Origin of the sequence: Corynebacterium suicordis DSM 45110, from assembly GCF_015351405.1 — a bacterium.
Classification (GTDB): domain Bacteria; phylum Actinomycetota; class Actinomycetes; order Mycobacteriales; family Mycobacteriaceae; genus Corynebacterium; species Corynebacterium suicordis.
Window position 1 is genome coordinate 1 of record NZ_JADKMY010000004.1, and the last position, 41,771, is coordinate 41,771.

44 protein-coding genes are annotated in these 41,771 nt (G+C 55.8%); 28 read left to right on the forward strand and 16 right to left on the reverse strand.

The features are described 5' to 3' along the window. Positions 1–494 precede the first annotated feature (494 nt). Together IRY30_RS09795 and IRY30_RS09800 are read right to left on the reverse strand one after the other, a co-directional pair. Positions 495–761, reverse strand: a complete 267-nt coding sequence (locus IRY30_RS09795; protein ID WP_194557268.1) for a hypothetical protein — start codon at positions 759–761, stop codon at positions 495–497. 3 nt (positions 762–764) lie between these two features. Next, positions 765–1,061, reverse strand: coding sequence for a hypothetical protein (locus IRY30_RS09800; protein WP_194557269.1), 297 nt, complete (start codon positions 1,059–1,061; stop codon positions 765–767). Between the two features lie 310 nt (positions 1,062–1,371). On the opposite strand from IRY30_RS09800, the gene IRY30_RS09805 reads away from it, so the two are divergent. Both IRY30_RS09805 and IRY30_RS09810 read left to right on the forward strand, forming a co-directional pair. Then, positions 1,372–1,950 carry a ParA family protein gene (locus IRY30_RS09805; protein ID WP_194557270.1) on the forward strand — a complete coding sequence of 193 codons (579 nt, stop codon included), beginning with the start codon at positions 1,372–1,374 and terminating at the stop codon, positions 1,948–1,950. A gap of 3 nt (positions 1,951–1,953) precedes the next feature. Beyond that, a complete protein-coding gene (locus tag IRY30_RS09810) occupies positions 1,954–2,178 on the forward strand; it encodes a ribbon-helix-helix domain-containing protein (RefSeq protein WP_194557271.1) in 225 nt (74 codons plus the stop codon). A gap of 54 nt (positions 2,179–2,232) precedes the next feature. On the opposite strand, the gene IRY30_RS09815 is transcribed toward IRY30_RS09810, so the two are convergent. From IRY30_RS09815 to IRY30_RS09830, 4 genes are all read right to left on the reverse strand, one after another. Beyond that, a complete protein-coding gene (locus IRY30_RS09815) occupies positions 2,233–2,556 on the reverse strand; it encodes a hypothetical protein (RefSeq protein WP_194557272.1) in 324 nt (107 codons plus the stop codon). Between the two features lie 476 nt (positions 2,557–3,032). After that, on the reverse strand, positions 3,033–3,551 hold the full coding sequence (locus IRY30_RS09820) for a hypothetical protein (protein ID WP_194557273.1): 519 nt from the start codon (positions 3,549–3,551) through the stop codon (positions 3,033–3,035). Between the two features lie 1,057 nt (positions 3,552–4,608). Next, positions 4,609–5,196, reverse strand: a complete 588-nt coding sequence (locus IRY30_RS09825) for a hypothetical protein (RefSeq protein ID WP_194557274.1) — start codon at positions 5,194–5,196, stop codon at positions 4,609–4,611. A 671-nt stretch (positions 5,197–5,867) separates the two neighbouring features. Further along, positions 5,868–6,815 carry a replication protein RepA gene (locus tag IRY30_RS09830; RefSeq protein ID WP_323741516.1) on the reverse strand — a complete coding sequence of 316 codons (948 nt, stop codon included), beginning with the start codon at positions 6,813–6,815 and terminating at the stop codon, positions 5,868–5,870. Between the two features lie 312 nt (positions 6,816–7,127). Here IRY30_RS09830 and IRY30_RS09835 point away from each other — a divergent pair, with 312 nt between their 5' ends. From IRY30_RS09835 to IRY30_RS09845, 3 genes are read left to right on the forward strand one after another with little or no spacing between them, the layout of a single operon-like run. Next, on the forward strand, positions 7,128–7,853 hold the full coding sequence (locus IRY30_RS09835) for a nucleoside hydrolase (protein ID WP_194557275.1): 726 nt from the start codon (positions 7,128–7,130) through the stop codon (positions 7,851–7,853). Further along, complete coding sequence (locus IRY30_RS09840) at positions 7,840–8,400, forward strand: M48 family metalloprotease (protein ID WP_194557276.1); 561 nt, start codon at positions 7,840–7,842, stop codon at positions 8,398–8,400. The genes IRY30_RS09835 and IRY30_RS09840 overlap by 14 nt, the downstream gene beginning before the upstream one ends. Continuing rightward, positions 8,381–9,385, forward strand: a complete 1,005-nt coding sequence (locus IRY30_RS09845) for a hypothetical protein (RefSeq protein ID WP_194557277.1) — start codon at positions 8,381–8,383, stop codon at positions 9,383–9,385. The genes IRY30_RS09840 and IRY30_RS09845 overlap by 20 nt, the downstream gene beginning before the upstream one ends. On the opposite strand, the gene IRY30_RS09850 is transcribed toward IRY30_RS09845, so the two are convergent. Then, positions 9,357–9,641, reverse strand: a complete 285-nt coding sequence (locus IRY30_RS09850; protein ID WP_194557278.1) for a hypothetical protein — start codon at positions 9,639–9,641, stop codon at positions 9,357–9,359. The two genes, IRY30_RS09845 and IRY30_RS09850, sit on opposite strands and share 29 nt — an antisense overlap. Further along, positions 9,638–10,264 carry a helix-turn-helix domain-containing protein gene (locus IRY30_RS09855; protein ID WP_194557279.1) on the reverse strand — a complete coding sequence of 209 codons (627 nt, stop codon included), beginning with the start codon at positions 10,262–10,264 and terminating at the stop codon, positions 9,638–9,640. The genes IRY30_RS09850 and IRY30_RS09855 overlap by 4 nt, the downstream gene beginning before the upstream one ends. Positions 10,265–10,485: 221 nt before the next feature. On the opposite strand from IRY30_RS09855, the gene IRY30_RS09860 reads away from it, so the two are divergent. The 17 genes from IRY30_RS09860 to IRY30_RS09940 all read left to right on the forward strand — a co-directional run bounded on the left by IRY30_RS09860 (position 10,486) and on the right by IRY30_RS09940 (position 28,808). Beyond that, positions 10,486–11,358, forward strand: a complete 873-nt coding sequence (locus tag IRY30_RS09860) for a hypothetical protein (RefSeq protein WP_194557280.1) — start codon at positions 10,486–10,488, stop codon at positions 11,356–11,358. A 30-nt stretch (positions 11,359–11,388) separates the two neighbouring features. Continuing rightward, positions 11,389–12,375, forward strand: a complete 987-nt coding sequence (locus IRY30_RS09865; RefSeq protein ID WP_194557281.1) for a hypothetical protein — start codon at positions 11,389–11,391, stop codon at positions 12,373–12,375. Between the two features lie 2 nt (positions 12,376–12,377). Then, positions 12,378–14,210: a cutinase family protein gene (locus IRY30_RS09870; protein WP_194557282.1), complete on the forward strand. Its 1,833-nt coding sequence runs from the start codon at positions 12,378–12,380 to the stop codon at positions 14,208–14,210. Between the two features lie 224 nt (positions 14,211–14,434). Continuing rightward, positions 14,435–14,941 (forward strand): hypothetical protein, encoded by a 507-nt coding sequence (locus IRY30_RS09875; protein WP_194557283.1) that lies wholly within the window; start codon positions 14,435–14,437, stop codon positions 14,939–14,941. A gap of 37 nt (positions 14,942–14,978) precedes the next feature. After that, on the forward strand, positions 14,979–15,287 hold the full coding sequence (locus tag IRY30_RS09880) for a hypothetical protein (protein ID WP_194557284.1): 309 nt from the start codon (positions 14,979–14,981) through the stop codon (positions 15,285–15,287). 4 nt (positions 15,288–15,291) lie between these two features. After that, positions 15,292–15,564 (forward strand): hypothetical protein, encoded by a 273-nt coding sequence (locus IRY30_RS09885; RefSeq protein WP_194557285.1) that lies wholly within the window; start codon positions 15,292–15,294, stop codon positions 15,562–15,564. Positions 15,565–15,750: 186 nt separating this feature from the next. Continuing rightward, positions 15,751–16,224 (forward strand): hypothetical protein, encoded by a 474-nt coding sequence (locus IRY30_RS09890; protein WP_194557286.1) that lies wholly within the window; start codon positions 15,751–15,753, stop codon positions 16,222–16,224. Next, positions 16,224–17,033: a hypothetical protein gene (locus IRY30_RS09895; RefSeq protein WP_194557287.1), complete on the forward strand. Its 810-nt coding sequence runs from the start codon at positions 16,224–16,226 to the stop codon at positions 17,031–17,033. Before IRY30_RS09890 ends, IRY30_RS09895 begins: the two co-directional genes overlap by 1 nt. Next, positions 17,012–18,910: a hypothetical protein gene (locus IRY30_RS10395; RefSeq protein WP_194557288.1), complete on the forward strand. Its 1,899-nt coding sequence runs from the start codon at positions 17,012–17,014 to the stop codon at positions 18,908–18,910. Before IRY30_RS09895 ends, IRY30_RS10395 begins: the two co-directional genes overlap by 22 nt. Positions 18,911–19,047: 137 nt before the next feature. Further along, positions 19,048–20,571 carry an SCO6880 family protein gene (locus IRY30_RS09905; protein ID WP_194557289.1) on the forward strand — a complete coding sequence of 508 codons (1,524 nt, stop codon included), beginning with the start codon at positions 19,048–19,050 and terminating at the stop codon, positions 20,569–20,571. 14 nt (positions 20,572–20,585) lie between these two features. Next, positions 20,586–22,547: a hypothetical protein gene (locus IRY30_RS09910; protein ID WP_194557290.1), complete on the forward strand. Its 1,962-nt coding sequence runs from the start codon at positions 20,586–20,588 to the stop codon at positions 22,545–22,547. Positions 22,548–22,550: 3 nt separating this feature from the next. Continuing rightward, positions 22,551–24,209, forward strand: a complete 1,659-nt coding sequence (locus tag IRY30_RS10445; RefSeq protein WP_194557291.1) for a peptidoglycan DD-metalloendopeptidase family protein — start codon at positions 22,551–22,553, stop codon at positions 24,207–24,209. A 15-nt stretch (positions 24,210–24,224) separates the two neighbouring features. Further along, complete coding sequence (locus IRY30_RS09920) at positions 24,225–24,797, forward strand: hypothetical protein (protein WP_194557292.1); 573 nt, start codon at positions 24,225–24,227, stop codon at positions 24,795–24,797. Positions 24,798–24,837: 40 nt separating this feature from the next. After that, complete coding sequence (locus tag IRY30_RS09925) at positions 24,838–25,545, forward strand: hypothetical protein (protein WP_194557293.1); 708 nt, start codon at positions 24,838–24,840, stop codon at positions 25,543–25,545. A 4-nt stretch (positions 25,546–25,549) separates the two neighbouring features. Continuing rightward, entirely contained in the window at positions 25,550–27,346 is a 1,797-nt protein-coding gene (locus tag IRY30_RS09930; protein ID WP_194557294.1) for a type IV secretory system conjugative DNA transfer family protein, read from the forward strand. A 13-nt stretch (positions 27,347–27,359) separates the two neighbouring features. Further along, positions 27,360–27,905: a DUF4913 domain-containing protein gene (locus IRY30_RS09935; protein ID WP_194557295.1), complete on the forward strand. Its 546-nt coding sequence runs from the start codon at positions 27,360–27,362 to the stop codon at positions 27,903–27,905. Between the two features lie 3 nt (positions 27,906–27,908). Next, positions 27,909–28,808, forward strand: coding sequence for a hypothetical protein (locus IRY30_RS09940; protein WP_194557296.1), 900 nt, complete (start codon positions 27,909–27,911; stop codon positions 28,806–28,808). A 974-nt stretch (positions 28,809–29,782) separates the two neighbouring features. Here IRY30_RS09940 and mobF read toward each other — a convergent pair. Further along, positions 29,783–34,573: a MobF family relaxase gene (gene mobF / locus IRY30_RS09945; RefSeq protein WP_194557297.1), complete on the reverse strand. Its 4,791-nt coding sequence runs from the start codon at positions 34,571–34,573 to the stop codon at positions 29,783–29,785. Between the two features lie 341 nt (positions 34,574–34,914). Here mobF and IRY30_RS09950 point away from each other — a divergent pair, with 341 nt between their 5' ends. Then, the gene (locus IRY30_RS09950; protein WP_194557298.1) at positions 34,915–35,292 is read left to right on the forward strand and encodes a hypothetical protein; all 378 of its coding nucleotides are present in this window, start codon (positions 34,915–34,917) and stop codon (positions 35,290–35,292) included. A gap of 12 nt (positions 35,293–35,304) precedes the next feature. Next, on the forward strand, positions 35,305–35,805 hold the full coding sequence (locus IRY30_RS09955; RefSeq protein ID WP_194557299.1) for a hypothetical protein: 501 nt from the start codon (positions 35,305–35,307) through the stop codon (positions 35,803–35,805). A 66-nt stretch (positions 35,806–35,871) separates the two neighbouring features. Here the strand turns inward: IRY30_RS09955 and IRY30_RS09960 are convergent, their stop codons facing one another. The 3 genes from IRY30_RS09960 to IRY30_RS09970 are packed head-to-tail and all read right to left on the reverse strand — an operon-like array spanning position 35,872 to position 37,041. Next, complete coding sequence (locus IRY30_RS09960; RefSeq protein WP_194557300.1) at positions 35,872–36,087, reverse strand: hypothetical protein; 216 nt, start codon at positions 36,085–36,087, stop codon at positions 35,872–35,874. A gap of 37 nt (positions 36,088–36,124) precedes the next feature. Continuing rightward, positions 36,125–36,460 carry a hypothetical protein gene (locus IRY30_RS09965; protein ID WP_194557301.1) on the reverse strand — a complete coding sequence of 112 codons (336 nt, stop codon included), beginning with the start codon at positions 36,458–36,460 and terminating at the stop codon, positions 36,125–36,127. A 2-nt stretch (positions 36,461–36,462) separates the two neighbouring features. Beyond that, complete coding sequence (locus tag IRY30_RS09970) at positions 36,463–37,041, reverse strand: recombinase family protein (RefSeq protein ID WP_194557302.1); 579 nt, start codon at positions 37,039–37,041, stop codon at positions 36,463–36,465. Positions 37,042–37,272: 231 nt separating this feature from the next. On the opposite strand from IRY30_RS09970, the gene IRY30_RS09975 reads away from it, so the two are divergent. The 4 genes from IRY30_RS09975 to IRY30_RS09990 all read left to right on the forward strand — a co-directional run bounded on the left by IRY30_RS09975 (position 37,273) and on the right by IRY30_RS09990 (position 39,257). Then, a complete protein-coding gene (locus IRY30_RS09975; protein WP_194557303.1) occupies positions 37,273–37,806 on the forward strand; it encodes a hypothetical protein in 534 nt (177 codons plus the stop codon). Positions 37,807–37,907: 101 nt separating this feature from the next. Then, positions 37,908–38,165 carry a hypothetical protein gene (locus IRY30_RS09980; protein ID WP_194557304.1) on the forward strand — a complete coding sequence of 86 codons (258 nt, stop codon included), beginning with the start codon at positions 37,908–37,910 and terminating at the stop codon, positions 38,163–38,165. 7 nt (positions 38,166–38,172) lie between these two features. After that, positions 38,173–38,991 (forward strand): Fic/DOC family protein, encoded by an 819-nt coding sequence (locus IRY30_RS09985; RefSeq protein WP_194557305.1) that lies wholly within the window; start codon positions 38,173–38,175, stop codon positions 38,989–38,991. Between the two features lie 29 nt (positions 38,992–39,020). Then, positions 39,021–39,257, forward strand: a complete 237-nt coding sequence (locus IRY30_RS09990) for a helix-turn-helix domain-containing protein (protein ID WP_194557306.1) — start codon at positions 39,021–39,023, stop codon at positions 39,255–39,257. On the opposite strand, the gene IRY30_RS09995 is transcribed toward IRY30_RS09990, so the two are convergent. The 4 genes from IRY30_RS09995 to IRY30_RS10010 all read right to left on the reverse strand — a co-directional run bounded on the left by IRY30_RS09995 (position 39,229) and on the right by IRY30_RS10010 (position 41,145). Beyond that, a complete protein-coding gene (locus tag IRY30_RS09995) occupies positions 39,229–39,729 on the reverse strand; it encodes a hypothetical protein (protein ID WP_194557307.1) in 501 nt (166 codons plus the stop codon). The two genes, IRY30_RS09990 and IRY30_RS09995, sit on opposite strands and share 29 nt — an antisense overlap. Then, positions 39,722–40,309, reverse strand: coding sequence for a DnaB-like helicase N-terminal domain-containing protein (locus IRY30_RS10000; protein ID WP_194557308.1), 588 nt, complete (start codon positions 40,307–40,309; stop codon positions 39,722–39,724). The genes IRY30_RS09995 and IRY30_RS10000 overlap by 8 nt, the downstream gene beginning before the upstream one ends. A 30-nt stretch (positions 40,310–40,339) precedes the next feature. Continuing rightward, on the reverse strand, positions 40,340–40,618 hold the full coding sequence (locus IRY30_RS10490) for a glutaredoxin domain-containing protein (protein WP_410374642.1): 279 nt from the start codon (positions 40,616–40,618) through the stop codon (positions 40,340–40,342). Between the two features lie 239 nt (positions 40,619–40,857). Then, positions 40,858–41,145: a hypothetical protein gene (locus IRY30_RS10010; RefSeq protein WP_194557309.1), complete on the reverse strand. Its 288-nt coding sequence runs from the start codon at positions 41,143–41,145 to the stop codon at positions 40,858–40,860. Positions 41,146–41,771 lie beyond the last annotated feature (626 nt).

The window sequence follows — 41,771 nt, forward strand, 5'->3', positions numbered from 1 at the left end:
GTAGTGAATCGGTGACCCGTCTGCCACCTGCCTTACCTCCTCGTTTTTCGCCCGAGAAGGCACGAAGTGCCGATTAGTGAGCGACGCGAAGTGCCAGTCCTGGAACCGGAGAAAGGAGAACAAGTTTTCCCACGAAATAAGCCCCACCACAGGTGGGGCGCGTGGGACAAAGTTTTCGGGATGAATCCGGCGAACCGCAGGTGAGCAGGACTTGCGCGTAGCGGCGCGAACGTACAATTGCCGAAGGCTTCTCGGGTCGAAAAACGAGAAAACACACCCCGTACACGGGGTGTGCACCAGTATCAGCACGCGGCGGAACGCCGCGGGATGATTCCTTCTCGAGCCCGCTTTGAGAGCCCGGCCCCCGGCCGGGCTGCGGGCGCACAACACAGCGAGTGCGTCAGCACTCACCCTAAATACCGCAAGCGGTAGAACAGTATCGCGGTACATACCGCGATGCCTTGCCACCGGCGAGGGATCTCGCCGGTGGCATGCTAAAAGTTCAGGTCGAGGCCGTTAATCTCTCGAATGACTACATGGCCGCTGGCATCTTCATATTCCCCGTGTCGAATCAGCGCGGTTTCAACGGCCGCTTGAGTTGCGGCACGTTCATAAATCTCGTGGGCATCGAGGTCGTCAACGTCGGTAGCTCGCGGGCCGTAGCCTTGGATCTGCGCGGCCATGTGGACGCGCCACGCGGCATCTTCGAGACCGGTGTCGAGGATCTGATCAAGCTGTGCAGCAATATCTGTGGTCTTCATTGGTTAGTCCTCATGTTCGTCTAGGATGCTAAGGGTTTTATGGAGCAGTTCTTGCGTCTGCCTGAGCTGGGTGATCTGTGCTGTGGTGAGTTCGACGGTGTCATCAGATTCTCCAGTCTGGAGAGTAAGCGTCTCCCCCTTGTTGTATGCGTCAAGCCATCGCGCGACCAGATCTCCAAGAATGCTCGACATGGAACGATCCACATCGACAGATGCTTTCCTGAACTTCCGCTGCATATCGCGGTCAAGGTAGACGGTGACAGCTTTGAGCTCCGATGAGGAGTTATCGGTTCCGGTCATGTGGCTCGATTCCTTACGTCGACGAGTCTGATAGTCAATCGAACCCGAGAGTACCTCGAGTGCCATTAGTATGGCAATGCATTACCGTCATACTGGCACAAGTGTAGTTTTAAGATTTTTGACAACTGCACCCCTGAGCGCCTTTCAGTTCATCTGAAACTTTTCGGCGGTAAATACCGTGAGCAGTAACTCGGTAAATACCGTGTTACGGTTGTACCGCGTGCGGTATTGCGGTATTGTAAGATGAAGGTATTGCGGTATCTACCAATATGCCGAAATAGGGATTCACCAATTCACTGGAGGAATATTCATGAAAATCGTTATCGCCAATACGAAAGGGGGCTGTGGCAAGACAGTATCGGCCATGTTCCTTTCGATGGCCGCGGCCAAGGAAGGACGCTCTGTCGAACTTTGGGATGCAGACAGTCAGGGCTCAGCCACCGAGTGGGCCGAGATGGCCGCAGAGGATGGCGAATCGCTGCCGTTTAAAGTTCTTCCCGTCAATGCGATCACTGTCGGAAAGGTCGGGCGTGCGGATGTAACGATCGTAGATACGCCTCCTGGGGATGCTCAAGTCATCCAAAAAGCGATTGACTCCGCGGATTTGGTCATAATCCCCGCAGCTCCTTCATCGCTGGATCTTCAGCGCGCATGGCAGACCGTAGCGGCCGCGTCACATCGCCCGGCCGCAGTGTTGATCACCTCAGCTGAGAAAAATACTGTTTTGCTGCGTGACACTCTGGCCGTCTTCGATGACAACGATGAGGCCGATCGCTTCTCGACGGTCATCACGAAGCAGCAAGAGATCCGAAAAGCACAAGGGCGCTGCCCTCAGCACCTCTTCGGTTACGAGGAATTGTTCGCCGAGATCACAGAAAGAATGGAATAGACAATGAGCTCGACCAATAAAAACAAGCTTGGGCCTCGGGCAACGCGACCCGTGAAGTCTGTCCAGGACACGTTCCGGCCAGCTGAAGCTACTCCCGCAGTGAAGACGTCTCTTACACTTAATGCTGACCTTTACAAGCAGCTGAAGGTCTACGCGGCGGCTAATAGCCTGCCACTCAACAAGCTGGTTGATGAGGCCATTGGTGATCTACTGAAGAAACGTCAGTAAATACCGCGAACGGTATCGCGGTAGTTAGGGCATTACCGTAATACAGTTTTACCTCTAGGATTCACAGTTCGTGTCTCGGTCTTGCTCAGCAGGCAATACCCGGATCAACGTGAGGTCATGCTGGCGCTGCTCAATCTCTGAATCCGTCAGATATGCTTCAGCGGTTCCAGGGTGCCTTTCCAGCGAGGCCTGCTTGCGAAGGTGTCGCTTCCTGCGCTCACTGACGGGAATCGGCAACGTGGGGAAGGGATCTTTGTACTGCACCATCCATTGGCCTGCGCGCGTTGCTGGCCCGCGGCCTTGATCTTCATGGGTGAGAACGTAACGTTCATAGCTTTCAACGATGCGCGAGATGATGCGATCACGTGAGTAATTCATGTGTTCAGCTAGAGCGTCAATGGTCTCCAATTGATGTTCTGGCAAGCGGAGAGTGATGGTTACATAACGGATAAATCGGGGGGTTGGTTCGTCTGGTAACCCGGCCTGAGTTGTCATCATTTTCCTTTTCTGGGAGGTGATGCTGCTGAGAAATCTACATCGCCACCCAGGGCAAAAACCCCAATTAATGGCGTCGCCACCCCCACCGTTTCCGCAGTTCAAGCACACACGCACACGAAAAGTAGGGGAATATTCAAGCTCGTTGGGAGCCTGAGAACTTAAGCCAGAGACAAAAATGGTCTCGCAGGGGGAGTTCTTGCACGCGCCGCAGAAGCGGCCTTAAAAATGTCCCGGCACTACCCCCGAAATCTCGAATGGACAGACCGTATGCGCTGAGAAGAAGGGGAGTGCGTTCAGGAGAGTATGAGAGCTTGTTGCTCAAAAAGCGTTTGGCACTGGAGTCACCAGCGCACTTTTCACGGCTTCGGGTGCATCTGATCATCTGGAAGTGGGTATACCTCAATACCGAGTCGCCGGGCGATCGTGTAGGGGTCACCAGCCCAGGAAGTCAGTTCTGGAACAAGATCAGGGCGGATGAGATGTGCGAGATACTGTTGATGCGCAGCTAGGGCAATCCAATGCCCCACAGTTCCTGCCAAGGCCCATGCTTGTTGCTCAGAGCTGACGTGATCCAACATCGTGGCAGCATCGTCGTCATGCACGATGTCAGAGTATAAAACGCGGTCAGCGATCTCGACGTCACTGGTCGAATCGAGTAGAACCCCGCTGAGATCCCTTTTGAAGACCTGCATGAACATCCGGCCTTGTGAGGCTACCTTCCAGAGTTGGGGTATCTGCTGCACAAGGGTGCGCTGGTTGTCCGTGTGGGCGAACTGAAGAAGAGCTTCGGTGATTTTGTCGTAGTAAATAGCCTCGCGTTTGAGCTGGAGTGGCCTGAGAAGAGCTGCGAGGTGTTCCACTTTCTCTTGATCCAAATCCGGGTACCTCATCTCGGCTCCGAGTTGTTGCTTTGTCTTTTTATCAACCTGGACTGTGACATGGAATTTCGTCCCGAGCTCCACAATGCAATCGTCTTGAGCTAGTGACGTGCTCAGAGCTTTGATAGCACGGTGATTGAATCGTTCTAGTCGCCGTTCGTGCCCTTCGGGCGTAGAGGGCAGTGGGGGAGGTGTGCGTCCTGACATGCCCAGATCGTACAACGGGCAGGAACAGGAAAAGTCGGCTATGAAGCACCTCGGCGGCCGATCCTCTTTTGCGGTATCGCGGTATATCAGTACATACCGTGATACCGTTCTAGGGTTTTAGGGTTTTAGGGTTGAGCGGGAAGGATTCCATCTGCTCGCGCGAGGAGAAGGCACCGTATGTGTGGGATAAGGCCGGATTACATGAGGTTATCCACAGGCGCAGATCTATCTATGCGCTGATTGACCTGCGGTGATAGAGAATATGCGGGGTATTAAGGTCGATTTGTCATCACCGTTTGATTGTGTGATCAGTAGGGGTATCGCAGGTTAGTAAGATGATTCATTGGCGCAGGATTTTCCTGCCCTCCTCGACGCTGGCGTGGCCTGAAGTGCGCTCGCGCGTCCGACGTGGTCACCTCAGCTCTATCGAGGAACCTCGGGACAAGCAGAAAGGAGGGGGCAGCATGAAAGTGCTAAAAAACCCGCCCGGTGATAAGAAAAACGCCGCCTGGACGATGACGCTAATCAGGTTCTCAGGCGACGCTTTACGCTTCATCGCCGCAGTCCTTAACGTGTCTAGCGACTAGCTAAGGACAAGGGCGTACTGTGTGCGCTCGACAGCCACGGGCATTAACGGTGCCTGCGGCTGTTCTTCTTTTTGGAGACACCGTCACTGATGGTCATGGTGGCGGTAGTTCCGTCTCTGAGTCTAGATGTCTCAATAATGGCTGGCAATATTTCACCGGTATAGGCGCCCAGGGAACGAAGATGACCGGGGGACCTGCCCTGCATCCATCGGGGGAGCTGTGGATGCAGGTGTCCAGGATCAGGCAGTGTGGGACTGTACTTAGCCCCACAGATCGTCGACGGTTGACTGATTATCTTCAGCCTTGGCTTGCGCTTGAGCCGATTGGGCCGTACCGAGTTGTTCCAGAGCCTCAGCGACTGTTTTCAGGTCTTCTACTGCACAGAGAGATTGCGGTGACAGTAATGGAATTCCTGCTCGGTATGAAGGAATTTGACCTTTATAGCCATAGCGAACAAAAACAGCTTCAACCTGATCAATTGGCGACCCTTGGATGTAGTTAACAAGAGCATTTTGAATTTCTAACGAGCTTACTCCCCAGAACCTCGACTGGGCTAAGAGTTTCTCGTCGGGCCACTCGATGTTGTCTTCTCCGTTGCGGATTTGCGTGGCGAGTTTTTCTGCACGTTCCGCTAGATCTTTGCGGAAGTTTTCGACCCCGTCTTTTCCCAAATTACGTGTGACATCAGGATGTTTGTGGGCGATCTCTTTTGCTCTCTGGTCAACCACGGCAGGAATTTTGTCTGCAATGATGCTCAGGGCTTCTCTCTTGGACTGTGTGAGATGAGCTTCTGCTCTGACTACTGCTTCGTTTGCGTGTTCAAGGGCTTGTTGGGTTTGTTCACTCATAGATCAAACAATACGACGTATTCGGCTCCGAGAGGCTCTGTGCTGCTGCGTGACGCTATGCCTCGTGCGACTCGAGGCATAGTTCCAAGCTCCACGAACATCACCTGGAGAGGCGTTACTACATGATGACTAGATTCGCCTTTCTCATCTCTGCTTCTTTTTGGCGGAGATTTCGGTAACTGTGCGTGTTTGTTGGGGGGGGGGGCAGCAGTGTGTGGGCAAGTGAATCTTTGATTCACGCGCCAGCCCAACTGAGCAAAGCGAGGGCGGGAGTTTTACTGTGGATCGCTCCTTGGGGCTTGTTCGGTGCTCAAAGAGTGCCAGCCCTTTATTGTCATATTGGCTTATTGTTATAAGCCACCTGGCGTTTTAGTGATAACCGCAGGTCAAACCCTGTGGATAAGTGCTCCCGTGATGGTAAATATGCGCAACCGTGATGGTAAATATGCGCAACCGTGATGGTAAATATGCGCAACCGTGATGGTAAATATGCGCACGGCGAAAATGCCATGATGGTAAATATGCGCAGTCTAACCTGCGGAAATAAAAAAGTGATGTTTTTGAGGAAGTTATCCACAGGTGCCGTGATGGTAAATCTGCGCAGGTCTGACCTGCGGAAATGCAAAAGCGACCCGACGGTAGCACCGGGCCGCTAGGAGTTGAAACTGGTTTTAGGGAAGCTTTGGCTTGGCTGTCTTCATAGAAATTGACGGTGCACCCTTGTAGATCGTGACGCCTGATTTGGTGTCTGTGGTGACCCCTATGCCGGGCCAGAGAGACTGGATGACCTTTAAACAACCGTTGAACTCGTTACGGAAGTTTCTGCGTTGTACCGAATCGGTGAGCTTTGATGTAGAGAACTGGTGTTCCATCTCATTCCAAGAGAAGGTATAGCTTGGCAGATTACGATAGTGCAGCCAGGCTTTCTTCAGAGTGATCCAGACGTAAATGTCCATCGCCCGCGGCTTGCCTAGTTGCTGTAAAACATTCAGGTCGATGGGGATGGGGGACTGACAAATGATTTCAAAGAAACGCGGCGTGAGTTGAATGTAGCTTTCCTCAAGTGTTGTTTGATCGGGGTTTCCAGAATCGAACCACAGCTGCCATGCTTCCGCGATGGATTGGTTGACTCCCTGGTGGAGCGTTTTTGTTCCTCGCTCCATCCGGCTTTGTACTGTGATTGTTGAGGAGGCTAGACGTACTAATTGCTCGCGTATTCGTGTGATCGTCCCATTGCTTCCACCGGTACCACGTGTTGCAGATCCGATGCTTCGGAAGAATTCATTGAGTGACTCCCCGAGAGGTATTCGCCGAGCCTCCTCTTCGGTGAACAATCCCTTTTCGACTTGTTTAGCGCGCTGTACTGCAACGGTGATGATGTAGGCCATGATGAGGCGTGGATACTTCCCATAGGGCAGACCATTGGGAGAAGTGATGATGACCTCGTTGCTTCCCTGCGTTATTGATCTACGGTAGTCATCAGTGTTGCGGTAGGGGAAGAGTGCCTGGACAAAAACTCGGTTGGTGTATCCCACATTCTGCGGATCGTCGTCAGGGGGGGAAGGAAGGTTTATGGTCATGGCGTGCTCCGTGTCCGCGATCTTGCGGGGATGCTGCACTACGTCCTCATGTCGGATATAGTAGGCATCACAAGCGAAATCGCTGTTGTTGATGAAACCCTCCGCTAGAGTTGGCGCTCTATGATGCGGGGGTTTTCCCTATCCTTATAGGGATTGTGTGTACCCCAGACTCGAACAAGGGTGTATGCCATTTACACGCTGTGGAGAATCATTTAAACAGGCCTGTCTGCATCTTCTTCCTTGCGACGCGCACTGTTCAGAATCTACCAAATACTATCACATAGTATGGCATGTAGGATCATATTGGAATGATTATTCTGAATTGGGTGCGAGATGATGAGGCGTAGAACAATGGTAGATGGGCCATCAATAACGATTGTCGATACTGATGGGGGAGTCGATGATGTCCTCGCTGTGCGGGTCGCCAAGGCATTGACGAATGATTCTTTGCTGGTAACGACGGTAGGGGGCAACGTCAGTGCAGAACAGGCAGCTCAAACAGTTAGGTTCATGACTGATGTACCTGTTCACGTGGGATTAAACCCGCCGGATTGGGAACCGGAGGCCCGTCACGGAGCCGACGGTGTACATGGCGCATGGGACGGCGTCTACCGTCCTCCGGAACCTGGAGATGCGGTGAATCTGATCTCCAAAGCGTTGGTCATGCCATCTTCGAGAATTATTTGCCTTGGGCCACTGACGAATCTAGCTGCTGCGCTGAGGGGTATTGGGGGGTCGAGTTTTGTTCAAACTTCTCAAGTTTTTGCCCTGGGAGGCACCAAAGGGGCTCCCACGGGCTTGCGGGATACTAACCGAAATGCGGATACCTCAGCTAGTGCTGAATGCTCAGAAATTGTGTCATGGGTTTCGATGCGTGATGCTGCCGAGTGCTCAGCCGTCGATGTGGCTCAAATGAAAGATAGTGCCGATTACTCTTGGATCGAACCCTTTGCGGTACGAACCGCTCAATCTTGGGGCTGGATAGACCGTTTCCCGGTCTATGATGTGGCTGTTGTTGCAAGAGCATTGAACTTCACTTCGGATCTTGACGAGCTGATTTATCATGCAGTGGCGTAAAAGAATTCATCTCGTGATGTTGGCAAGATCCGTCGCCCCTAAGAAGCGCAAGGGGTGGAGTATCGAAACCCTGATTCGTAACGTTCAGCGGGTGGTTGGTGAAGAGATCGACGTAGTCTTTGTCGAACCGTCTGCGGTCTCTGGAGTCTGCGGCTCACGAGCTCATATCGGGGAATATAACCGCCTTTGCGTTCCTGGCCCACAGTGCGGTGCAGGTTATGGCTTATCGCAGGAACTTGTACTTGTCCACGAGTTGGCGCACGTTCTCTGCGCCCATCGGGCATTGAATCAGCACAATGCGAGTCAGCTTGCTGAGCAAATAGAAGATCTTTGGCCGGGGTTGAATGCGGGATTTGTTCATCAGTTTGTTGATGATAAACAGGCCATGAAAGATGAACAAGAGGCCGAGTTTTTGTCTGCGGTGATTCTTCGTACTGCTGGTTTTGATAGCGCTGTAGGATCGCTGCTCATTGAGCGGAGATCTCACCGCAGCTATCGGTTGACAACGCTTTTTGGGGGGAGGGTTCGTGCCGACAATCATCGCTGAACCACTGCACCTAAGCGTTTTAGCTCTATGCGCGATCGCGACCGCTGGGATTTGGCTACGCGCTTATCTCCGCTATCAGAAGTTTCTGACGCTATCTCTCATTGCTGTATTGGTTGCCGAGACGATGAAGAGCACCATAGTGACTGGCTGGATGGCCGACATCGGAATGCATCTTGTGTGGCGCGCCCTGGTACAGACAGTATGTTTGCTAGGTCTTGCTTTTTTGGCTGAGTCGATTCGAGCCAGCATTTGGGGGGTGCTATGGAGGCCACGCAGGCTATATCTCCGGGTGTTTTTGGTTGGTGCGGTGGGGGTTGTGTTGATGGTTATTTCTTTGCTGATAAGCCCTGCTGTGTTGAGGATTGAGAATGCGGGGGGTGTTCAGCCCGCATTGTTTTTAGCGCTATTCAGCGGATCTACCATCTTGCTTTGTGCCCAGGGTTTATTTCACATTTTGATGAACCGGCGTGAATCCTCATTGTCGCTATGGTTTATCCAGACTATTATTGTGGCATTTGCGTTAGACTCCGTATCTTTGTTGCTTTCATTCTGGCTGCATGGAGGAACTGAAGGACGAGATGATGGAGGTGTGCTTTGGTTTTGTTGCATCACTGCGACGCTGATCACCTCTGTGGCAGCTCACGGATGGGGAAAGAACCTGCAATCGCATGATGACGAACGCAAAGTGGTAGAGCTGTGGCGAGTTCTATACGAGCGCCGTGGCCAAGGTGATCCCATGGATGTCTTGGAGCAGCGCGAATGGGGAGGAGTTGATTTCACTTGGATCGTTATTGTGAGAGAGACCGCAGACTTTCTTGCAGAAGAGTCAAGAAAAGTCAGTAGAAAAAATCAGAATTCCGCGTCTCTAGTAAGAAGTATTGTCTCAGTAAGTCCTAGCGCAGAAGCTATTAGTGAACCCCGGATTATCAATGGATGGGATGAGCTCGTAGTGATCGCTAACGGTCTTCCTGAAGAATTTCTGTGATCGTTTGCTGGATGATTGTATGTGACCCGTCTCCGCGGAAAGTAAAGACAGCTGACCCCTCCTTCATCTGTTGGCACATGAGAATAACCTGCCACACTCGAGAATTTGGCGCGATGAGTTCTTCAGGTTTGATATTCATCTGAGCGCAGGAACGCCTGCATTCTTCAATTGTGCTCAGTTCAGGTAGAGAATCTGCGGGAAAGTAGATGCTTGCTGCCGCGCGGGTGCGTTCAATGAGGAGGGTGTTCGTGTTCATCGTAGGCTCCGAAGGCTTTGAGAGGTTGCTTGCCGATACCGAGCAACGGTGTCATCGTTGAGCTGATCATCGGGTATGAGTCCAAGTCTCCACCTACGGTAGAGCTGGTCGTCATAATCAGGCGATTCGGGAGGAACCAACGGCTGGTTGGACACGATATTTGTCAGGAATCGTAAAGCCACTGGATCGCCTGATTCGATCGTGGTATCTATCCACCGGCCCAGCAAGGTGTTGGTGATAGAGGTGATTCTGTCCGTGAAAGTTGAGGCAGTGAAATCAGCGGTGTGCTGATGATGTTGAGCTAGCAGAGAATTCCATGTCATGAGCTCAACAATCTCATCTTCTCGGATTGTCAGTGCCGGTCTTTCAGTGCCGGGGCTCTCATCGAATGTTTTTGAATCTCGAAAGAGCTTCTGTGTAGTGCCTTCCTCCCATTCGAGGATGCGATCAAGAGCGTGCATCGTCCTGCGATGCGGATTAATCACTTTGTCGTTCTCTAGTCGATTGAGCGAGGACACACTAGGTCCGTCAAGTGCTGCGACGTCTTCTATCGACAGTCCAAGTTCGTGTCTGCGGTCACGGAGTGCGTGGCCGAACGAGGGGCGAGAAGACTGATGAGACATAGCCACCAGCCTAGACAACAGTGCAAATAAACCGCGAATGCGGCACGGGTTCCAAAAATAGTGGGAAATTCTGCCATGTGAGGCCATCTGAAATTATAAATAGATCAACTAAGATGACCTTAAAATGATCGATACACGGTAGACAATGGGGGTCTGATGGTCATATAATGACATGGTTGTTACTTCACTACGATCTGAGAAGGTTTAAAATGAGCCGGAAAATGACCCCCATATTGATGGCCGCGTCGGCAGCAGGTTTGCTGTCGGGCGGCTTTGTCTTTGCTGCTCCTGCGGTAGCAGCTGAAGGTACTGTTGTGCAGCCTGGTACCGAAACTCCAACGACCAATACTCCTCCAACCACTACCGGGGGAGTGCAGCCTGGTACCGAAACTCCAGCGCCAGAAACGCCGGTGGAAACTCCGCAACCAGGTACTGAAACGCCTGCCCCAGAGCCGGAGATCGTGACTCCGCAGCCTGGCACCGAAACTCCGGTGGAAACGCCTGTTCCTGAGAACCCTCCTGTAGTCGAAACTCCAGCGGAGACCGTCCCCGTGACTCAAACTCCGGTGGAGGAACCTACCCCGGTAGCTCCATCTCCTGTAACGGAGACACCTTCTGCTGCGGACGTGACTCCAGCAGAACAAAGCCCAGTGGTTGCCGAACCAGCCGCAGAGCCTGTTGCAGTAGTGCCAGCGGAACCTGTTGTGGTGGAGCCACCTAAGCCAGTGATTCTTTCCGAGGGAAATGCCGAGATCACCGGCCCCGATGTAAGCGGCACAGCGACCTACATCACCGTGCCGTTCAAGACCACGGTGAACGCAAGCGTGGAGACCACCGCTGGAACCTTTGAAGCAGCTGAGGTCACCGTAGGTACTTATGACCTGGATGCTGGCACTATCGACTACTCCATCGACGGAAAAGACAACACTTTGACTGTTGCTGAGCCGGTTGCTGCCGCTATCCGTGCTGCTGATCAGGCAATTCCATCCGAGACGGCTGAGCTAGCTCGTGAAGCTACAGCCGAGGGCGATTACAGCACGAGCGCGGGGCAGTGGAGCGCATCTTCTGTCTGGGGCGCGCCAACTAACGCATAGCCGGCCTGTGCTGACGATGAGGAGAGAATAATGACAAAAGAGCATGATGACAGCGGGCAGGATCTCATTGCGTGGTTAGAAGGAATCGATGGCGACGATGAGAACTCCTCAGTTCGTGAAGACGAAACAACGCCCGTACCTGCCGAAGTCGCCTCATCGCCAGCAAGTGAGCCCGCTCATCGGCTGACCATCGTTGAAGCTCCAGACGACGAGCCCGAAGAGTATTCGGCGGATGACTCGGACGATGAGAGCGAAGACGATGAGGATGTCGTTGAAGCGTCCCCAGATGTCAACAGCTGGGAAGATCTATTCGCTGCAACAACACCAGTTGCAGCTCCGATCGAAAAGCCAAAGACTCCTCGACGGAGCAAGAAGTCCAAAGTGGTGTCCGAACCCGTTGCAAAACCGGTGAAGACCCGGACTGCTCGCACGGCTCCAAGCTGGCTTAAGCCAGCTGCGTGGGCAACGTCAGCAGTCTTGCTTACCGCCCTGGTTATCGGTGCCGTGGTGATGGGCCGTTCAATGATGGGGGAATACACCGAACCTGTTGCGGCCCCTGAAACTGTGCAGCTTGATAGTCATGCGGGCGAAACTCCACCGACCACCACTCGTGATCGCACTGCCGATAACCTCCCGAAAGATTCCGTCACCGTTGTCAGTGATGGATGCGACCTGGCCCCAGGCCAGGAGCGGATGCCTCTTTCGCAGAAAAATCTGCGGGCCGCTTTTATGAGTTTTCAGCAGGAGTATGCAGCGAGGAATTCTGAAGGGGTTAAGGCATTGATCTCGCCATCGAATAAAGCATGGCACGACCAAGACTGGAAGAAGATCTTGGATTCCCTGCCTGCTGACTACTCCTACTGCACCACGATGCCGGAAGCCTTCGGTACGACAGCTACGGCAACCACCCGCATTCATATGAATGGCTCAGATGCGGTCACGACTCAAAAAATCACCGGGCGGGCTGATACCGATGGCCGCTGGTTTATTCAAAAAATCGAATCGAACAAGGACTAATCATGCTACGTAGAACCGCTAACTGGGTTGTATCTACAACCACGGCTGTTCTCCTGACTGTGGCAGGCGTGGCACCTGTTGCTACCGCGCAGTCAGAAGAAACCTTGACCTCCACAGAAACCAGCAGCCCCGCAGAAGAGACTGAAGCATCAGCTACCTCTGCTGCATCTGAATCCTCCGAGGAAGTTTCCCCCAAGGATTCTGACGGTAAATGCGTTGACCTTTTCGCTCTGGGAGTACAAGGAACTGGACAAAGCGGGCTGACCACTCCTCGAGATATTGATGGAGGGTTCCTGGGCGAGGTGCTGGGCCAGGTGTTTGCCTCGGCCAGCTCGTCTGAGGACGTGAAGTCACGCTTTGCCCGCGAGTACATCCCCTATGACTCAGGATGGGGAGGCTTCGCGGAGCTGGGCACGATGAGCTACCGCGATAGCGTCGCAGGAGGAATCAAAGAGCTGGAGCGCCGCAGCCACGAAATTCTTGCTGAGTGCCCCAGTACGAAGTTGGTGCCAATCGGTTACTCCCAAGGTGCCGATGTCACAGATCATTTCTTCGAAAATGTGGGCAACGGCAGCTCATCTATTCCGGCAGAATCCATCGCCGCAGGATTCAATATGGGCGCACCTGCTCGGCGGGAAGCCCAGCCAATTGTTGAAGGTGGCCGCGTGTCTGTCGATTTTCCCGCAGATACGCCTTCGATTGATGCTCTGGAAGAAATCACTGCCCCTGTTCCAGATGGTGCCGGTTTGACGGCCACGGGTGATCATGTGACCAGTTATGGCGACCTTGACGGTCGCGTGGTGAGCTTTTGCGAGCATGGCGACTTGGTGTGCGATATGCCTGCTGATGCCCCGGCTGCTCGCGCATTGGCCAAATTGGCAACAAGCGTGACGATGAAGGGTAACCCGTTTCGTGCGCTTGATCAGCTCAGCGATGCTCTGATTATGTCTCCACTAGAGGCCACCAGCACGGCGGTGAATGAAGACGTGCAAGGTCAAACACTGGACTCGGTGAGTTTTACTCCATCCAAGTCGATCTCTCAGCGTCTTGAAGATGCCGCTGCGCGTGATCCCGAGGAATTCTCCGGCTCCTCCACGAGCAGCGCGGCAACTTCAAGTGAAGAACCTGCGGAGATCGCGGAAGAATCTGAACAGCCTGGGCTAGCAGCATCAGCTCCCGACAAATGGTCTGCCTCTGCGCGCAGCCAGCGCTCGTCGGAGACTACGGCCGCGGCCGTAACCGGATCTGGGCTGGCCAAGCCTCAAGAATCGCTGGCTAGTGCGGGTCAAGCTCTCGGCAAGCTCGGCCTCATTGGCGTTAATGCTCTAGTGGCTGTGGCGCGCAAGACGTTTACTCCAGACACGATCGCTCAGGTTGCCAGCGTTGGCTTGGTCAATCCGGCGGCGGCATTGCCAGTGCTGGGAGCCAAGGTTGCCGCATCGGCAACTGAGGTACTAGCGCCGGTAGGAGTCAAAGGCGCTTCTGCTGCATTTGAGGTGGCCCAGGCTGAGGTTGATTCCAACCAGGGGCTGATCCAGATGGCTACCGACGTCAATTACTGGTCACACTGGCAAAAGCACAGCTCCTACAACCACATCCCCGTGGATGCCTCAGGTGATTCCGCAATGGAATACATCCGCAAGTTCCTCGTCGCGGCAACTGAGGATGCCGGTCGTGAAGCTCAATCCGCTGAATCAGCATCAACAACGAGCTCAGAGACCGCAACGTCATCAAGCGCGACCGAGACCACGCGCGAAACCTCAACAAGCACACAGGTGGCTACGACGACTTCTTCCCGGCCGTCACGCGCATCTGAGACAACGACAGCTGGATAGACAGCACTTACCCGAAGTAGAGGACAACCATGACCGCAGTACCGCAGCTGAGCAACCGAGAAGCACGGAAGAACGATTCCGTGCGCTGGGTGGGCCCTGCCGGTGGCTACCCGCCACCACCCAAGCATCGCCGCTTTCCAGTGGCCTCCGAGGCTCTCGAGTTCGAAGGATCAACACCGCGTGTATGGGCAGTGTCCGCCCACGGTGGGGCAGGAGCGACCTCATTGGTCAGCCAGATTCCATTTCTTGGCGATGCAGGCCAACTCTTTCCCTCTGGGACAGTTGAAGGCGAGTCTGATCTGATCGTGATCTGCGCCGCAGAAACCGTCAGTGGCCTGTCGGCTGCTCATGATTTGTTGTTGCAGCACCGCAATGGACTCGCAGGAGATACCGAGCTTCTCGCGGTAGTGACGCGGCCAGCCCAGCCGGGATGGACAGGCAAGCGGACGCCCAAAGTGATCGCTGAACGCCTGGGGATCTTAGGCGATGAAAATCTGCCGGGCGAGATCATCCGCATTGAGTGGAATGAGCAGCTTGCGCTGACTACAGCCGAGCGACGCGAGTCGGTCAGTCCTCAAGACATCGCCGGATGGCTGGCCATGGATGAAAAAAGCCAGGCCAAAGCCATGCGCGTGAAAAATTCCCATGCAGCTCTGGGCATCCTGCCCGCAGCAGCAGAAATTCTGAATTTGGTACGGGAAACCTCCCGTGCCTCTCACTCGGGCGCATAACTCAGCGCCTTCTTGATCTGAAAAGGAAGCAGTAACCATGTTCAACACAATTTCTACTCACGGCCAGGCTCTCGGTGCTCGTGTAAGCATCTTGGCTCAAGAAATCGACGTGAACCCCACACCTCCTCCTGGCGGCGACCGTTTCCTGGAACTGCTCAACATCATCAGCTGGCTGGCCATGGTCGGCGGCGTTGCCGCCATCATCGTGGCTGGCGGCATGTTCGGCTGGGAAAAATACATGAGCCACGGTGAAGCGCAAGCTCCAAAGAAAGTCATTGCTGCCATCGTCGGCGGCGTGATCATTTCTATTGCCGGAACGTTGATGCAGTTCGCTATCGGCGGCTGATCCTATGACAAACGCCTTGATGATCATGGCCGCCAACTATAAGACCCCGCCTGCGGAAGTAACCGGCAATGTCTCGACATACCTTGGCTGGTTCCTTTGGCTCCTGATGGTCATTGCCGTGGGGCGTTTGATGTGGATCGGCGGCAAGCTCGGCTGGCACCGCTGGCAGGGCACACCTGACGAAAGCGAGCCCATGGTGCAGATCATTTCTCTGATCGTCGGCGGAATCCTGGCTGGCACAGCAGGGGCCTGGGCCGTGTTTATGGTCGGCGGTTAAAAAACAATGACTAAGGAGAATCACGTGGGTACTCGGACGTATCACCGCCACGTCACAGCAAGTGCATGCCTAGTGGCAAGCGCGCTGCTATTGACGTCATGCGGAAACGGGGATGAGGCAACCGGGACACAAGGCCCGGATCTGTCGGCTCCGCCACAGAAGCTGTCCTGGAGCAAGGTAAAGGGCGTGAGCCTGCCCGTCTCATCTGTGCATGGCCCACGTGATGTCGGTACGTACAGCAACGCTTCCGGCTGGGAACATTCCCCGCAGGGTGCAGCGCTGGCAGCAGTTAACGGCTCAATTCGGCCAATATTGGCTGACGATAAGCACTGGGAAGACGCTGCTTCGGCAGCGTTTGCACCTACTGCGGGACGTGACGTGTTCACCCAGGCTCGCATATCAATCGTGAGCAAGGACGTTGATAAAACGTTGCTGCCCACGGCATTTAATGGGTACAAGTTCAGCGACTATTCCGACGAGCACGCGGCAGTGACGGTGTTCACGTCGTACACCGATGGTTCGAAGGCCTCGAATGAGTATCAGATGGATTTCACCGGCGGGGATTGGAAAATCCACTTACCGGATGACGGTAATGCTGGCGGGTCGGTCAAAGCTGTTGAAAATTTCCCTGACGACATGGTGCCATTGGAGGCCAAGTGATGAATAAGACAATGCGTCGAATTGGCGGTGTGTTTCTGTCCGCGGTGTTCGCGGGCGGTGCGCTCGCTGCGTGCGGTAGTGATGATGAAGAAAACGCAGGGTCGGAACAGGTAGCCGCTGCCGAGGATGATCGCTCGGTGGAAGAGCGGTTCGAGTGGCAGGCGCGTGCAGCTGACCCAAACGGCATCCTCATATTCCAACCAAAGGCGAGCGAGTCGAAGGGTCAGATCCTTTCGACGGAAACCCGTTCATATGAACCAGGTTCGGAAGAAGCGAAGAACTCTAAACCTGAAGGCGTTGTTTTCCAGATGGTCGACTTCACAGGCGCAGCCCCTATTCCGTTTTCGGAGTCAGACGGGCCAACCGGATTTGATGGAATGGTTCCAACTGGTTACACGCAATCTGCGGCCGGAGCGGCTTTGGCAGCGGAGGCATACACAGGTGCCGCGTTATCTTCCGTCTATCCAGAGTTTCTGGAAAAAGTCTCTGTCGGGACTACTGATGAGATGCGGAATGAAGCAAAGAAAAATGCGGACTTCGTTGCACAAAGTAAGGACATACAGACAGCGCATAAAGCTGGCCACTACCCAGCTTCTGAGGGCGCAAAGGTTGAAATGATTCGACCAGACTACGCGCGTGTTTCTGTCTATTCTCGAGGCACTAAAGAGGATGGCACACCGGGTTTTATTTCAACGTCTCGCGATCTCGTTTGGGTGGGCGGATTGTGGAAAATGAGCTTCGATTCCCAACCGTCCGTGGCGGAAACGGATGAGTTTCCAAAGGAGGGATGGTCATGGATTCAAGAATAAAGTTGATAGCGGTGCGTATTTTTTTGACCATTGCTTCTGCGCTTATGGTTATCGCTTTGGCTGCTCCTGCGAATGCCCAGGATGCAGCCCCTGAGGCCCAACAACCTCCTGCTGCCACCGAAGAGGGGAAGGCTGATGCCGGAGACTCTGAACCGTCAGGAGGGAAGACGGGTATTCCCCTAGCGGATGCTGCGCAGTGTCTGGCGAAGGGAGAGATTTCGCTTAGTTGCGGTGCAAATGTCGTGAACTCAATTGTTCCTGGTGGAGCAATTTCTGCGCCTGTGCGCGACGCGGTAGGAGACAAAGTTTCTGAAAAGGCCTCCGATCTTGTGGAGGGACAGTTCGGCAAGATTGTTGCCTCGATCGGTGAATCTGCCTTGAAGATGGTGCAGTGGATGCTGGGTCTGTTCATCACTACCCCGAGCTCGATGGTGTTGAGCCTGGGAGATGGTACCGCGGGTGATAAGGATCAGGGTCTAATCGGTGAGCTAAATGGCTATCTGGGCTATTTGCAGTTGATTGTTGCAGTGATGTCGATCCTGGCGATCGCTGCTCGGTTCATGATGAGCAAGGGCAGAGAATTTAGTGACCATGCTGAGGATGCTGGCATGACGCTGGGACGCAGTCTTTTTGCGGTCACGGTGTGGGCGGCGTTGATCATTGGCGTCACGCGGGTGATTGATGGATTGTCGAAGTGGATCTTTGAGGAGACATCGAAACAAGCATCAGAGTCAGTGAAGGGGCTGTTGCAGGATAGCTTTTCTGATGGTTGGACGATGAAGGAAGCATTTGCTTCTGCCGCAACGTTGTCTAGTGGCGGAACGATGGGCATTGTCTTGATTTTCGGCATTCTCGTGATTATCACCTCGGCGATTCAAATGCTGTTGCTTTTCGTGCGCCAGGGGTTGTTGATCTTCATGACGTTGTTTGCCCCGATGGTGGCCGCCGGTGGCGGGTTGCCGATGGGCAAGGAGATGTGGGAAAAGCTCAAGAGCATGACGATCGCGCTGCTGTTATACAAGCTGGTCGCAGCGATCTTATATGCGATTCCTTTCTTGGCGATTAAGGAAATCAAGGAGGACGACACGTTATCCGTGATCGTTGCTCTGCTGCTGTTCATGTTGCCTGTCTTTGCGATGCCGATGCTGCTGAGTTTGCTCAGTCCTCCAGGTACCGGGTCGTTGGCTGGCCCTTCAGGTATGAAGATCGCTGGCGGTGCGATGGGTCTTGCCGCAGGTGGTGCAATGATGGCCGCGTCCGGTGGCACGTCTCGTGCTTTAGCGGGCTCTCAGCCTGCGGGCCCTGCGGGTCAGTCGACGGGTAAGGGTTCCCCTGCTGTTGGTGGGTTTGGTGGCTCCGGCGGCGGTGGAGGCGGCGGTGGAGGAGCTGGATTTGGTGGTGGCGGTGAGTCTGGCCCAAGTCCGAAATCTGGTGGCGGTGGGACTGGTTCTCCCGAATCGTCTCCTAGCGCAGCTGTGGCAGGCGGAGCTCCTTCAGCGCGTTCTGCTGAGGCAGATTCCTCAGCTGGAGTGAGTGTGCCTGGTGGTAGTAGCGGTGACAGCGGGGGAGATCCCGGTGGAGCTATCGATGCTGGGTCTCCTCCTCCACCTTCTGGCGGCGGTGAAATCGCCGGGGCTGCCGGTGGTGCAGCCGCAGGAGGAGCGGGGTCTGGCGGTGGCTCCAAGAGCACTGAATCCAGCAAGCCTGTGGCCGCTGGTAGCTCGTCTCCACGAGCTGCTGGAGGTGCATCAAGTGCCAGCACGGGTGGGGCGCATCGTCGCCGTACCCCTGCATCGGCAGTGATCGGTGGCGGGTCTGCTCCGATTTTGAAGCTGAAGGCAATGACACCACAGCCACCATCAGGCGTTTTGCGTTAAGCCGCGCTGTGAATATCGGGGTCTAGTGAACAGTGAAGCCGCCAGTTAACCCTGGCGGTTTCTTCATGAAATATGTAACCCCCCTTACATGTATGATGGCAGACATGTAAGTCAGGGTTACATAGGTAGAGAGAGTCATGGCAGAGAAAAAGCATTTGAGAATGTACGGCGGATGGACAACTCCGCGCTCGGAAGGACTTTTTGGTCTGACCACACCGGTGACGATCGCATGTTTCGTGTTGGTCATTGTCGTGCTGATTCTCGGTTTCACGGCGGGTTGGCTTGTTGCTGGCCCGATCGCATTAGCAGGAATTATCGGCGGCGTGTTTTTGGTGCTCAAGCCCCAGGGACGCCCAGTAAGTGAATGGATTGGTCTGAGGATGGAATTTAACCGAGCAAAGAAGAAGGGGCTGTCGAAGTATCTGTCCGGCCCGTTTTCCCGTGTTCCTGGTGGCCGTTACGCACTGCCCGGTGTGCTGGGTCGCCTGGAGGTCACAGAGCACCGCACCAGTGGTAATCAGCCGTTTGCGATGCTGCATGATCCGCAGCGCAGTGAGTACACAGTGGTCTTCGGCATTTGGCCACAAGGTGACCAGCTCGTGGACTCTGACGTAATGGATTCCTGGGTGGATCAGTGGGGCGCATTCTTGTCCAACTTAGGCGCGGAAGGTGACGTTGTCGCCGCTACCGCTGTGGTCGAGACGTTCCCGTCGACGGGCATGAAAGTTCGTCAGGAAGTCCGTTCGATCACGAAGTCGGATGCTCCAGTGTTTACCCAGCAGGTGATGGTTGAGGCAGCAGAGATGCACTCAGCCCAGCGCATTGATCTTGAGGCTCGCTTGTCAATCACATTTAAGGCAACAACCACGGAAAAGCGTCGTGACAAGACCATTCAGGCAAAGGATCTGGGTATTCGTATGCCACTGTTGCAGTCACAGATCGAAGCAGCAGGTCAGAATACCCGCCCGCTCGGTGTCGATGATCTGGTGACCGTGGCTAAGCGGGCTTACAGCTCCTCACTGCACCCTGAGATTGAAGCCCTGTCAGCAACTGGCCGTGGCCATGAGATTGAGTGGGCCGATGCAGGCCCCTCACAAGCTGAACAGACCCCGAACTACTACAAGCATGACGGGTCAGTCTCCTCGACCTGGGAGATGGTTGTTCCCCCTCGCGGTTACGTCCCTCACCGCGTGCTACGTGGGTTGCTGATGAAGGATGGCGATATTTCGACCAAGCGCGTTGCCGTGTGTTACCGACCTCATACAGCCGCTGAAGCAGCAAAGATTGTGGACTCCGATGCGACAAATAAGCGCGAGCGCACCAAGCAGGAACGGCAACGACGAGGTTTTGCCAAGGCACGTTCGGAGCAGGATGAAGCATCCGCTGAACAGGCTCGCCAGGCAGAAGCCCTGGGTCACGGTCTGACGCGCTTTGGCTTGCTCGTCACCGTCACTGAGCCTGCGCAGGATCTGGATGGATCAGGAAATATGACCGTGGATAAAATGCCCAACGCTGAAGCAGTGCTCAAGAGCTTGTCACAGCGTTCGCGGATTCAATTGCGACGCCGCTACTGCTCCCAGCAGATTAGTTTCGCCGCGGCATTGGGGCTGGGAATCAACATCCCTGAGCACTTGTCCGCAGCAGCGCTGGTGCAGGGTTAGGGGAGGTGGCAACAATGACAAAAGGAGCAAAAGGGTCGAAGACCAAGGCCCCCAAGAAGGGCTATACCGCTGAGGGTGTCTATGCGGAGTGGCGTCTGGAAGAGCTTAAGGAGAAAGCGCAAGGATCTGGCCCGTCAGCAGCCTGGGCCAGGCAGCTGATTATCCGCGACGCTAATCTGCGTCGGATCAAATTCGGAGATGCATCCGGCGACACCACTGATAGCTGGCGTAAATCGCACACCATGACCGCTCGTGGCATGATGGGCGAGCTCGGCGGCCCGGACTTCTCGGTCGGCGCGATGCCTGAATCACGCGGCACTACGGACGTTGTTGCGGGGTTCTACCCGTGGTCGGTCGGTGCTGGGTCACCACCTATTGGCCCGCCGATTGGTTACAACCTGATGACGGGGGAGCCGGTGCAGTTTGATGCCACCGGTTATAAGCTGCGCGGTGGTGGAATCACGGCTCCTATCGTGATGATTATTGCGCTGAACGGTTTCGGAAAATCAACGCTGGGTCGCCGGTTGCAAAGCGGCGCGGTGGCCCAGGGGCGTACCTCACTGGTGCTGGGGGATTGCAAACCTGATTTCCGGGATCAGGTCGAGGCGATGACAGATGCTCAAGGCAATCCGATGGGTCAGGTTATTGAGCTGGGCCATGGGCTGGGCAGCTTGAACCCGTTGGATGTGGGTTTGCTGGGCGTAGCTGGTGACCGTATTTCCGCGTTGGCAAAAACACTGGAGAAAGCTGAGCAACTACGTGACGAGATCTCCCAGCGGGAGATTGATGGTCTATTAATGCCAGCATTTGCTCTGCGGTGGCGTCAGATGGATGCCGATGAGCGATCGGATTGGATTCGTGAGGTCAACACCCGTGCTCGCAAGGTGAAAGAAGAGCTGCGCTCCCGTCAGACAATGATGGTTGCCTCGCTTGTTCAGCTGGTGCGTCGCTCATCGATTAATGAGTTTGAGGAGACGATGATTTCCTCGGCTATTAGCAGGCTGTATGACGTGATCGGTTGTACTCACGATCGCCCACCATTGCTGGAGGATCTATACGAGCTAATTCGGCTACCTAGTTCCGAGATGATGTTGGATGCCGGTATTGATCCCCGTGATGGAGATGATGTGCGCCCCGAGGATCGCTTGCGCGCAGAAGAGGAGTACCGCCAGGACATCAAGCCATTGGTGCGTTCTTTGCGCGCACTGATTCGTGGTGAATTTGGTGAGATTTTCAATGGTCAGACGACCACTCGCTTGGAATTGGATGCCGCGGCCATCGACGTGGATGTCTCCAACATTCCCCACTCTGATGCGTCCCCACTGCGTGGCGCGGTGCTTTTGGCGTGCTGGGGAGAAGGATTCGGCGCGGTGGAAGCTGCCCACCACCTGGCAGATATGGGTTTGGAGCGCAAGCGCACCTTCCAGATCATCATGGATGAGCTCTGGCAGGTGTTGCAGTCACACTCTTCAATGATTTCCAAGGTCAACCAGCTATCCCGTTTGAATCGCCAAACGGCAACGGAACTGGTGATGATTACTCACTCAATGGCTGACCTGACAGCGTTTGATTCCAAGCAGTCACAAAATGAGGCCGATGGCCTCATCGAGCGTTCTCGTGTGAAGTTCTTTGGGCCATTGCCTCAAAAAGAGCTCAACCGGCTCCGTGATGTCGTGGAGTTTTCTGAAACGGCGCAGAACATGCTGGTGAATTGGTCGGCACCACCGGCTGTAGCAGGTGAAGCGGTACGCCCTGGCGAAAAGCCACCACCACCTCCAGGCACAGGAAAATTCGTGATGAAGGTCAATGAGCGCGGCGCGGATATTGCTTTCCAGCTGGTGCGTACCCCGGTTGAAATGTCCAGCGGCGTGCACAACACCGATAAGCGTTACGACGATGCAGCCTTACTCAATTCACTGGATGACGACTCAGATGCATTCCCGGACTTTGAGACTTTCTCGGTAGCGGTGGAGTAGGCGATGAAAAACAGCTCCAGCATGGGGAAAATCGTGGCAGCGCTGATCGCAGTGATCATTTTGCTCGTCACGATTCTGGTGACGTTTTTTGCGGGGGTCGAAGAACCACAGCAATGCCAGGCTCCAGGATCGACTGATGCTGGAGGGGCAACCCCGGTAGTCAATGGCGATTTTGCTGAACCCATCGCTGAGTCAAAAAGCAAGCAAACCTCGGGGTACCGCTCGGATGGCCGACCAGACCACGAAGGCATCGACTTTGCAGGCCCACTAGGTGACAAAATCTATGCCTTTGCAGACGGCGTAGTCGAACAAGCCGGGCCTGCTTCGGGCTTTGGCAACTGGATTGTTATCGGACATGAAATCGATGGCAAGCACTACTCAACTGTCTATGGCCACATGTTTGATGAAGGCCTGAAGGTAAAAACGGGTGACAAGATCACTAAAGGACAGTACATCGCGGATGAGGGCTACAACGGTGGGGTTCAACCACCGGGTGTACAAGGCGCTCACCTGCACTTTGAAGTGTGGGACGGTGGCCGCTTTGCAGGGCACAGCATCGATCCTGGCCCGTGGGTGGAAAAGGCACGTAGCGGGGGCGGTCAGCAGGACAAGAAACCGTCAGACAAGCCTTCTGAATCGGCTTCTCCAGCATTACCCAGTGCGCGACCGTCACAAGGTGGTGAATTGCCAGACTCCGACAAAATCTTGTCTGAGGAACACCTCCAGGTGGACACGATCCGTGTGGCACGTTCTGTAGCCCAGCGTTTCCCTCAAGTGCAGACAATTGGTGGCTGGCGAGAGTACGACGCCTACCCAGATCATCCATCTGGGCGGGCTGCCGACATCATGATCCCTAATTCCGAATCGGCGGAAGGTAAAAAGCTCGGAGATTCGATTAAGGATTACCTGTTCGCCAATAAGGATGCGTTCCACATCGAATATATGATCTGGCGGCAGACTTATATCCCTAGTGATGGCGCGCCAAATCCGATGGGCGATCGAGGATCGCCAACGCAGAACCACTTTGACCACGTGCACGTGACCACTGAAGGTCACGGGATGCCTAAGCCAGGTCAAAAGTACGGGCCTGCGCCAGAAGGCGGAAATGCCACAGTCGGAGCAACCTCAGGGAGCTCGGATTGCCCCACGGGGAGCGCCGATGGAGTTGACGTTGCTTTAGCAGAAGGAAATATTCCACCCGAGTTCATCAAGTGGATTCGCATCGGTGGCAGGGAATGCAAGGGATACAGCGCTCCTTTGTTGGCCGCGCAGCTTCAGCAAGAGTCTGGATTCCAGAAGAATGTCGGCTCTCCAGCAGGCGCGAACGGCCCCGCTCAGTTCATCGATGGAACCTGGAAGACCTGGGGATACAAAGTTGATGACCAAGGCAGAAAAACCGGCGCAGCCGGTGAAGGAAACATCAACTCCGAAGCGGACGCCACGATGGCCATGGCGCGGTTAATGTGCGACAACATCGCCACTGCGGAGCGAAAAAAAGCCTCCGGTGAGTGGAAAGGGGAGACCCTCCAACTCGCACTTGCCGCGTACAACGCTGGCCCCGGAAATGTTGATAATGCCGGTGGCGTCCCACCCTTTGCAGAAACCCAACACTACGTCGAGGTCATCCCGGCCTCAGCGAAAGAATTTGAAGCGAAAGTCTAAAAGGAAAGCACAGCAATGAAACGTTCAACCATCATTATCGCCTCGGTCGTGGCGTTGTTTGTATTGCTCGGCGGCTTGGCATGGGCCGCAGCATCGTTGACCAGTAATGAACCAGAACAGCCTCCAGCTCCTGCATCTGATGCAGACCAGCGGATAGATCCGGCATCAAACGATGTCTTTGTGGCAGCTGAAGGAGTCATGGCTGCGCTGCTGTCGATGCGGCCCGCAGAACAGGAGAGCCCCTACGACCAGTATGCGACCGTGCAGGATCGGCTTTCCGGCCGGTTGTTGCGTGTTGCACAGAATCCTCCCACTGATGATATGAGCAAGAAGACATGGCCCGAGCAGTGGGAAGACTGGGCTCGCTCGGGAGATCGCGTGCAAGGATTTGTCACCCGCGCTCCAGGTACTGAGCCCGCGGCCGAGGATGCAACAACCGCTGAGGTCACGGTCGATATGGAACAAAAAGTCATTCACCCAGATGGTGACATGACTCCGTATCGGTCGAGCGTGGCCACGGTTTCCATGGTCAAGGAGGAGGGGGTGTGGAAGGCAGAAAACTACCAGATCAGACACGTGAACTTCTAACCCCCCACCCCGCATCAACGGAAGAATAAAGGAAAACATCATGGCTTTGAGCAAGGCAGATAAAGACCGCTGGGCAGAGATCGACAAGATGGTCTTTGAGGCCAAAGACGAATTGAAAGCAGCGACAAATCATCGCCAGCTGTTCGACTTTGCCGAAGAAAACGGCCTCGGGAACAAGAACGACTTCGGAAAGTTCAAAGCATCACTGCGCAAGATCAGCGTTGACTACAACGCGCTTCGTGAAGAGACGAAGGAACGACGCGACGCAGAACTGCTTGAACAGGCACAAGAAATGGAAATGAACGCGGAAGGCTTGCCGTTCATCCAGCTCGAGTCCGCAGCAATGGAAAAAGATGATGAAGCCAGCTTCGCCATCACCGATGTCGAAGGCACGGCCCTGTGGTTCGGGCGATTCAGTTCCAAGTTCGAGCGCATCCGCAAGGAAGGCGACTTGGTCTCTGCGGAACAATCTGCCGCAGACAAAGCCGTCTACGCGGCCGCGACAGCGCGCAAAGCACTGGGCATCGACAATATCGCCCTGTGGCTGACGACATCATGCCCAGACTTGGATGAAGACAGCTTGCGCGTGGCTGGTGCCCGCCAGGGCGTGGCACTGAGCATCACCGTTGACCAAGACGCGGATAAGGCACTGTTTATGGCTCAGATGGGTGGCTTCCGCAACCTGCGCGACGTGCCCGAGGCTGAGCTGGCGGCACTGGTTGAATCCGAGTCCGACGAGGAAGGCTAAGCCCATGTCAACAAGTGTGAGAAATCGCAGTGATCACGGAGGGATGCCCTACTGGGCAGGCCCGTATGTCCTTGGCGGAGTACTCGTCGTGTTGTGGCTGATCTTTTGGGCAGGCCAAGCTATCAGCGGGCCGGGAGTTTCCGTGAACCCACTGGTGCACCTGATGGGCATGATCAAGCCTTCGAAGGCCCAGCACTACAGTGTGCTCGGAGCCATCATCAGCGTGGTTATTCTCGCGCTGATCTTTGGCGTCATCATGTGGCTGGTACGAAAGTCCCGCGATCGTACCTCCCGCGGCGGATCGGTACGCCACGCGACAAAGTCACTGGCCAGCCGTGCCCAGATCGAGAAGATGGGCCGGAAGTCCGTTGAACAGTCTCAGCAACACCTGAAGATGGATCTCCCTGACTGGGCAGGCCCTGGCCTGCTGGTGGGACGAGAGCTGTCGACCGGCAAAGAAGTCTGGCTGGACTACGAAACCCTGATGCTGGACACCTGGCCCGCCCGCTACGGTAAAACCACCGGGCGCGTGTTCCCGATGATGCTCGATGCCCCAGGCGCAGTCGTGGCGACCTCGAACAAACCCGATCTGATCGGTGACACCATCGCCTTGCGCGAAGCCGTCGGCACCTGCTGGGTGGGAGATCCACAACGGATCTACACCGGCGGCAATGCCCGGCCATCATTCTGGGTTGATCCCCTGGACTACATTCGGCGTCGCCCCGCTGATGAGTGGGACTCGGCGGCAGGCGATCTAGCGCGGCTGTTCGCCGATGATGCAGGCGTGTCCGTAGGCTCTGGTGGCGATGATGCGATGTGGCGCAATAGCGGTGCTGAACTGCTGGCCTGCATGTTGCTGGCCGCAGCGGTGGAAGATCGCCCTATTACGGACGTGCTGGACTGGGCTAACGATGAATCCGACCGCTCCATCGTGGACATTCTCAAGCGCCACGACTGGCCGAGCATGGCGATGCTGGCTAACGGCAGCTACAACCTCGTTGATCGCACCCGCTCGGGTGTGTTCTTCTCTATGAAGTCCATGGTCACCCCACTGGCCACCAAGGTGTTCCAGAACTGGGTAACTGATCCGCAATCCGACGAGGTGCCAAAGTTCAGCCCCGATGAGTTCGTTGCGGCCCATGACCGGGGAGAATGCCCGACGCTGTACCTACTCTCGGATAAGCGGCGTGCGGGCTCTGCCTCACTACTGGTGATCCTGTTGACTGTCTGGGTCACCGAAGCAGCGGAATACTCCGCATTCCGCCAAGGTGGCCGCTTGAAGACTCCGCTTGTGATGCCGCTGGATGAGATTGCCAACACCGTGACCTGGCAGGGTATGCCCGATGCCTACTCACACTTTGGCTCCAAGGGAATCATCATCGCCTCGATCCTCCAGTCCTATGGCCAGGCCAAAGAAATTTGGGGAGAAAACAAGGCAGGTGTGCTCCGCGACAACGCTGCGCTGATGATCGGCGGCGGTATCAAAGACTCTGCCTACCTCAAGGAGATCGAAACGCTCATTGGTGAGTACGAGTCCCGGAAGGTCAGCCACAGCTCTGAGTCCGATTCGTATAAGACCTCCGCGTCGGTCTCTCATGACGATAAATCGATCCTGACCGCTGCTGAGCTGCGCGATATGGACCCGCACATGATGCTGGTTATCGCGCCAAAGCGCCGCCCGGTGCTGGTTGAGACGATCCCATTCTGGGAGCGCACGTTCCGCCCGGAAATTGAAGCTCAACGCAAGCTCATTGAACAGGCCAAGCACGATGCTGCTGCTCTTGCAGCAGCCGAGCAATAGAAGGAGTCCAGTGATGGCAACGTTGATCCAAAAAGCAATCGAAAAGACGATGGGGAATCTTTTCCAACAAAAGATTCAAGAACCCACATTCACGTCGTCAAAGACAGCATTTGCACATTTCAACAGCGATGGTGATGAACTAACTCACCGCCTCGAGCGACTATCAGATAAGCACGCTCGTGCAGCGATGGCTCGTGAGCTGGAGTTGCCAGTGCAGACACGTTTTAGTGATGTCTTTGAGTTCGTTGACCGGGTCGTCGTGGATCTGTACGGCACCCAGACAAGCAACGAGTGGCGTTGGTGTGAGCAGTACTACCGGCACAAGCCCGCCCTACGGCGATTAACCCTGATGTGGGTGACGTGGGAAAACATGCGCGCCGAGATGCCCGCCACCGGCGAGGAAGTCTGGATGCGCACTATTGGCGATTATCACATGAACATGCTGATGGGCAGCCGTGGGCCTTTTACTCGATGCACCACCAAACACAACCCGGATTCAGCACTGGCTGTTGTTCCCCTCACCCAGAATCTGGCCGAGCCAGACGAAGACAAGGAGTAAATCATGGATCCTCTACAGCAGCTTGATCAAGAATTAGAACAAGCCTTTGCCTCTGTGCATCGTTCCGGCGCACAGACGATGCGAGACTTGCGCACTCGCACGGCCATGGGGCGGGGCACTCGTGCCAACCCAGCAAGGTCAGCCGCTCGACGAACAAAAGTTCCTGGCCGTCGCCAGTTGCGCCGCATGACACCAGGGCAACTTTCGGGATACATGGTCTCGGTGAACACTCGAGGCATGGCGGGAGAGAAGATAAGTACTGAAGCTCGCCGGATCTCCGCCGAGCTTGGCCGTCGGGAAATGAACAAAACCCAAGGACAGTGGAACACCATGGGAAACACCTGGCCGCAAGAAGCAGGCTTCCGCCAACCTGTAGACACCCCTGAACGTAGACCAGTGGCACCTGCCCAGACCGCCGATGTCGCAGCAGCCCGCGAAGAAGCAATCGCCGCGCAAGACGCCGCGATTAACGCGCAAACAGAGGCACACGAGGCTCGCCAGGAAGCTGAATCAGCAAATGCGCGAGCAAGACAATCCACCCAAGTTGATACGTCACCCCTGGATGCGGCATTTACTGCGGTCGCGGCAGTAGGAACTGTCACTGCCGTTGATGAAGTAGTGGATGCCGTTGATGGACGGGCAAGTGAGCTCGGAGTATCCCCCATTGCGGACTCGGAGAGTGACGCCAGTGCAGATCTCGTCAATGACCTGGTCGAAGATGGCGCTGACCAGGAGTTGATCGATGCGGCGGATTTTGGACAGAGTGCGGTGGCAGGTGGTGATGTCGCTGAAGCACTAGGGGCAGAATCCTCAACCCAGGACAAGACAATGGAGCTGGGAACTGACACCAGCAACGAGATGCCCAGCGTGACCCCATCGCCAGGTCAAGGAGCTGAGATTTAATCGGGCATCCTCGTCAGTGAAAGAGGCTGGTGATCAGACGTGTAAAAGCGCCGATCGCCAGCCAAAAAAGGAACCGGCCCTAAGGTGTAAAACCTTAGCGCCGGTGTCCTGTCAGTGCGGGTATTGTCCCGCTTTATGATTGAAATCCTAACCCACATCCGAAAGAAAGGCAAATGCTAGTGCCCAGGTTGACCTACGCGGCCGCGAGACAAATCGAACAGGCCATCCCCATAACTCGATTTCAGACTTACAAGCAGGCTACGAATGGAACGGTCGCTGCCGCGCAGCTCTACTTGTGGAACATTCAGGCTGCGAGTGCGGTGACGGAGCTGACCGGATTAGTGGAAGTGCTGCTCCGCGATACGATCGACACACATTTGCGCAGCTGGAATATAAGCAGCGGCGGAGGAGACGATTGGATCGTCAACCCGAAACCAACTGCCTTGAGTCACGTAGTTCGCCCTGATGTGCCGCCAAATTGGAGGCCCAGGTGGCAGGGGGAACTGTACTTCCGGTGGTGGGAGAAGAATGCTTTGCAGAACCACGATGTTCCGCGTCCGAATGCTAGATCGAGACGGAGAATACCAGCGACGCATGATGATCTCGTGGCTAGCCTGAATTTTGGATCGTGGACTAGCATTCTGCCTAGCCCGGATGCGGAAGACGGCAATAATCGCCTCACAATTTGGGATAGCGCATTATCACCGGGGTTCGGTGGAGTGCGTCGTGAAGCGGTGTATCGCTATGCGCACGAGTTGCGGTGGATGAGAAACCGGGCAGCACACCTTCGTCCCCTGCTCAATACTGACGATCTCAGGATGACGCATCGCTACGCAGTCCGTCTTCTACATGCCATGGACGCTGACTTCGCGCAGATCATCGCAGGCCAAGCGGTTCTCCCCACAATTATTAAAGCTAAGCCCTAAGTATCGATCTGCTGCTAGGAGACCAAGTAGGGCCAATGGGTCGGAAGACTATAGATCGAATCCGCGATCGTGGCCCCGATCGATGTCGGTATCCTGCGCCGAAGATTGGTCAAACAGATCCATGAAAGATGTCTCGGTGGCATCTTCCTCCTCGTCGAGCTGTTCCCGGCGCAGCTCCAGTTCGGCGCGAAGCTCCGTATCCTGGCCGTCCTCTGATGGTGGTAAACAGATCGGCTCGGCATCGTCATCAAGATAGAACGCTGACGAATCAAGCCAGTTCGATAGCCGCTCCACAGGAGTCTCACCCACACCGAACTCTGTATTGGTGGCCATCTCCACAGCCACCAGAGCAGTGCCGTCAAGATCCAAACCACGAGTAACATAGCCAGCGGCCTGGGCGATGATCTGCTGCTGGTCAGCAGGGGTCAACTCTGCACTGCGATCGATGATCTGATCCATCCACGCGGTGGTGTACTGCGTGGCCAACTCGGCCGCGATCGCCTCGATAGAGCGTGCTGCGGGTTGGGCAGCTGGTGGGGTGATGAGCCCAGCGTCGACGCCACGTCCTGCCACCCACTCATGCAGCTGGTCATCCTGACCAGCCCAGCGTGGAGGCAGCTGCGGCACAGCCGCATGGTCGACAACGAGCGCATCGATCCGGCGAGCCAGCGTAGCTGGCACATTGGAGACGGTCTCAATATCGCCAGTAAGCTCCAGCCAGTGCTCACGGAAATCCACACCAGATAGTGCCGCCAGTGTGGCGGAGGTGGATACTCGGCCCATTCCAGCATCATCGATGTGAGAAGCCACAGGTAGAGCCTCCAGGCGTGTGGCCAGCTCATGGGTGGCAAACTGACCGGCCAGGTGCAGGGCCCCCTCGCGGTAGTCCTCCTCGGCGATGCCGCGCAATTCGTCCACATCTGGGGTGGGGGAGTAGTCCACCAGATCAGCCAGATCGGAACCACCCAGGTCAACATCGACCAGAGACAGGTTGCCGTCCACGGTCACGTCCTGGGCCGAGAGGCCGTGGATGCCCGTTGCCTGCATATTGGTGTGAACAATCGTGGCACCATCAAAGGTGGCCTGTCCGAGATCTCCTCGGGTGAATCGCACGCGCTGCATCTGTGCAGTGCTGAAATCAGATCCCGTGAGATCACAGTTGCGGAAGACCGTCTCAGTCGAGTGGGCCTCGGTGCCCAGTCGTGCGCCGGTGGCAGAGATGCCCCCGTGGCAGTCGATGAACCGCACACCGGAAAGCGTGGCCCCGTCCAGAGCCATCCCGTCGATCTGGCAATTGATGAGCGTGACGCCAGTCAGCGTCCGTCCTCGGAGGTCAACGCCACGTAGATCAGCGTCTACGAGCGTATAACCGTCACCAACACCCGTGGAGTGCTCACTCAGGCGCTCTAACGCGCTGTCAGCGAATATACGCAGGTCAGAGTCCTGCCCATTCCAGTGTGGAGCCAGCAGAGAACGGTTTGGACGTGCAGGATCGTCCCGATCCGGGAGTGCTGCCTTCAGGCGATAGGCAATCAGCCCCGCGGCATCCTTCTCAGTGCCGTCGGCCGCGGCCACGGCATCAGCAATCACAGCCTCGTGGTCAGTGCGTGTGGCGACCAGATCGCCAGCGATCGCTGCCAGCCGTTCGCGTGCATCATCATCGATCGATGCAGCGACAATGCCAGGCAGGTAGGACAGGTGGTGATCAATACGGTGGCCACCGTATTCACGGGCAAGGATCGCGGCCGCGTGGCCATAGAGCTGCTCGGTGCGTTCCAGGGAGAACTCGTCGGCTGCCGCGCGATCGCGGATCGTGTGTGCCGCCACAGGGGAATCATCGCGGACCAGGATCGACTCGAGCACTGCCCGGCCTTCATCGGCCGGGGTGTCACCAGCCATATGCTGATGCTGATCTTCGGCATCCACGGCAGTTTCCACGCGGCCATCGGTGACGGGGTAGAAGTGATTCTCTTCCTTGCCACGAGTCACGGCCACATAAGCCAGCTGACGAGAAACCGACTTGTCGACAATGCCGCGGGTGATCTCCACGGTGGCTCCCTGAGAGCGGTGCACGGTACAGCCGTAACCCAGCTGCATGTGTGCTTGGACGTACCACTGCGGAATGTGAACCGACTCGCCGAGCTTGCCCTTGGCGTCCATTCGTCGGGTCAGTGCGGAGCCGTCGGGTAGCACGAGATCCAGGCGCAGCAGCTCGGAGTTGTCGATCTCGACAGGTCGTCCATCAGTGGTGGGCAGCTTGGCGTTACGCCGAGCAAGCAGGGTGTCGCCCACACCGGCGGTAGCCTCCTTCAGGGCGATCGTTGGGCCGTCAAGATCAACGTCGCCTGCGGCGACGCGAGCCTTTTGGATCAAGGAGTTAATCGTTCCGACGTCACGATTCGTCGGGGCGATAATCAGTGAGTGCTTGCCTTGGGCACGGTCGCCCAAGTGATCGCGCACTGCCTGGTTGATGACATTGGCACGCCCACCGGAATGCACCCAGCCACGCTCGTAGAACAGATCAAGGGCTTCGGTCTTGCCTTGGCGCAACGCCAGGGTGTTCTCTGCTTGCTCGGTGTCGGCACCCATACGCACAACCGTGTCGAGTTCGACCGCGTTGGTCGTTTCGCACAGTCGAGAGAAGATGCCGCCACGTCCCACGGGGCCGAGCTGTTGAGGGTCACCGACCATGCGGATGACAGCGCCCGTTGCGTTAGCGATCTCGGTCAGTGCTGCGAGATCTGCGGTCGTGGCCATGCCTGCCTCATCGACAAGCAGCATGTCGCCAGGGTTCAAAGACACCGGAAGGTTCGACACATCGCCAGGCTCTACTCCGTCGTACTTTCCCTGCCACGGGTAGACCAGGCTGGCCAGCGTCATGCCGGGAGCATCGATCTCAGAGCCCAGCGTGCGTGCGGCCGACTTCTGGGCCGACAAGGCCACAACCTTATGTCCTTGCTGACGCCACACATCAGCAAGGATGGCCATGGACGTGGTTTTACCGGAGCCTGCGGGGCCGACAGCCACCGCTGTTTGCGTGCCCGTTGCCGCAAGGTGGCGAACCATTGCGGCCTGGCCCGCATTTAACGCAAAGTCGTTGGTGGCGTCGTAGCGGGCAATGGCCTCGGCTATCGCCGACTCAGGCACGGTGAAGCCCACTGGAGTGCGTGCCGATTGATCAACAACTGCTTCTTCCCGCATGACCTCGGGGGAGGTGTAGCGCTGGAAGTCCGTCGTGCGGTCGATGGGAAGGTCACCGGCCTGCAACAGCTTGTCTGGCAGTTGCCAAGTGACCGCAGGCGTAAGGCTGATCGCGTGATCCTTGGCCTGTTTGAGCACCTGTGCGTGCAGATCCATTAGCTTCTCGCCAGCAGCAGGACGGTAGCCGCGTAAGGTCTGGCTCACCGCTGAGTCCAGGTGCCGGTCGGTGAAGTTGGTACGACGAGAGCCCGCAAGCTCCACGGCTTCAGCTGCGATGGTAGCCAGGATGATCCCGCGCTCTTGTGTGCCGTATCCAGGCACTTGCAGACGGGTATCCGAAACCTGCTCGGACTTCCACAACGTGGACTCTGAACTACGGTTCGTCGCGTCACTCATCAAGGTATCCAGTGCCTGTTGGCCACCGGCAACCTCAGCGAACTCAGCGCGCCACCGGCCCCGAAGATCGGCCAATGACGAGGCCTCTCCCTTACCCTCGCGGGTAGATAGCGTGGCCTGCTGAGAGAGCTTGTACATCAGCGCGCTCGATGGGCTCCGCCCATGGCGTGTGACGTAGTCATCCACCAGTGCCTGGGTTGCCTCGGTAATGGATTGACGTCGCTTTGATCCAGCCAAGGAAAGACTGTCGGGTACACCGTCGATCTCGTAGACGGGGATCTTTCCCTCGCCCATGCCTCGGGGTGTGAACTGAACGCCCAAAGTCTCGGTGAGCTTGTCCATCAAGGCGAGGTTGTATCGACTTCCCGCTGTGACTGCATTGCGCAGCAGGCTACGGGAATCTATTGACTTCCACCGATCTGCCGCTGGATCAAAGACTTTGTTCGACACCGCTACGTGGGTGTGTAGGTCGGGATCACCCGCGCGGGTTTCAAAGTGATCAAACTGCGCGGCAATCATGCCGGAAGTCTTGGTCAGCTTTCCCACACCACTGGTGCTGTCTCGGGTGTAGAGCGCATTATCTTCGACCCAATGTAGGGTCTCGTTCACCGCGTCATGGTGTGCCTGCTCAATAGCCTCGCGTACTTCATTGCTTCCTAATGCCCACAGCATTGACACGCTCTTGACTGGGCTGAACGTTAAGTCAAAACCGCTTGTTGCCTGCCGAACTGAGTTCTGCTTCTCTCGCGCCCAGGCCACGACATCTTTGGGACATGCATTGCTCTCCCCAGTCTCAACACGGTAATCGTCGCTCACGGTCGCTACGACTAGATCACTGCGTTCCTGAGTGGTCAGACGGCGACCAAGTTCCTCACGCTTAGTCTTCTCTGCGCGGTGGATCTTCTTCAAAGACTCATCACCATCAGAGTAAAGCGGGAATGCGCGCCCCAGCTGAACCTCCGACAGGGTCGCTCCGTCTTGCAGGAGTGCATCGGCGTCCGGGTGCAGGCCTTCTCCGTAGAGCGTGGCCATCTGCTCCTCGGTGACAACCCCACCTTCTTCAACGCTGCACTCACCGAGCGAGACGATCCCTGAACCGAACCACCGTCCGGGGGGAGTTCCGCGCGACTCGTAGTAGTCAAACAGATCTGTTTTGACACTGGTCTCCTCGTCCGCAGTCGCCACAGAGTTCATCAAGTAGGCGTAACCCTCGCCTGCGTGAAGAACGTGTGCGGACATCATGGCTCTCATAGTAACGCCACCAACGCGCCCGCGTATAACCCAGCGCGAAACGCGCAGATCAGACACCCTTCCCCAAAAGTCAGATTTATCTGCCAATGGTGTGAGGAACTTTTTTGGCTCAATTTCTGTTGAGTTGAACAGGTGAACTTGGCATTGTCTTTCAGGCGAACTCACGATGTGAGGTTGCCGCATTTCTCTTCTTCGAGTTGGTGGGTGGGACGAATGGAGTTCGTCGTATCCACCAACTCGACTGGACGTCTCGCCAGATACTGGCGATGCGTCCAGCTCTTTGGCGTCAGGACACGTCGTGTCCGATCAGCGATCTGCGGTAAGGTGTTGGCATGGCAACACGAAACCAGCGGCAGGAAGCGCAAAAGCGCGCACGGAAAAAGCAAGAAGAAGATCGCAAGAGGCTCGAACAAGAACTACGACTCAAGCGCAAGGCAACTGAAGATGCCTGGGTGGCGATCATGGATGTCGATCGCGTCAAGTACGCCGCGGGCCAAGCGCTCGGCGTGCTCCTGGAGTTCGGTCAGTCCCGTGAGGATCTGATGGAAGAGTTCGAGCTGTCCCGCGCGGATCTCAACACCTTCCTCAAAGCAGAACCTGTTGATGATGATCAGGACGACGAGTCTGCCGACAGCGACGGGTCGAGTGTTAGCGATGACGAGGAATCTTCTGATGCTGATCATTCCTCTGAGCAGTCCAACAATTACTAAGCAGGATTGTCGGTGACATCTTCCAAGCGCGCGTTGCCGGATGCTCCACCCTCACAGACGGTGGAGTCATTTTGGAACAAGGTGGTGAAAGATCCAGGCGATGGACACTGGATCTTTACTGGCGCGATCAGTAGCCCTGATGGCTACGGACGGGTGAGTTTTCGTCAGGTTGGAAAAAGCGTGGCTATCTCTGCTCATCGGTTCGCGCTATGGATCAGTGGCTGTGACATCACCGACTCTGAGATGGTGGCAGAGCATCGTTGCAATGAACCATTGTGTGTGCGCGTCGACGATCAGCATCTGATTCCGTCAACTCGTGCGGAGAATATTCGCTATGCTTCTCTGACTCGTCGGCTGCGTGGCCCCAAAGGTGGCGCTGATGCCGGGTGGAGGACGAGGTATCAACGCTCGATCGATGTGCGTGCCGCTGTGCGTGATGGATGGAATGAGGAAGACTACTTGGGGGCTGCTCGGCCAGTGAGTAATCCGTTGGATGAACCGACATTGTTTTAGTAGATTTGAGGGCATAAGAAAGACGGCCACCCGCACAAGTTTGTGCGGGTGGCCGTCTTTCGAGTGTTAGCGGTAATAGGTTCCGTCACTAAAGTTGTACTGTCCTCGTCGGACTTGTTTTGATCCCACGTTGGCCACGCTTGCAAAGATGAAGAAGATCATCAGCGGGAAGAACAGGAACGTGAGCAATCCGCACATGACGCTGTTGGTTCTTGTTCCCCACCAGATGGCAGCGATGGTGACGACGAGGTTGTAGATCCAGAGTCCGATGATGATTTCCATGGTGGTTTCTCCTATGTGGTGCCGTGTGTTGTGGTGATCAGTATCCGCGGTTGCGCCAGTAATCGTCGGGGCGCTCAACTGCACCTGTCGGCCGGTCACGGTTGTCTCTGTGTGCTGCGGCTAGTGCACGGAGGGCTCTGAAGGTTCTGAGCCAGATGAGTCCAGCAACAATCGTGATACCGATCCCGAGGATTTGCAGTATCCCGTCCTGGGTGGTGGCAATGAGACCTCCAAGCACCACGATCATGCAATACGCCACCATTGTTCGTTGCAGACTTTCCTGCGCTGTCCCTTTGTTGCGTAGCGCAAGATCAGCGATCGCAATGCCGAGGATGGCAACGAATGCCAGGCTGAGAGTGAGGAGTGTGATCATGCTCATGAACCTTCTGTGTTGTGTTGGTTGCTGCGATGAATCGTTCGATAGATAGTGGCTCGGTTGACGTCGAACATGTCTGCGATCTGTTGGACAGTATGTTTCCTGCCGACGTAGAGATCCTTAACTAATGATCTCTGCGCGGGGCTGAGTTTCGGCTTCCGACCACCTTTGCGTCCGCGGGCTCGCGCTGCTTCCAGGCCAGCTTGAGTGCGCTCGACAATCAAATCGTGTTCAAATTCCGCCAGCGCGGAGAACAAGTGGAAGATCAATCGACCGCCAGCGGTCGTGGTATCGATGTTCTCCTGCAAGGACTGAAACTCGATCTTGCGCGTGTTGAGCTCTTCGACTTGTTCGATGAGATGTTTGATCGATCGGCCCAGCCGATCGAGCCTCCAGACAACGAGAGTGTCGCCCTCGCGGGCGTAGTCGAGCAGGCGGGTCAGCTCTGGCCTCTCGGCAAGCACACCGGATTTGGTGTCAGTGAAGATTCTCGTGCAGCCGTGCTTGTCCAGGGCGTCGATCTGAAGTGAGGCGTCTTGATCTTTGGTGGAGACGCGCGCATAGCCCAGTAGTGCCATGGCCACTCCCCTCTGATTGTTGCGTAACCCGTTGATTCGGGTTCAAAGTAAGCATACATTCTGCAACACGATTATGCGACACTTTGGCCTGCGGTTCGGGTCGCGCCCTGCATGGTCTGCAAAGTGTCGCACAACTGGTCGTTTGTGCGGTACCTGGAAAGTAGGACGATCATCTATTCTGGCGCTACTGATATAGGCATCATGTCTTTCACATACTTTTAGGAGTGTCGCGTGCCTTTTCTGCCCAACCCATCTCAGCGTAATTTTGAAATCCAGTGCCCACGGCTCGAGATTGTTGACTGGTTCGCCGTCATCCTTGCAGGTTTTCCTCCAGGAATTTTCTTTCTGACCGGTATCATGGAATATGAATCCATCTCTTCGTCACATGTAGGCAAATGGGTAATTGGTCTCGTGGCAGTGATCCCTTTGCTGGTTCTCATGTTTGTTTTCGTTTTGGCGCGACGACACGGAATTCCTCGAGATGTGAATTTGAAACTAGTAGAAGCCGGAGCGGGGGGCGTCCTCGCCTTCGTCTTGTTCGGTATATCTAGCTTGGACCCGGTTGCTACTGACGCAGTTTTTCAATGTAAGGCGTTGGCAACGAATGTCGCGGCCGTTGACATCTCTACATGTACTGAAGCCAAACCACCGTTGCACCCAATCGCAGCCATCGGAATCAGTCTCGTTGTTGTCGCTTCATTGTTGAAGTACGTCACCGCGGGCTGGGAAATGGTGCTATCGAAATATTCGGATAAAAAGCGTTAAAACGCAGGCCAAACCCTATTTTCTAGCTTGTTTCAGGGAGGGTTTTCCGGTAGAATAAGGGTAGAGAAACAAGCCGTTAAAGATGAATTGAGGAACCGATTATGACTGTTGTTGACTACAGCACTTTGCGTGGTGTTGAGGGCTACAAAGCTGCGTTCCCTAACGCATTGCGCGGCCTAGAAGGAAAGCGTCTACGCGCCGTCGTGGAGGGCGTGCACAGTGGTGTTCTCGAGGGCTGGCGACCTACTGAGGAGAACGTCGCTGAGATCGCCCAGTCGCGTGAGAGCGGCCAGATGACGTCTGAGGAAGCACAGGCGATCTGCGATCGAGTGCGTGCTCGCCGCGCGCGCAGCAAGTAGATCCCCCGTGGCAGGAAATGCCGCGTGGGATCGTTTTTTCTATCCCGGTACAGATGTTCTTCAGAACAAGTTCAACGAGCGTGATGAAGATGCTCTCGCTGAGATTGAATACGAGATCACCGGTAAAATTTACAGCCGTTTTATCACCGGGGACATCCCGATTGAAGGTGACACGGCGCAAGAAAAGCTCCAATTCATCCATGGATCACTTCTAGGGAATATCTACGACTGGGCTGGGCAATTCCGCGATGTGAACATGAGCAAAGGTGGCCACTCATTTGGTGACGAGGCCAGCATGGGAATGTATATGCGCCAGCTCCAGGGAAAGATCAACCGCACTCCCTGGAATGATCTGGATCATTCAGCAACGGTGGATCAGCTCGCGGCCATTCACACCGATCTGAACTTTGCCCACCCGTTCCGAGAGGGAAACGGGCGGGCATCTCGCGTGTTCATGGCCGATCTGGCCGCTGAGCATGGCGTGGAATTAGACTTCTCCCGCGTCGGTGATGAGCAGTGGAACCAGGCCTCAGCCGATACATTTCTCGATCCTTACGGGCTCCAACTCACAGCTGAACCACTCAAAGAGATCTATAGAGAGATTGCATCCCCGCAGGAGGAAGCCGACTCACTGGATCACCAACCTGAAGCTGATGGGCTGGATGTCGAACTCAGCGCAGCGATGCAATTCGGTGATGATGCTTACAGCGCCGAATCCGTTGGTGATGCTTTGGGCTCTCAGGGAGAGCCCGTCAGCATGGATGACTACGGCGTTAACAGTGCCCTGGATTATGGGAGCTCGAACGATCAGGGGCTTGACCGGTAAGGTTGCCTGCATGAAGGTGATGGACGCACATGAGCGATGAGGATCTATACCGCGAGCTAGAGGCGATGGCCACCCGTGGTGCCCGTCTCGAAGCTGAGCAAACGCAGTTTGCTCGTGCGCGTCACCAGTTGGTGATCAAGTCCGTGGCTGCGGGTATGCCCAAGCGCGAGGTGGCGCGCCGGATCGGCCTGTCTCGAGACTCTATTTATCGCATCCTAGAGAGCGCATCGGCAGTTTCTACGCCTGGCGAGGACGGATCGGAATAAGGATCTGCCCGTCGTCGTCCTGGTGCTCATCGCGGTCAGGATCTACCTCATATCCTGCGGATTTCAGCATTCTTTGATAGCCCGTGGCTTTCTTCTTCCCTCCGGCCGTATCGGGATGGATCTCGGCCACCAATATGCGTGCTCCATTGAGTTGTCGGTGCAGCTCGACCTTGGGAGGCAAGCGCTTGGATTCAATGCGCGCCCAGTCCACTATCGGTGCGTAAACCGCCTTTTTTCCACAATCAATCTCTCGAAGAGATTCTGGGTTGTTGTAGACATCTCCGGTCAGCCAGTCTTTGCCGTTGTTGATCTCCCCGGCAAGTTGATTGGCGTAGTGATGGATCGCTGCTTCAACGAACGCTGATTGGGTGATCTCGGCGATTGTGGCGGCAAGTCCTTGTCGTGCGGCGGTCATGCGGGCCACTGCCACGGTGTCGAGCGTGAGCTGTACTTTGGTTCCCTGTTTACTCATCAGTGCTCTCCTCTTCGTTGTGTGCGGGCTGGTGGACGGCGGTGAGCAGCCCGCAGCGACGCTTCCATGCTGCGCGTTGGGCGGTTCCTTGTTCGACCATCAGGGAGAACAGATCGCCTTCAGGCGCTTCACGGGCCACCTGTGTCAGATAGGTGGCCATGCTGTCGAAATTGCGGCGATAAGACTCGGCGAGCACCTGGTCTGCATAATGCACTACCTGGCTTGGCAGTGCTCCTAGCCCTGCAATTGCCACGAGCAGTGGGGTGTAGATGTCAGAGGGAAGTTTCATCGCATTGGCGGCCATGCGTCCAGCGAGGGCGGCGGGGGTGATCAGCCCGCCTTCACTCATCTGGGCGCGCATTAGCTTGAAGATTTCGCCGTGTGCTGGCTTGCGGAAATCCTCGGCGTGCAGGTAGCTCAAGACGGTGGCCACATCCCCCGTGGGGGCAGAGTCGACCCACATGAGGCCGCAGAGCAGCAAGGCTTCCGGGTCAAGGCGTGCCTCGTAGCGCGCTGCGTACTCCTGAGACTCATCGACTTGGTCGGATGAATGGAGAATGTGTGCGGGCTCGGCGGTCATGGCGATCCTTCTGTTGGGGAGGGTCAGTGGTTAAGCAGTGAGTCGGTCAGGTCGGAATCCTGCAAACGTCTCCCCTGTTGGAGAAACGACAACGGGTAGTTGCTGAAGTCCCTGTGCTCGGAACTCTTCCAGCCGTTCTTCAACGTCTCGCACCTCGAACTGGAGGTGCTTCTTTTCCAAGACACGGACGGTGGTTTTGCAGGCTTGACATCCAGGGCGGGAGTAGACGATGAACACGGTGGTGATCCTCTCTGTGGCGTTAAGTCCAGTATATACCAAATAGGCATGTAATACAATGCTAAACGGCACATTTGGTAAAAGGTTATTGCCCTTGTGAGCTGGGTATATAGGTACGTTTTTGGGGTATTGGGGTGTCCCCGATCATTGCCGATACAACCTTTTATTGCGCAGTCTTTCCGAGGAGTTTCCATCGTGGATGAGTCGATCCCCCTTTTCCCTCATCCCTGCCCAAGAAGGCAACGAGGCAGGGCGTGTTAGCCCTGCCTCTAGGTCGTCGTCCAGGCCGTGGCCATGGAGTGGTTAGCGATTTAGATCTCGGTGGTGACCGCACATGCCGTGATAAATACGTTGGGGTTGAAGAATGCCGTGTTTCCGATCGTTCTCATTTGTGTGCCATCGAGCTCTTTCCAAATGTCCTCGGCAGCCTGATGCGAAATGGTCTGCTCTCCGATCATGGGGCGTGCCTCACGCCTGATGTCTGCGACGGCGTGGCGGATGTCGATGACTGCAAATTCCATCGTGTAACCAAGAGTGGTCTGCATCCAGTTCTCGAACTCTTTGATGTCTTGCTCTTGTTGCGTAGTGGCGGTTGCCATGGTGTCCTCCTTGGACTTGGTTGTGAATCGGTGACCCGTCTGCCACCTGCCTTACCTCCTCGTTTTTCGCCCGAGAAGGCACGAAGTGCCGATTAGTGAGCGACGCGAAGTGCCAGTCCTGGAACCGGAGAAAGGAGAACAAGTTTTCCCACGAAATAAGCCCCACCACAGGTGGGGCGCGTGGGACAAAGTTTTCGGGATGAATCCGGCGAACCGCAGGTGAGCAGGACTTGCGCGTAGCGGCGCGAACGTACAATTGCCGAAGGCTTCTCGGGTCGAAAAACGAGAAAACACACCCCGTACACGGGGTGTGCACCAGTATCAGCACGCGGCGGAACGCCGCGGGATGATTCCTTCTCGAGCCCGCTTTGAGAGCCCGGCCCCCGGCCGGGCTGCGGGCGCACAACACAGCGAGTGCGTCAGCACTCACCCTAAATACCGCAAGCGGTAGAACAGTATCGCGGTACATACCGCGATGCCTTTGCCACCGGCGAGGGATCTCGCCGAACAGTTCGAGCAGGCTGGTGGGGTTGGGGGCTGCAAGCACAGTGCGACTCATGCACTGGTGCGCCGCAGAACACACACCCCACCGGCCTTCCTTCCTCCTGGTTGGTGTGGCTGGCCCC

Bases quoted from the DNA above. Each gene is read 5' to 3' on its own strand.
- IRY30_RS09895 (WP_194557287.1), top strand. From the start codon at position 16,224: ATGAATAAGACAATGCGTCGAATTGGCGGTGTGTTTCTGTCCGCGGTG.
- IRY30_RS10000 (WP_194557308.1), bottom strand. From the start codon at position 40,309: ATGACCGCCGAGCCCGCACACATTCTCCATTCATCCGACCAAGTCGAT.
- IRY30_RS09795 (WP_194557268.1), bottom strand. From the start codon at position 761: ATGAAGACCACAGATATTGCTGCACAGCTTGATCAGATCCTCGACACC.
- mobF (WP_194557297.1), bottom strand. From the start codon at position 34,573: ATGATGTCCGCACACGTTCTTCACGCAGGCGAGGGTTACGCCTACTTG.
- IRY30_RS09990 (WP_194557306.1), top strand. From the start codon at position 39,021: ATGAGCGATGAGGATCTATACCGCGAGCTAGAGGCGATGGCCACCCGT.
- IRY30_RS09810 (WP_194557271.1), top strand. From the start codon at position 1,954: ATGAGCTCGACCAATAAAAACAAGCTTGGGCCTCGGGCAACGCGACCC.
- IRY30_RS09860 (WP_194557280.1), top strand. From the start codon at position 10,486: ATGACCCCCATATTGATGGCCGCGTCGGCAGCAGGTTTGCTGTCGGGC.
- IRY30_RS09965 (WP_194557301.1), bottom strand. From the start codon at position 36,460: ATGATCACACTCCTCACTCTCAGCCTGGCATTCGTTGCCATCCTCGGC.
- IRY30_RS09980 (WP_194557304.1), top strand. From the start codon at position 37,908: ATGACTGTTGTTGACTACAGCACTTTGCGTGGTGTTGAGGGCTACAAA.
- IRY30_RS09910 (WP_194557290.1), top strand. From the start codon at position 20,586: ATGACAAAAGGAGCAAAAGGGTCGAAGACCAAGGCCCCCAAGAAGGGC.
- IRY30_RS09950 (WP_194557298.1), top strand. From the start codon at position 34,915: ATGGCAACACGAAACCAGCGGCAGGAAGCGCAAAAGCGCGCACGGAAA.
- IRY30_RS09880 (WP_194557284.1), top strand. From the start codon at position 14,979: ATGTTCAACACAATTTCTACTCACGGCCAGGCTCTCGGTGCTCGTGTA.
- IRY30_RS09960 (WP_194557300.1), bottom strand. From the start codon at position 36,087: ATGGAAATCATCATCGGACTCTGGATCTACAACCTCGTCGTCACCATC.
- IRY30_RS09825 (WP_194557274.1), bottom strand. From the start codon at position 5,196: ATGAGTGAACAAACCCAACAAGCCCTTGAACACGCAAACGAAGCAGTA.
- IRY30_RS09920 (WP_194557292.1), top strand. From the start codon at position 24,225: ATGAAACGTTCAACCATCATTATCGCCTCGGTCGTGGCGTTGTTTGTA.
- IRY30_RS09840 (WP_194557276.1), top strand. From the start codon at position 7,840: ATGCAGTGGCGTAAAAGAATTCATCTCGTGATGTTGGCAAGATCCGTC.
- IRY30_RS09855 (WP_194557279.1), bottom strand. From the start codon at position 10,264: ATGTCTCATCAGTCTTCTCGCCCCTCGTTCGGCCACGCACTCCGTGAC.
- IRY30_RS09970 (WP_194557302.1), bottom strand. From the start codon at position 37,041: ATGGCACTACTGGGCTATGCGCGCGTCTCCACCAAAGATCAAGACGCC.
- IRY30_RS09805 (WP_194557270.1), top strand. From the start codon at position 1,372: ATGAAAATCGTTATCGCCAATACGAAAGGGGGCTGTGGCAAGACAGTA.
- IRY30_RS09940 (WP_194557296.1), top strand. From the start codon at position 27,909: ATGGATCCTCTACAGCAGCTTGATCAAGAATTAGAACAAGCCTTTGCC.
- IRY30_RS10010 (WP_194557309.1), bottom strand. From the start codon at position 41,145: ATGGCAACCGCCACTACGCAACAAGAGCAAGACATCAAAGAGTTCGAG.
- IRY30_RS09885 (WP_194557285.1), top strand. From the start codon at position 15,292: ATGACAAACGCCTTGATGATCATGGCCGCCAACTATAAGACCCCGCCT.
- IRY30_RS09905 (WP_194557289.1), top strand. From the start codon at position 19,048: ATGGCAGAGAAAAAGCATTTGAGAATGTACGGCGGATGGACAACTCCG.
- IRY30_RS09865 (WP_194557281.1), top strand. From the start codon at position 11,389: ATGACAAAAGAGCATGATGACAGCGGGCAGGATCTCATTGCGTGGTTA.
- IRY30_RS09815 (WP_194557272.1), bottom strand. From the start codon at position 2,556: ATGAATTACTCACGTGATCGCATCATCTCGCGCATCGTTGAAAGCTAT.
- IRY30_RS09870 (WP_194557282.1), top strand. From the start codon at position 12,378: ATGCTACGTAGAACCGCTAACTGGGTTGTATCTACAACCACGGCTGTT.
- IRY30_RS09925 (WP_194557293.1), top strand. From the start codon at position 24,838: ATGGCTTTGAGCAAGGCAGATAAAGACCGCTGGGCAGAGATCGACAAG.
- IRY30_RS10445 (WP_194557291.1), top strand. From the start codon at position 22,551: ATGAAAAACAGCTCCAGCATGGGGAAAATCGTGGCAGCGCTGATCGCA.
- IRY30_RS09995 (WP_194557307.1), bottom strand. From the start codon at position 39,729: ATGAGTAAACAGGGAACCAAAGTACAGCTCACGCTCGACACCGTGGCA.
- IRY30_RS09800 (WP_194557269.1), bottom strand. From the start codon at position 1,061: ATGACCGGAACCGATAACTCCTCATCGGAGCTCAAAGCTGTCACCGTC.
- IRY30_RS09835 (WP_194557275.1), top strand. From the start codon at position 7,128: ATGGTAGATGGGCCATCAATAACGATTGTCGATACTGATGGGGGAGTC.
- IRY30_RS10395 (WP_194557288.1), top strand. From the start codon at position 17,012: ATGGTCATGGATTCAAGAATAAAGTTGATAGCGGTGCGTATTTTTTTG.
- IRY30_RS09935 (WP_194557295.1), top strand. From the start codon at position 27,360: ATGGCAACGTTGATCCAAAAAGCAATCGAAAAGACGATGGGGAATCTT.
- IRY30_RS09850 (WP_194557278.1), bottom strand. From the start codon at position 9,641: ATGAACACGAACACCCTCCTCATTGAACGCACCCGCGCGGCAGCAAGC.
- IRY30_RS09930 (WP_194557294.1), top strand. From the start codon at position 25,550: ATGTCAACAAGTGTGAGAAATCGCAGTGATCACGGAGGGATGCCCTAC.